Source organism: Acinetobacter ursingii DSM 16037 = CIP 107286, from assembly GCF_000368825.1.
Classification (GTDB): Bacteria; Pseudomonadota; Gammaproteobacteria; order Pseudomonadales; family Moraxellaceae; genus Acinetobacter; species Acinetobacter ursingii.
This window is the reverse complement of the sequence record NZ_KB849715.1, coordinates 237,129-294,799: the sequence shown is the minus strand read 5'-3', so window position 1 is coordinate 294,799 and position 57,671 is coordinate 237,129. Positions and strand designations below refer to the sequence as shown.

Below are 57,671 nucleotides of genomic sequence, written 5' to 3'. Positions count from 1 at the left end.
CCATGAACTTCACAATGTCTTTTTCTCAGCTTATGCCTTTGGCACCCGTGATGATTGTGGCGTTGACCGCAGTCGTTGTGATGATCCTGATTGCAATTAAACGTAATCATAATTTAATTGCAACCGCTTCAGTGGTGGGTCTAAACCTTGCCGCAGCTTATATTCTCATTACGATGTTTGGTGGTCATTTTGTACCATCGAATGTCATGGGAATGTTTATGATCGATCCGTTTACGCTGATTTATCAATTACTCATTATTGTGGCTTCACTTGCGTGCTGTACTTTGTCACATGCGTATATTGAAACCTATAAAGATAATCGCGAAGAACTTTACTTATTGCTTCTGATCTCGGTATCAGGGGCAATGCTGATGGTTGCAAGCGCGCATTATGCTTCTTTCTTCATTAGCCTTGAGTTAATGTCGATCCCAGTTTATGGCTTGTTGGCTTATACCTATCAGCGTAGTCGTTCACTTGAATCTGGTGTGAAGTATCTTGTACTTTCTGCAACTGCTTCTGCAATGCTTTTGATGGGCATGGCTTATATCTATGCCTATACAGGTTCATTGTCTTTCTATGATTCTGTACAAGCATTATTTAATGCGATTCGCCAACCAATGGTGATTTTAGGGCTTGCACTGGTCATTTTTGCGGTTGCATTCAAACTTTCACTGGCGCCATTTCATAAATGGACACCTGATGTTTATGCAGGTGCGCCAGCGCCAATGGCGACCTTTTTGGCGACTGCGGCTAAAGTGGCAACAATTGGTCTATTTGTACGTTATATGCTGACTTCTGGTGCGATCCTTGTCGATTCACTAGTAACGATTTTAACGATCATTGCCGTGTTATCTATTTTAGCGGGTAACTTGCTTGCAGTTCGTCAGGTCAATTTAAAGCGTATTTTGGCTTATTCATCGATTGCGCATTTTGGTTATTTGTTGATTGCTTTAATCAGCATGACCTACGCAAGTTTAGGTAGCGTTACGGTGTATGTCGTGACTTATGTACTGACTACCATTGGTGCATTCGGTGCGGTTGCGTTGATGTCTAGTCCTTATAACAATGTCGATGAAGCTGAAAGTCTTGCGGATTATCGTGGTTTATTCTGGCGTCGTCCTGTTTTAACTGCGACTTTAACCGTAATGATGCTGTCTTTGGCGGGTATTCCATTAACTGCGGGCTTTATTGGTAAATTCCTTGTGGTAATGGCTGCGGTAACGACTCAGCATTGGTTCCTTGCAGCCATGATTATTGTGGGTAGTGGTATTGGTTTGTACTATTACCTACGTGTGATGGTGGTCATGTATATGACTCCGCCTGAGGTTCCTCGTATCGATGCGGATAAGCATTGGGGACAAAAAGTAGGTGGAATCATGGTCTTGGCTGCGGCTGCATTGGTTTTAATTATTGGTATCTATCCAGATCCAGTGATTAAACTAGCCTTAGAAGGCGAGATTTTATCACCTCTGCATTTTGTGTTATCACAACAGCATTAAGCTTGTGTTTTAACAAAAAAAACCTCCATTCGTGGAGGTTTTTTAATTTTCGTCACTAAAACTATTTATAATATATCAAGTTTAATGTTGTTTTAGGTGTTCTCCCGTGCCCATTCAAGAAATCCGTCATCCTCTGATTCGTCATAAACTTGGCTTATTGCGACGTTCGGATATCAGCACAAAAAATTTCCGTGAACTTGCTCAAGAAGTCACAATGCTTCTGACTTATGAAGCGACAAAAGATTTGCAACTGGTCGATCATGAGGTTGATGGTTGGGCGGGCAAAGTCACGACCCAGCGTATTGCAGGTAAAAAAATTACCATCGTTCCGATTTTACGAGCAGGAATCGGCATGTTGGAAGGCGTACTTAACCTGATTCCTAGTGCCAAAGTCAGTGTACTCGGTTTGGAGCGTGATGAAGAAACCTTACAGGCGCGAACGTATTACAAAAAATTAGTTCCTGATGTAGCGAATCGTATCGCGATGATTATTGATCCAATGTTAGCGACGGGTAGTTCACTTGTTGCTGCGATTGATGTTCTTAAAGCCAGCGGATGTAAAGATATTCGTGTCATGATTTTGGTTGCTGCACCTGAAGGCATTAAAAAAGTGCATGAATTGCACCCCGAAGTGGAAATTTATACCGCATCGATTGATGATGGATTGAATGCGCAAGGTTATATCGTGCCTGGCCTTGGTGATGCAGGAGATAAGATTTTTGGTAGTGTCCAAAAAGATTAAAAGACTCCTTTAAAAAGCTGCCAATTTGGCGGCTTTTTTTTTGCAAAAAAGGGATGTGCATTCCAGCTAAATTACTGTTTAAGTTTTTTAAAAAATTAAAATAACCTTAAATTTTTTATAAATATTAAATGGAAATAATTATTTACTAGCTTAGGTGAATAAAAAAATACAATTACAATTATGGAGATAGTATGAATAATGTTAGTGATAATTATTATCAATTGAGATAGGATTGCGCTAATTTTATACAGGGGTACATTTAATGTTTAATACTCAACCCAAAATATTAGCCCGTACAATTTCAGTGATGATGTTTATGGCGGCTGGTAGTAGTTTTATTCACGCTGAAGATATATTACCGACCATCAAACTGAAAGCTGACGATCAAGATCAGCAAGGTTATACCGTTAAAAAATCTAAATCTGCAACCAAGATGGATTTGGCGCTGAAAGATACACCTCAGTCTGTGAGTGTAATTACAAAAGAACAAATCGATGATCAAAACTTAACAACTGTTGAAGATGTATTGAATCAGACCCCGGGTGTATATGTACAGCGTTTTGGTGCGCAAGGTGCAGTAGGCAATGGGGGAGAATATGTATTTTATTATGCTCGCGGTAAACAAATCGTAAATTATCAAGTTGATGGTGTTATGACAGCGCCAGCGATTGATGGCAAAAATGGATCATCTCTGAGTAATTTTGACCCCGCTGTTTTTGAAAACGTGACCGTAATTAAGGGTGCTACTGGCTTGACTAATGGTGCGGGTTATCCAAGCGCAAGTGTAAATTTTAATAGAAAACATGCCAATAGTAGTGTCCCAACTGGAGAGGTTAAACTGAGTGGTGGCTCATGGGATACTTACCGATCACAATTTGATGTACAAGGTGGTTTAAATAGTGCTGGTTCTATTCGTGGTCGCGCTGTGGCATCGTATGGTCAGGGTGATTCATGGAAAGCTTGGGGAGATAATCAGTCAGGGACACTCTATGGCATTATCGATGCTGATATTGACCCTAAAACAACGGTTTCTGTTGGTGGTATGCTAAGTCGTAACAAAGTGACGGGTCTTGGTGTGCATGGTATTGATATGTATGGTATTGACGGTGGTATTAATCCATACACCCCTAGCTTTAATGCCAATGCAAAATTGGCATATAGTCGGGTTGATACTATTAATCTATTTGCACAAGCAAAACATGAATTTGAAAATCGTTGGAATTTGCAGGCAAACTATAACTATACACAACAGCAAATTAAGTCGCTGTTTGGGGTGATCGGTGTAGCCTCAGTCAATTATTCTGATCAGGATGTCATCAAAGGTACAACAACTTATAAAGCACATTATGCATCTCTCGCCGCCTCACAAAATAATTTCAATCCCGAAGAACATAGTTTAGATGTTTCTGCGTCAGGGCCGTATCAATTATTTGGTCGTGAACATGAGTTGATGTTGGGTGCAAGTTATCAGCATATTGAAAATAATAATAACAACTTTTCAGGTTCTAACAGTGCTAATGCGGTTGATTTGAGAACGTGGAATGGCGATGTTGCATTACCTAACGCGGCGACTCAAGTAGTGGGAGTAAATAACAAGAAATATGAGCAAGTCGGATATTATTTGGCTACACGCTTGAATCCAATTGATCATTTACATGTCATTGCTGGTGCTCGTTTATCCGACTATGATTATGAAACATTAGTCACGACTGCAACCAAAAATACACCTACCCATTTTAGTACTTATGCAAAAGTTACTCCTTATGCAGGTATTACTTATGACATTGCTCCGTGGTTAACTGCTTATGCAAGCTATACTAATATTTTCATGCCACAAAGTAACCGTGACTACAATTATGCTTTATTGGATCCGCAAGAAGGTGATAACTATGAAGGTGGTTTTAAAGCGACATTCTTTGAAAATCGCCTGAATCTAAGTGCTTCATATTTTGAAGCCAAGATGGATAATGTAGCGGATGCTGGTACAAAATATGGAAATAATATTCCTTCTGATTTAGTTGGAATCGTCTTACCAACTGATAACTATTATACTGAAATGGATGGTGTAAAAACTAAAGGCTATGAGATAGAAGCAAGTGGTGAAATTCTAGATGGATGGAATATTCAAACTGGTTATACTCATGCAAAATCAAAACAAAATGGTGTAAAAGTAAATACAACGATCCCAGAGGATCAATACAAGCTATTTACCACGTATAACCTACCTGTATTAGATAAAAAACTTACCATTGGTGGTGGTGTAAATTGGCAAAGTGCTTTCTATAATGGCAATGTCACAGGTGTAAATTATATCGCCTATAAACAAGATCAATTTGCACTTGTTAGTTTAATGGCAAAATATCAGATTAATCGTGATTTAAGTGTTGCTTTAAATGTGGATAATATCACAAATGAAAAGTATCGCCTCAATACTTGGGCAAATACTTATGGTGACCCAACTAGCTATACAGGCTCTCTGACCTATAAGTTCTAAATTATCTAATCTAAACAGCAGATACTTTGTTTGCTGCTGTTTAGAAAAATAGAAAAGATAATTTAATTTATAATTGTTTTTATTCTCATTTGAGAATTTATCTTATATAATTAGCCCGATTTTTAATGGGGAAATTTCGTGAAAAAGAACATATTATTTTTATCTCTCATTGCACTACCCGCTTTTGCCTTTGCAGAAGAAAATGTTGTGCTACCTACTATCACTGTTAAAGCGGACTCACAAGCAACCGATGCAACGGGAAAACTTAAAAAAGATGCTAATTTAGGTATTTTGGGTGAAAAATCATTATTAAACACTCCTTTTAGTATTCAGTCTTATACAGAGCAGGCGATACAAGATAAACAAGCTGATTCTGTAATGGATGTTTTAAAAAATGATCCAAGTATACGCACAACAACCAACAGTGGGCATTTAAATGAAAACTTTAAAATACGTGGTCTGAGCGTTGGTTGGGAAGATGCGAATATAAATGGTTCTTATGGTATGGGGCCAACAGGTCGTACACCAACTGATATTTTAGGTTCTGTTACAGTATTAAAAGGCCCAAACGCCTTGGTCGCAGGCATGCCTCCGAGTGGAGGGGTAGGTGGTGTTATTATGGCAACCACTAAACGTGCAGATAGAGATTTAACGCAAGTTTCTGCCATGTATGAAGATGGTGGATACTATAAATCTGGTTTTGATGTAGCTCGCCGTTTTGGAGAAAATAAAGAATTTGGCGCTAGAGCTAGTGCAACTTATGGACAAGGCGAACATATCATTGATGGTATGGATGATAAAAATACTGCTGCGGTAATTGGACTGGATTACACAACAGATAAAGCAAAAATTAATCTTGATGCATATTCTGTTCGTGATGAGCGTGATGGTGGTTCGCCAGCAATGGTATCGTTTGCGACTTTGAAAAGTGTACTTGCAGCACCAGATGGTAAAACAAATTATTTTCCTAAACTTCAAGGGGAACAAGAAAGTCAATATGTAGGTTTATCAGGTGAATATAAGCTTTTATCTAATTTAAAAGCTTATGCAGGAATTGGTTACGCTCAAAAAGAATATGTAGGTCATTTGTTTGGCACACGAATGATTGTCACAAATGCGGCAGGAGATGCCTCAACACAATATTATCGTGTACATGCTAAATATGATAATAGTACAGCTAACATAGGTTTGGAAGGTCAATTTAATACAGGACTAGTTTCACATACCGTTGGCTTACGTGCAGATTATCTATCGAGCCATTTAAAGCAACATTATGCTGCAACATCATCATCATTTAAAACTAATCTATATAATTCAGATGTGGGTAGTTATGGTGAAATGCCAACAACATATCCTGTCTGGGGGCCATATAATCATAGTGAGTTTCTCAGTTATAGCTTGACTGATCAAATGTCTATGTTAAATGACAAGTTGCAAATAATACTAGGTGCACGTTATCAGGATATGGATATTGATTCAATTAACGCGACTACTAAGACATGGAGCAATTATAGTAAAGATAAGATTTCACCAAGTATTGCATTTGTAGTGAAGCCATTTGGAGATAGCTTATCGTTCTATACCAGTTATGTTGAAGCATTAGTACAAGGATCGACGGTTACTTCTACAGCGGATGCAAACTACGGTAATACTTTTGCGCCATTTGAAACTAAACAGTATGAGATTGGTGCGAAATTTCAAGGTGAGCGTTGGTTGCATACTTTAGCAATGTATCAGATTGAAAAACCAAGCACTATGACATTAAATTTGTCGACAAATGATTCACGCTATGTAGCAGGTAAAACTACTACAGTAACAACAGATGGTGCCGAAACTAAATCTAAAGGAATTGAGTATGGTGTATCTGGCAAAGTAACTGATGACTTAATTGTTTATGGGAACTTGGCTTATATTGATACTAAGTATGAAAAAGCTGCATCAAATCAAGGGAATACAGTTGAAGGTACACCAGAGTTTACCGCAGGCTTAGGTTTAGATTATCAAATTCCTTTGATTGAAGGATTAAGTGTTAATACTTTTGTTACTTACATTGATGATCAGTATTTAGATTCAGGCAACACATTAAAATTACCAGACTATACTTTGGTTGATTTAGGCGCTAAATATGTAACTAAACTAGGCGGAGTAAATACAACTTTCCGTGCCAATGTTGATAATGTAACAGATAAAAAATATTGGGATGGTGTATTTCAAAGTGGTTTTGCCACAATTGGAGCTGGTCGCACTTATAAACTTGGCGTAACATTTGATTTCTAACTAATGCTTCCTATAAAAAAACCTTTCATATGAAAGGTTTTTTTATTTATGTTTTTAAATTCTCAATTCACACGATTTTCACAGAAATTCATAAAGGCTTTTAAACCTGGTCCCTGATATTTCTGACGATGTACCAATACGTGCAGTGGGCGAGTCAATTCCCAAAAAGGCGTTTCTAAAATTACCAACTGTCCTTTTTCAATTAAAGGTTCAATGGCAAGTCTAGAAATACAAGACATTCCTAAACCACCTGCAACGATTTTCAAGATTGCTTCATTATGTCCCAGGGTGAGGCGAATATTGGCATCAGGGACATCTTGTAAAATGGCGTTATCAAAGACTTCGCGCGTTCCTGAACCTTCTTCACGTAAAATCCATTCGACGTTTAAAAAATCCTGAGGTGTCAAAGGCCGACCTAATTTTGCCAAAGGATGGTCAGGCGAGCAACAGACAGCAAGTTCATCATTCCGCCAATGGATACATTGTAATTGTGGTAAATGACACGAACCTTCAATGAGTGCTAAATCAAGCTGAAATTGATTTACTGCCTCAATCATCTGGCGAGTATTCCCGACTTGCAACTGCAAATGTGCCTGAGGGTGAATTTGTAGAAAATCTGCCATGAGGTCAGGGATCAAATAATCACTAATGGTGAGTGTCGCACCTAGACGTAAATCGATACTTTGTAATTCACCTTTAGCGGCTTGTTCAAATGCTTCACAACGCCCCAAAATTTCCAAAGCTTGAGGCAATAAAAAACGACCTAGATCGTTCAATTGTAGGCGTTTGCCTAAACGGTCAAAGAGTGGAGCGCCTAATCCATCTTCAAGGTCAGCCAATGCCATACTGGCAGCACTTTGAGTTAGGCGGACGGCATCGCTGGCTTTGGTTACTGTTCCTTCTTGAGCGACTGCCACAAAGACAGCCAACTGACGTAATGTCATGCGCATGAATCAAGCCTTACCCTTGAAAAGTAGTCATAATTTCTGCTGTCATGCTAACATGAGCATACCCTGTCGTGCCATGTTGAAATTATGTCAATTGAGAAATTTAGCGTAGAAAAAGTCTTATCTGTACAGCGTTGGGCTTCAAATTTGTTTAGTTTTACCATGACCCGCCCAGCGCATTTTAAGTTTACTGCGGGTCAATTTGCCAGAATTGGTTTAAAAGTGGGTGATGATTTGGTGGTGCGCGCTTATTCAGTTGTGTCATCACCGTTTGATGAAACACTAGAGTTCTTTTCGATTGTCGTTCCAAATGGTGCGTTTACGTCAAATTTACAACATCTCAAAGTGGGTGATGAGCTTTACTTAGAAAAAATTTCTTATGGTTTTTTAACCTTGGCGCGTTATCAACTACCTTTACCTCAAGATTTATGGCTATTAGCAACAGGTACAGGGCTGGCGCCTTTTCTTTCGATGTTGCAGGATTTTGCGACATGGCAAAATTACCAGCAAATTCATTTAGTCTATAGTGTTCGTACCGTTTCTGAATTGGCTTATGTTGATCGTATACAAGAGATTGCGGCAAGTTTTGGTGAAGGGCATACTGGATTTAAGTTCGTTCCTGTGATTACGCGTGATCCAAATGCTGTGTTGCACGAAAGATTGCCAGTATTAATTGAAAATGGTGAACTGGAAAAAGCGGTTGGTTATTCGTTAAATCCTGAATCCAGTCATGTCATGCTTTGTGGTAATCCACAAATGGTTGAAGATACCAAAGAGGCATTAAAACGCCGTGGTTTAACCATGAACCGTCGTGGTGAAGGCAATATTGCCGTGGAAAATTATTGGTGATGAGCTGCGGTTATAGCAGCGCAAGAGCGACTAAAGCAGTGCAAGAGCGGTTTAGCAGCTCAAGAGCAAAGCAGAGCACGAGTGATTCAAAGCACCCGCGTCATCAAATCACATGAACAGATATCATGACTTAAATATGACCCATATAAATACGGGCTTTAATGTACAAACATGTCCATAAATTCACGTAATTCCTGAATGGCTGAATCCAGATCTGTACTCAACCACGTTGGCTCAAAGAATCCCGCATAATGTTCTAAACGCTCTTGTGGAACCACCAGACGAATTGGACATTCTTCTTCAAGTAGACGCCACGGTAGTATGGGAACTTCATTGTCCAGAAATGAATTGACGTTTCGAATATCAATGATCATCGCATTGATACAATCGGGAAAAGGCATGACTGAAAATTCTTCCGTGCGGCGTCTAAAATATTCCAGATCACCCCATTTCAAGCTATAGCTTGCTTTATTAAAGCTAATAATTCCGATCAGATGTTCATCACGCGTGACGTGTAATGAGCATTCATGTGTGACGTCAGTGTCTAAATCCAGAGTGACGCTTTGCTGACGATACGACATAAAGACCTGAGCAAAAAAATGGGTGGGCTATTATAGCCTATTTTTATATACAACGCAGAAACAAAGAACACGATAGCGCTATGCTTTTTCACACAATGCTACATAAGTGCTTGTTATGATAAAGAACAATGGAAAATAAAAGAGGGGATTGCGATGACACATGATTTTAATAAACCAACACCACATACTTCGTCACCAGAAGAGACCGAAAAGAAACGTCGTTTGCCGGTTTATATTTTGGCAATTGTGGGAATTTTTTTAGTGGCATTGATTGTGTATATGGTGGCTGATCATAAACCAGATGCAAGTGATGCACCACCAGATCATCCAAATCCAAATGCACAGCCTGCTACGCCAAATAATTCAACTACCAATAGTCAACAGTCTTAAATTGTTATCGATTCTAATTTTTAACAAGCCATCTAATGTGATTAGATGGCTTTTTTGCAATCTTTTACTTCATTTTTGTAGTAGTTCTTATATTGCATCTTGAATAAAAAATAAGCACATAATATGTTGAGGTAGATCACAAATAATATCCATTCTTAAAACCATTTTACAGCTTAACTTCATCAAGACTAAGCCGTGATTAATATAACAAAGAGGGCATGACCTATATGAACGATTATTTTAACAATGAGGCTGCGCAAGCCCATTATGGATTTATGTACTATTGGGATATGTTTCAGCCCATTATCGCGGCAATTGCAGTTTTTATTATTGGTTGGATTTTGGCACTGATTATCGCTGCGGGTGTCAAAAAATTACTCAATCTAATTGGAACCAATCGTCATTTATCGACCGCAACGGGTAAAGCACCAGACTTTGAGTCAATTATTTCAAAATTTATATTTTGGTTTGTGTTGATTATTGCGCTGATTGCTTCTTTAAACGTACTGAATATTTATAGTGTCAGCGGGCCATTTAGTGCCATGATCACCCAAGTATTGGTTTTTGTGCCGAATCTTATTGCAGCGGCTGTCGTGGCTTTTGTGGGTTGGATCTTGGCGCGTTTGGTGCGAGCAGGACTATCCAAAGCTTTGTCTAAGACTCAACTTGATGAGAAACTGAGCAATGAAGTCGGTGTTCGACCACTCAGTGAAAATATTGCAGATATTATCTATTGGTTAATTCTGCTTTTATTTTTACCTATTGTCCTTTCGATTTTAGGACTCTCAGGTCTTTTACTCCCTGTTCAGGCAATGGTGGCTGAAGTTGTTGGATATCTTCCAAACATCTTTATTGCAGGCGTGATCGTTTTTGTTGGCTACATTTTGGCAAAAATTGTACGTGGGATTACAGAAGGCTTGGTCAATAGTGTGGGTTTACAAGCTCAAGCTGAGAAAATAGGACTGTTTAAAAACAGCAATATCGCCAATGTACTAGGTTCTCTGGTTTTTGCGCTGATCTTTATTACTGCATTGATTATTGCATTTGAAGCGCTTGGAATTGAGTCTATTTCTCAGCCAGCAACAGCCATGCTCAATGAGATCATGTTTGCGATACCAAATATTATTGCTGCTGGTCTGATTTTGATTATTGCCTATGTCGTCTCCCGTTTTGTCGCAAAACTGGTTGAAGATATTTTGGCAGGTACAGGTGTCGATGATGTTCCTGCAAAGTTTGACTTACAGCGTTTCTTGGGATCGACTAAAATCTCGCATGTGGTTGGTGTCTTAATCGTATTCTTTACCATGTTGTTTGCGGTTGCAGAAGCAGCGAATCGTCTTGGTTTTGATCAGATTAGTCATCTGGTCGCGATCTTCATTGCCTTCGGCGCCAACATTTTACTTGGTGCTTTAATTCTGGTCGTAGGTTTCTGTTTAGCCAATATCGTGGCAAATGTCGTTCAACGCGGTGAATATAACAGCTCACGCTGGTTAGGTAATCTGGTTCGTATCTTGATTATGGGCTTGGTTCTAGCGATGGGACTACGCGCAATGGGTATTGCCGATTCAATCGTCAATCTGGCTTTTGGACTCACACTCGGTTCGGTGGCAGTCGCATTTGCTCTCGCTTTTGGTCTGGGTGGTCGTCAACCTGCAGAACGTGTTTTGACCGATCTTATTGATAAAGCCAAAGCTGAGGGAAATAAACCCAATCCAATCGCGAAAACTCAATCAGCGGTTGTGGTTGAAACACCTGTTGCATCATCGCCTGTTGCACCCTCAGAGGCGGCAACAGATCATAATGTTCCTACCACGTTTGATGTAGACCCCGCGCATAAACCTTTAAATAATCCTTATGGCTCTAAAGGCGAAGGTGAGGATGATCCAACATCAAAACCCGATGATCAACCGAAATAAGTTTTGATTTTTGCACCAGAATCGGCCACTCTATCCTGAGTGGTCGTTTTTTTAGACCGTTAAAATAGATTTTTCATCACTGTTTCGCCTTCTTTATTTTCTCTCTAAAGAAGAAATAAAAAAGACGTATGAAAGCAATCTAATCAATGACTTATAAAAAATAAAAGAGGAGTGAAAAATGCAAAAGCAGCCGAATCGATTTATCGCCCCGATTGTGATTGCGGGTATTACTGTCGGATTTTTGGTCAGTGCTTATAAGTTTGTATTTGCCAAAAATAAAGTGACACAAACAGAAAAAACAGGTGTAGATGAAACTCCTTCAATCGAAGCCAATCAGATCGATGCTGCACCATAATTTTGACGTATTTTATACATATTGTGCAGCGGCATAGGCCGATGACCACGCCCACTGAAAGTTATAACCGCCTAAATGTCCAGTCACATCTAAAACTTCACCAATAAAATAGAGCCCCTTAACTTTCTGGCTTTGCATGGTTTTGGATGAAATTTCAGCGGTGTCTACTCCACCCAAAGTCACTTCGGCGGTACGATAGCCTTCAGTCCCGGAGGGTTTCACTACAAAACCATGAAGCTGTGCTGCAATCTGCTCCAAGACTGTATCACTCAGTTGAGCAATCGCGGTTTCTGCATAGTTAGGCCAGATCAGTTGTTGTAACTCAAGCACAATGCTTTTTGCGGTCAGTTCGGATAATAACGTGCGTAACAAGACTTTGGGTTGCTGCTGTTTTTTTTGTTTCAAATAATCAGCTAAGTCTTGGGTAGGAAAAAAGTTGATCTGAAAAGATTCACCTGCTTGCCAATAATTCGAAAGTTGCAGTGAACTTGGACCACTTAAACCACGATGAGTAAAGAGTAGTGCCTCGGTAAAACTGTTTTTATCATTGGAAAGTGTCACCTCCAAAGCATTCCCACTCAGGCGTGTGGTTACTTCTTTAAATTTATCAGAAAAAGTAAAGGGGACTAATCCTGCGCGAGTTGGAAAAACCTGATGACCAAATTGTTTAGCTAGCTCATAGCCAATTCCTGAACCACCTAGTGTTGGAATTGAAAGGCCACCTGATGCAACAACCAGAGATTCACAAGTAAAGGTTGCGTGTGTACTTTGAACTTCAAAAAGTTGATGGTCTAATTGCTTCACAGTTTTTACTTCACAGTCCGTTTTTATGTTGACCAGTTTCGTTTTATCGCATTCAGCTAAAAGCATATTCAAAATATCTTTTGAACCATTTAAGGTAAAAAGCTGTCCATGCTTACGTTCTTCATAGGCGATGCCATAGTCACAGACCAAGCCGATAAAATCCCAATTGTTATAACGTGATAAGGCCGAAATCACAAAATGTGGATTATGTGAAATAAAATTCTCAGGCTCGACATACAGGTTAGTAAAATTACATTTACCTCCGCCAGACATCAGGATTTTTTTTCCGACTTTGTTGGCTTTTTCGACCACTAAAACTTTGCGTCCACGCTGAGCAGCCTGAGCCGCCAGCATTAGTCCAGACGCACCGGCACCCAGAACAATGACATCATAATGCATGGACATAAATTTACTCAGCGTTATAAAAGCGCGACATTATAAAAGATTTTGCCTGCCCTGTAATCCACCACTATGAATTGCTAAAATTCGGGTATGAGGAGGAAAGTAAGCCTTTTCGATCAAGTCAAAAATGCCAAATAGCATTTTTCCTGTATAAATGGGCTCAAGTGGAATTTGATATTGTTTTTCGAAAAACTGAATAAACTCGATTAACTGCGCGGAAGTCTTGGCATAACCGCCACAACAATACTCATCTATAATCTTCCAGTTTTTCTTTGCGGTAAGGTGGGTAACGTCACTCGTTAAAAAATCGCCTTTTAACGCAGAGAAACCCAAAATATTTTGATTAAAGTGACTTGATTCAATCAATCCTGTGATCGTGCCGCCAGTTCCCACCGCACAGCAAATCACATCGTAATTTTGTCGATCTTGTTCGCTTAAAATTTCTTTGCAACCTTGAATGGCAAGAGAGTTTGTTCCACCTTCTGGAATAATATAGGCGTTTGGAAATCGAGATTGTAATTCTGCCAAAAAATCAGGTTGCTCTTTATTGCGATAATCCTGTCGATTGATGAATTCGAGTTGCATGCCAAACTGCGAGGCAGTGGCCAAAGTGTGATTTAAGCGTTGATCAGCCAGTTCTTCACCACGAATGATGCCAATACTGTTAAAGCCAAAATAATGGGCTGCATAAGCTGTAGCTGCAATATGGTTGGAAAATGCGCCACCAAAAGTAATCAGGGTATCCTGCCCCAGTTGTTTGGCATGCTGTAAGTTATATTTGAGCTTATAAAATTTATTGCCTGAAATATGTGGATGAATGAGATCCAGACGTTTTAAATCAAGATGTATGTCAGGCTGATCCATGAGAGTTTGATATCCCACAGCTTGTGCAATAGCGTTGAACATAGAAGACAGCCTGAATTAAAACGTCATATCAATAAGAAAAATAGCTAGTCCATAGCTTTGGATGATGTATCTACCGAAGTGATCACCGACATCCCCGGACGTAAGCGTTCCAAGCCTTTTTGATTCGGGTCAATCGCAATCCGTACAGAAATTCGCTGTACCACTTTGGTAAAGTTACCTGTCGCATTATCTGCTTTGAGTACACTAAACTCTGAACCCGCAGCAGGGGAGATTTGCTCAACATGACCTGTAAATTTCTGATGATCTAAGGCATCGACGGTGAAAGTGACTTTTTGCCCAATTTTCATATTGGCGATCTGGGTTTCTTTAAAATTGGCAATCACCCAAGTTTGTTGAGGAATCAAATACAATAACTGTGAACCTGCTGCGACATATTGCCCCACACGTGGATTGACTTCACCTAATTGTCCATCCATTGGCGCAGTAATCACACTATAATCTTTGGTGGTCATTGCCTGATCCAGTTGTGCCTGTGCATTGGTGACTTGCGCTTCTAAACCTGTTTGTGCGACTTGCGCGGTTTTTAGGGCTTCCTGTGCAACATTTACATTGGCCTGAGCTTGTTTGAGTAACGCCAGATTATTTTTTACATCTGCTGCGGCTTTATCACGTTCTGATTTAGAGGCTGCGCCGCTATCGCCCAGTTGTTGGTAGCGCTGTAATTGTGTCATCGATAAATCATATTGCGCCTGAGCTTGGTCAACTTTAGCTTGAGCCGCAGCAATATCGGCTTGCCGCTGAGCAATCGTCTGAGTTTGATTGGCCAGACTATTTTTTGCTTGTTCAACCGCAGACTGTGCTTGCGTCACTTTTTGGTCATAAGTCGTGGCATCAATATGCATCAAAGCTTGACCTTTTTTGACGTAGTCAAAATCTTTGACCAGTACATCTTTGATATAACCATTAATCTGTGACGAAAGGACAGTGGTTTTACCTTTGACATAGCTATTGTCAGTTTGCTCAATGGCAGTATGAAATGGCCCAATACGCCATGCCCACATAATGAGTCCTAAGCCTACCAACAGCACGATAAACATGATTGCCAATGTCGATTTTTTGGTTGGAATCAACTTCCCGACGCGCTGAACAGGTTTGAGCGGGGCAGGTTGTGGCGTGGCAGAAGATGTCGTTCCAGATTGAGACTGATTTGTTTGATTCGAATCAGGTTCATTCTGTGGATTGGTTTTTTGCTCGTCACTCATAAATTATACTCAAACACGCCACTTAGGATGATGTCGATGAGGCAGTCAGTTTCTCACGATAAGTAAGATACTTCGCCCAGATAATATTGCACAATCCCCAAAGGAATAACACAATCGCCACGATACTATTAAAATTAATCACATCGTTATAAGCTCGGACTTGAGCCTCACGATTTGCAGTTTGCGATAAGGTTTTGGTTGCCTGTAATTGATCCTGAACAGGATCGGCAATGTTGGGGCTAAATTTTGCCTGATATTGTTTTAAACGTTGATCAATGGTTGGATCAGTTCGTTCCAAATTACGACTGATGTCCATTTGATACACTTGGGTTTGACGTTTTTGATAAGTATTATAAAACGATGAACCAATCAAGCCACCAAAGTTTTGTGTGGCAGAAAATAACACGATAAACGTCACCACATGTGCAGGGCTTTCTTTCAAAGCGCGTCCAAATCCCACCAAAAGTAGGGGGCCAATAAATAATCCATTGGCAAAGGCAATCAGAAATTGACTGTGATAGAAATTTTGTGGACGAATATCACTGGTCAAATGTGCATCCAGTTTACTGGCGATCAAAATCAAAAAGGAGGCTAAAACCAGATGTAATAATGTTCGTTCTCGAGAAAATGTGACCGCACTAAATAAAACGCCTGCCAACATCCCAAAAAAGATCACGCTATATAGCCCAACAAACTGATCTGGCCCCATGCCCATGGTTTTTAGAAAATTCACCGCGGCATAACTTTGTTCTGACAATAAAAAGCGCAGACACAACGCTCCAAATACAAAGCGTAGTACAGCAAACGTACCTAACCAGCGGGTCATAATCAGGGGGTTACTACGATGATGTTCATAAATAAAGCCAAACACCAGTAATACAAAACCCGTCATTAACACATAAGCCAGCCAAGGCGAATCAAACCACCACAGCAAAGGCCCTTGTGTCAAAACCGCGCAGATGCAGGCGAAACCCGGTGCCAGCAATAAAAAGGTAACAATATCTTGTCGTTCAAAAACAGCAATACGTAAACTACGGGGTAACTTGAGGGAAACCACCATGGCATAGCAACACACTGCCAAACCTAACTCAAAAGTATATAAGACCGTCCAGTCGTTGACCGTAACCAATGCAGGCGAAATGATCCATGCCAGTGGTACACCGAGTTGACCGAAGCCGAAGCCAATATACAGACCTCTTAAACGGTGTTCTTTGGTAAAGCCCTGCATGATGTAATACATGCCCAGAGAGCTAAGTGGTGCTGCAACCATCCCACTGATAAAACGTACAAAAATAGCCATATGATAATTTTGTACGAAAATATGCAGGATCATCACTGCGATAAACGCAAGCAGACCAATTTCAGTAAAGAGGCGTAAACCATATTGTTGTCTGGCTTTAAACAAAATCAGGTTAGAACTGACATTCGCCATGACATAAGCCGCAGGAAGCCACGCACTCTCAACAGGCGTTAGTCCATATTCACCCTGTAACTGAGGTAAATTAGCGGTAATAAAACCATTACTTAGCCCTGCGGTGAGGGCAATAAAAGTTCCGATAATAAAATATAGATATCTTTTATGAGAGGGATGTTCAATTGAAGGCGGCGAACCCGGTAATACGGGACGTTCATCATCTGTCCAGTCTGGTGGTGTTTCCAGATAACGCGGACTCTCAGCCATGATACACCCCGTTATTCAAACAAATGCCATTGAGTAATAACTCGACTGCACGGCTGGCAAATCGAATTCTTTGTGTTTCATCGTGCCCGCGAAAAGATGACGACAACATGGAAACAATGCTACGGTAATCTTCAAAATTAAAGTCAGGACGACAAATTCGTTTTTCAATCGCCCGATCAATGAGCGGCTGCACAATCTGTTGATGATGCTGTATCAGTGAAATCAGCACTTCATCGTGTTGGTCCAGCACTCGCCAATACTCCATCAGAGCCGAAAGATTATTTAAATTATGGACATGACTTTTAATTAATCGAATTAAACCATCATCGTACATACGATATTGTTCCGCACGAAGTTCCAGATGAGAAACGGCTTGCTCAAGTAAGGCATAGACTAAAGCCTTTCGATCAGTAAAGTTTCGATAAAAAGTTGCACGCCCCACACCAGCATGGTCGATAATGATTTGTAACGGAACACTCATTCCATGAATTTTAAACATCTCAACCGCAGCTTCGAGTAAATCTTCCCGATTTTTGGCCGCACGTTTGATATGTTTACTCATAGAGGAGAGATGCTGAATTTGATCGATATATTTTACGGACGTTTTTGTCCGATCTCCCAGAGAAATTATTATCAAATTGTAAAACATAACTAAAAGTTATTAATAATTAAAAAATTCATTATTTTATTTTTTATATTCTTCAGATTAAGCTCAACATCACTACTCAATGAGAAGATCAAAATGACCACTCAACATGAAGTGAATCAGCAACAATATCAAGACAAAGCAAAGGCTTATCTAAATAGCTCAGTCCATGCACAAGGAGCAGAATTTGACCAAATACGTGAAGTTTTACAGCAACAAGCTTTTCAACGTGTTTTAGATTTAGGCTGCGGTGCCGGGCATGTTACGTATCAGATTGCACCAGATGTGGAGCAGTTGATTGCTTATGATTTAACTGCTGAGATGGTGCAGTTGGTGGTTGAACAGGCGAAGGCGCGCGGGTTAAATAATGTCACGGGACAGCAAGGTGCAGCAGAACTACTTGATTTTGCAGATCAGAGTATATGTGCGGTTGTGAGTCGTTATTCTGCACATCATTGGCAGAATGTTTCACAAGCAATGAGTGAAATCTATCGTGTGCTTAAACCTCGTGGAAAAGTGATATTTGTTGATATCTTAGGGAATCAACAACCTGTACTAGATACCTTTTTACAGAGTATTGAGATCATTCGTGACCCAAGTCATGTTCGCGATTATTCTTTAGCTGAATGGATGACATTTGCTGAGCGTGCCGGTTTTAAAATTGAGCAAATGCAAAAACAAAGTTTGCAGTTAAATTTTGCAAGTTGGGCCGAGCGAATGCAAACCCCAGCAGAAGCTGTGGCAACATTACGTTATTTACAGCAAAAAGCATCGGATGTGGTAAAAAATTATTATCAAATACAGCCAGATGGTTCATTTCAAAGCGAAGTCATGTATTTGGTTCTTACAAAGCCTGAGTAATGCGTTAAAATTCATGTCTATGATCACTGACGCTATGGATACCCACGTGGAAAGTTTGTTGCCTTTATTTTCTATTGCGATGGCGCTGATGTTAGGTGCAATGAGTCCTGGCCCAAGCTTTATCTATGTGGCGCAAAACTCGATTGCTAAATCACGTAAGCATGGTTTATTTACCGCTTTGGGGACTGGCACAGGCGCGGCATTTTTTGGTTTACTGGCAGTGATGGGTTTACAAGCGATCTTATTGGCTGTGCCATCGGCCTATCTCATGCTAAAAATTGGTGGTGGGCTATATTTACTTTGGCTGGCTTATAAGATTGTAAAACATGCTAAATCACCGATTGAGATGGATGCCCAACAGCAACAAACTATGACTTATCAAAGTGCCTATCGTTATGGTTTGATTACACAACTGAGTAATCCAAAAATTGCGGTGGTCTTGGCCAGTGTATTTACCGCCTTATTACCTAAAGAAATTCCAAATTATTATTATGTGGCATTACCCGTGATTTGTTTTGTAATTGATGCAGGTTGGTATTCACTCGTCGCCTTACTTTTATCGTCTGAAAAACCGCGCCGTGTTTATATCAAAGCCAAAACTTTGATTGATCGAGTAACAGGTGGAATTGTGACGGTATTAGGTCTAAAACTCATTTTCTCAAGTCGTTAAGCTAAAATATAATATGGTGGGCATATTGTCAGTACGTGGTGGTCATTAGTAAAGTGTCATAGATCATATATGCAATGTGCTGCGCCTAAAATGTAAAGATTTGGCGAAGCAGGCGCACTACCTCTATCAGACGGTTTGTGAATTTTAGACCTTACAAACCGTATAAAAAGGTCGTGTACTCGCCCAATATGCCCAGATTGATCATACTCAGTTTATTCCTTTAAATCTATCTGCCAGTTGGATGCCTGAATTTCAAGATTGATTAAACGTAAACTTTGACTGATTTCATCTGCTTGTTTTTGTAGCTTAGAAACAGAAACAGCTTTAATCCATTTAATTTCACGAACACTATAACGATCCGTATCTTTTTGCGTATTGTCTATTGCTTGCTGAATGATTCGATGTTCAGCGGTAAGTTGATCGCGCTGATTGAGGATATCGAGTGAAGCTTTTCCATTATTGGCTTGTGCTTGCGCATTGGTTTGATGGATTTTTTGTATAAGCTGAAATAATTGTTTATTCACCAGAACCGCTTCATCTATAAGTTGTTCTGGATCTTCACTGGGCGTATCTCCATCTTGCACGAGTACATTTTTATGAATACGTTGCTGCAAGGAAAGGAGTTTTTTCTGTAAATCACTTCTGAGCAATAATGCTTCTGCAAGCTTCATAAAAACTCAATATATGGGTCTAAAATGAATGATCATAAAATGAAAAAACATCGCTGTCCGTTTCAGAACGTATACATCTGCATCTGAATAATATAATTTGAAATGTTTTTTTGCTCACAATTTAAACAGGTTGTGATAATCTGACGATAAAAATAATGAAAATAATCAGGTGGTCGTATGAAAAGGATATTTCTATATGTCTTGGTTGTGAGTTCCAGTGTTGCTGTGATGGGATGCGATATGAGGGCAAAGGTTCAGAGCGAAAGTATTCAATCTTCTACCTCTGCGCGAAGTATGAGTATCGCGGGAATGCCTGTCTATGACAAAGATTTTAAATTAGCACCATTATTGGCAAACGATACTCACCTTAAGCAAAATCAATAATCAAATTTAAAAAGCAAAAGAGACGTTTCAACGTCTCTTTAAAAAAATTTAAGCCGCTAATAATTTCTTGGCAGCTAAACGATGTTCAGCTTGTAGCTTTTCAATATCGATCGTGGCTAATTGACGTTCTTTAACAATCCACTTGCCGCCGACCATGACATGTTCAGCTTGATCTGCCCCGCACAGCAGCAATGCTGCAATTGGGTCATGACTTCCTGAAAATTTCAGTTCATCCAGTTTATATAAAGCAAAGTCTGCCTGACGACCAACTGCGATTTCCCCCAAATCATGTTCACGGCCTAATAATTTTGCCGAACCCTGAGTCGCCCAGCCAAATGCTAATTCTGGCGTAATTCGTTCTGCACCATATTTAAGACGTTGCAAATACATGGCTTGACGAGTTTCTAAAATTAGATTTGAAGCATCCCCAGAGGCAGAGCCATCAACACCTAAACCAATCGTTGCACCCGCCTGCATTAAATCAAGAGTTGGGCAAATCCCAGAGGCAAGGCGCATATTGGAGTGCGGACAGTGACAAATACCGACACCTGCCTGACCTAAACGCTGAATTTCTTCGGTATTAAAATGAATACCATGCGCCAGCCATGTACGATCGCTTAACCAGCCAACGCTTTCCAGATAATCTACCGTTCGCATACCAAACATTTGTAAACAAAAGGCTTCTTCATCTAGCGTTTCTGCCAGATGAGTATGCAAACGCACATCCAGACGCTGTGCCATTGCTGCACTTTCTCGCATAATCTCTGGTGTGACTGAAAAAGGAGAACATGGTGCAAGCGCAATATTGACCATGGCACCTGCACCGCGCTGATGGTATTTCCCAACAAGACGTTCTGAATCCAGCAAAATCTGATCCATCTGCTGTACTGTCTGCTGTGGAGGCAAACCGCCTGATTCTTCACCCAAGCTCATAGAACCGCGCGTCAGCATGACACGAATACCTAACTCTTGTGCTGCTTGCACTTGGATATCAATGGCATCGGTTAATTGCTGTGGAAATAAATAATGATGATCGGCTGCGAAAGTACATCCTGACATGACCAATTCTGCTAAAGCCACTTGGGTAGCAAGATGTAATTGTTCAGGCGTTAATTTTGCCCAAACAGGATACAAATTTTTTAACCATGGAAATAATGGTGTATTCACCACAGGTGCCCATGCACGAGTTAATGTTTGATAAAAATGATGGTGGGAATTGATCAACCCTGGAATAACGACACAGTCTTGGGCATCAAATGTTTGATCGACAGGTTGAGTAGGGGCTTGGCCTTGTGCAACCAGTTCAATAATTTGACCATTTTCAATCACAACGCCATTCGTTGCATCCTGCTGATTGGCGGTAAAAATAGCAAGTGGATGTTTGATCCAGAGACGTGACATAGCAGATTTCGCTCAAATATTTTTATATTTGAAAAGCAATGCCTGTACCAAGATTCAGTTTTTACACGATGCTAGATAATTGATATAAATCAATGGATATAGTGGGATATATGACTATCGATCACTATTCTCATCGAAAAAATGCCAGTCGTTTTAACTCGACTGGCATTTCACAAAGTACGGGTTTGAAGCGAATAATATCAGGAGTGATTTTCAGCAGTTGCAGCGACTTCAGGTAAATTACTCACTTGTGGCTTTTTTCCTACATGTAAGTGATTGAAGAACAAATTAAGCAGAACAGCCATGATACAGGTAATACTGATACCAGAATGAAATAGGGTTTGTACCGCATCTGGCATTGCATGGAAGAAATCAGGGCTAATCAGTGGAATAAGACCTGCTGCAAGTGAAACGGCGACGATAATTAGATTGGATTGAACTTGATAATCGACTTTAGACAAGGTACGAATACCACTGACTGCAACACTACCAAACAACACCAAACCAGCGCCACCCAGTACAGGCATTGGAATAGAAGCAACAAGACGACCAAATACAGGAAGTAAACCCAAGACCACTAAAATTCCACCCGCAGTGGCAACTACAAAGCGACTTTTGACTCCTGTAATGGCAACCAAACCCACATTTTGTACAAATGCACATTGCATGAAGGCACCAAAAAGAGGGGCAAGTGCGGATGAAAGCATGTCTGCACGTAAACCATCAGCGATACGTTTATTGTCAACTTGGGTATCTACAATTTCACCAATTGCGAGCAAACTAGCTGTGGTTTCAGTCAAAATCACAATCGTAACAATACTCATGGTTAAAATCGCAGGCCATTCAAACACTGGCATACCAAAGCCTAAAATATTAGGCAATGCGATCCATGCACCATCACTGACTTTAGAAAAATCAGCTAAACCTAATGCAAACGCAGCAATTGCACCACAAAAGATGGAAAGTAGAACGGCTAAACGTTTGATGGCTGGAGTACCAAATTTGGTGAGCAGCAATAAAACAAATAAGGTAAAAGCTGCCAAACCTATATTTTCCATTGAACCCCAGTTCTCAGCTTTAGGATTGCCACCCATCATCCAGCGAATCGCCACTGGTAAAAGTGAAATTCCGATAATGGCAATAATAGAACCTGTGACGATTGGCGGAAAGAATCGTACAATTTTGGAAAAAAATGGTGCAATAATGATCCCGAAAATCGAACTCACCATAATTGCACCAAGAATGGCCTGAAAACTGCCCCCATTTGAACCAATCGCGATCATACTGGCAACGGCTGCAAAAGAAGTGCCTTGTACAATTGGAAGTTTAGAACCGAACCATTTGAAACCCAGCGTTTGCAGTAAGGTTGCTAGTCCTGCCACTAAAATAGAAGCAGTAATGAGCAAACCAATATCTGCCTGAGATAGCCCAATACCAAGACCTACAACCAGTGGTGCTGCAATCAGACCACCGTACATGGTCAAGACATGCTGAAAACCATAAGTTAAGTTTTTACCCATTCCAAGATGTTCATGTTCTGGAGATGCGGTTTTAGTTTCATCGTTCATATCAAACCCTTTCAACTTTGTGTGTATGACAAGAGTAAAATTTGCAACATGCATGCCATCTTCTAAGTATTTAAATAAACATGAATTTTAAAATATGAAAAAACATATAACAGTGACGGATACTATCGGTGGCACAGCAATTGCTCAATCTTGAACAGGTACAAGTCATATATAAGTCTAGGTAATGGAGTAAGGTATGAGTGTTTCAATTCCTGTGATTGATATATCAGGTCTATTTAGTGCTGATGTGAAAGAGCGTCAGATGGTCGCGCAACAGATGAAACAAGCATGTGAGGATAAAGGCTTTTTTTATATTTCAAATCATGGAATTGCCACTGAATTACAACAGGCAGTTTTTAAACAAAGCAAACAATTCTTTGATTTGCCCATGAACGAAAAAGAAAAAGTACATAAGAAAAACTCAATTGCCAATCGGGGTTATGAACCTTTAAAAAACCAAACGCTAGAAGCAGGAACTCCCGCAGATTTAAAAGAAGGGTTTTATTCGGGGCGGGAATATGCGCTAGAAAGTAAAGAAGTGTTAGCACAACGTTTTAATCATGGGCCCAACCAATGGCCTACACAGTTTCCAGAATTTGAATCTACCATGCAGCGCTATCAGGCTGAACTCGAAGTATTGGCAAAATACCTGATGCGTGGTTTAGCCTTGTCATTGTCGCTAGCAGAAAATTATTTTGATGATTTCTGTCATGATTCATTGGTGACTTTACGCTTATTACATTATCCACCACAACCTGCTAATCCTGAACCAAATGAAAAAGGCTGTGGGGCGCATACCGATTTTGGTGCATTAACCTTATTACTTCAAGACCAGCAAGGTGGTTTGCAAGTTTGGGATCAAAACAGTGAAAGCTGGATGGATGCGCCACCAATCGAAGGAACGTATGTAATTAATCTGGGTGATTTAATTGCACGTTGGACTAATAATCGCTTTAAATCGACTTTGCATCGAGTGATTAATAAATCAGGCAAACAGCGTTATTCGGTTCCTTTTTTCTTTGGTGGAAATCCAGATTATCAAGTGCAATGTCTGCCTAATTGTAAAACTGAAAACGAACCTGCTTTATTTGCACCGACGACAGTCGAAAAGCATCATATTGAAATGTATCGGAGAACCTATGGCTAAGCATATTGTATTGGTACACGGTGCTTGGCAGGGAAGCTGGTCATTCGACTTGATCAAGCCATTATTGGAGCAAACGGGCTGGCAAGTACATGCAGTTGACTTGCCTGATAATGGTTGGAATAGTGACACTCAACTTTCTGCCAATCAGGACAATTACTGTGATTTTGTTGTGCAGACGATTCAAAAAATTGGTGAACCTGTCGTATTGCTTGGACATAGCGGTGGAGGTTTGACCATTTCAGCAGTGGCAGAACAAATCCCTGACCTAATCAAGAGTCTCATCTATTTGGTTGGGATGATGCTGCCCTCAAACATGTCATTTCTGGATTTTAAAATATTGTGCGAGCAGCATTTTCCAGATGAGGATTTTGCTGGAATTTCTCCGTATCTGAGTTTTACTCAAGAGGGTTATAGTATTGTGAGTCCTGAAGGTGCGAAGAAAATCTTTTTGCAAGATTGTGATGCAGAACTTGCAGAAAAATTAATTGCAAAATTACGACCGCAACCAGAAACAGGGCGAGATTTAAAGCCAGTATTAACGCCTGAACGTTTTGGTCGTGTGCCGCGAATTTATGTAGAAGCGCTTTATGATCAGTCATTATCAATCAATATGCAGCGTTTGATGCAACAGTTACAACCTGATCATTTACAAGTCATTAGCATGCAAACAGGGCATGTACCTCAAGCGATTCAACCTCAATTACTAGTTGAAAAGCTGAATCAATTATTTACTGAAAAAGTGCCTGTTTGATATCAATGGTCATCGAGGAAAATCAATTGTACAAAGTGATTTTCCTCTTATGAAATGATAGAAAAGATTGATTTTAATTTAGAAGAGCGGGTCAATCTTTAAAATGCACAGGAATCCACTGATAGCTTTTACCATCTGCTGAATAAATATGACCAATTCCCGGAAATGGTAAATGTGGTGCTGCAATGGTTTGACCATTTTGGGCAAAATTGGCAAACTGTTTTAAGCGGGTTTGGACGGCTCGTTTTGCGTCTATATCATATTCAATTGCGGTTTCAGGTCGGTCAAACTGAACCGTATGCGAATGCACAATATCGCCAATAAATACGACTGTTTCAGCATTGGTTTTAAGTTCATAACTAAAATGTCCTGGGGTATGTCCCGCGGTGTTAATCACTTTAAATCCCTGAATTTCATCACCGAGTTTATAGGTTTTAAAGCGTTGTTTGACCTGATAAGGTGCTAAAGCCGCCTTGATTTTCTCCACTGTAGCTAAATAGCCTGCACGTTTAGCTTGTGGAATTTTCTCGGCTTGTTTTGGATCTAACCAATAATTGACTTCATCTTGTGATACATACACTGTGGCATTAGGAAAATTCGCTTTTCCATCTTTACTAATCCCACAGACATGATCGGGATGTAAATGAGTCAGTAAAATACTATCGACTTGTTCAGGCTTGTATCCAGAAGCTTTTAAGTTGCTTAAAACTGAACCTAAATGTGCGCCAAAACAACTTGCTGCACCACTATCGACCAAAACTAAAGATTTTCCTGTATTCACTAAAAAGGCATTCACAGAGGTTTGTACGCCTTTCTCTTGATCGGCATAATATTTCTTTAAAATCTCATGAACCTGTTTTTGCGGAATATCTTTAAACAGCGTAGGCGACATAAAGTTTGTGCCGTCGAGCAGGGCTGTGATTTGTACGTTTCCAGCTTGATATTGATAAAAACCTGCCGCTTGTTTTTGTTGTTCAATCGCTGGTGATGTTTTGGTTGTTTCTGCATGAGTGAGCAAAGGGAGGTAAGCACATACAGCTAAGGTAAGTATCTTTTTCATTTATAAATATTCTCTAAAATATCTGAGTTGTCTGTTTTTTTAGCATGTAATACTAGATATTCAAAGTAAAAAAAGCCCCTACATCTGTAGAGGCTTTCATCTTATAAATTAAATCTTAAGAAACTTTATCACCCGCTTTAGCACCAGATTCAGGTGAAATCACCCAAACCCCTTCGCCATTACCTGCAGCAAGTACCATACCGTTAGAAATACCAAAACGCATTTTACGTGGAGCAAGATTCGCCACCATTACCACTAATTTGCCTTTTAAGTCTTCTGGCTGATAAAACTCACGAATGCCACTAAACACATTGCGCGGTTCAGCTTCGCCAACATTTAAAGTGAGTTGCAGCAATTTATCAGAACCATCCACGATTGCTGCTTCAAGCACTTGCGCTACACGTAAATCCACTTTTAAGAAATCATCAATTTTAATGATCTCAGAATTATCCGTTGCAGAAGGCGCTTCAACTTTTTTCTCAGCCTTTTTGTCTTTTTTCTTTTCCGCTTTAGATGTTTCAGCCGTAGCAGCTAAAGAATCTTTAGATGCATCGACCATTGCAGTAACCGCTTTAGGATCAACACGTTGCATTAATGGTTCAAACTGAGCAATTTCATGGCTCACTAAAATCTGCTTGCGCGATGCAAAATCAAAACTTTCGAGTTGTAAGAAAGCCTGTACTTGCGTTGCAAGCGTTGGCAATACTGGCGCAAGATAAATCGCCAATTGACGGAACAGGTTAATCCCGACAGAGCAGACGTCATGAACTTGTTGTTCTTGACCTTCTTGTTTTGCCAGTGCCCACGGTTTTTTCTCATCAATATATTGATTGGCACGATCTGCAAGCGCCATAATTTCACGAATGGCAGCACTAAACTCACGTTCTTCGTAGGCTTTGGCAATTGAATCGCCTGCATCAATAAAGCTTTGAACTAAATCAGATTCCGCGCAATTTGCAGATAAAGTATGATTAAAATCTTTATTGATAAATTTGGCACAACGACTGGCAATATTCACGACTTTGCCGACCAAATCTGAGTTTACTTTTTGAATAAAATCATCCAGATTCAAGTCTGAATCTTCAACTTTATCAGAGAGTTTAGAAGCAAAGTAGTAACGCAAATATTCAGGATTTAGATGCTGTAAATAAGTTTCAGCCTTGATAAATGTGCCGCGAGATTTCGACATCTTTTGACCATTGACTGTCAAAAAACCATTTACGAATAAACCTGTTGGCGTGCGATAATTTGCACCTTCAAGCATCGCAGGCCAGAACAATGCATGGAAATAGACAATGTCTTTACCAATGAAGTGATAGACTTCATTTTCACTGTCTTTTTTCCAGTAATCATCAAAGTTTAAGTCTGGACGTTTGGTTTTTATATAGTTTTCAAAACTTGACATATAGCCAATCGGGGCATCGACCCAGACATAAAAATATTTATTTGGTGCATCAGGAATTTCAAAACCAAAATAAGGCGCATCGCGGGAAATATCCCAGTCTGCCAAACCCGCCTCAAACCATTCATCTAACTTGTTGGCAATAGAGACAGGTAAGCGACCTTCGTCACGTGTCCATTTTTGCAAATATTCAGAAAAATTTGGCAGTTTAAAGAAGTAATGATCTGACGATTTTTCGACAGGTGTTGCACCGCTTAAAGTCGAACGTGGATCGATCAGTTCAGTGGCATTATAGGTTGTACCACAGACTTCACAGCTATCGCCGTATTGATCGGGTGATTTACATTTTGGGCAAGTGCCTTTAATAAATCGATCCGATAAAAACATTTGCTTTTCGGGGTCAAAAAGTTGGGTCACAGGACGAATGGCAATATTGTCAGCATCACGGTTTTTTAGATAAATTTCTTGTGAGCGTGATTTATTGGTGTCGCTATGAGTTGAATCATAATGATCAAAACTAATCCCAAAACCAGCAAAGTCGCGTTCATGTTCTTTTTGAACATTGGCAATTTGCTGTTCTGGACTAATACCATTGGCTTCAGCACGAAGCATAATCGCTGTGCCGTGAGCGTCATCCGCGCAGACATAAGTCACATCATGTCCCATTGCACGCATGGCACGAACCCAGATATCCGCTTGGATATAACCGAGTAAATGACCCATATGGATCGGACCATTGGCATAAGGAAGGGCATTGGTGACTAAAATTTTACGCACGGATTTCATTCTCTCATTCGTATTCATCAGAAGATCAATGATTTTACTTGAACAGCAGAGGAAAATAAACTTAAAGCATAGGTTTAAAGCGTTGTCCCGAAGGCTATCGCCAAAAATAGCCATAAATGTCGTGCTGAAACTGAGTAAGTGGGTAACGATTTCTTTCGTTGCATGCCTTGTTGATATAATTTTAGCTGATAACACAATACATGCATCAAATTTCAACAGACCTTATTTATATGAAAGCACAAATTCAGCAAATATATGAGTCAATGGCGGAGTTACAATGATTCTGATTTGCCGCAACCGTTGCAAACATTCTCAGCAAAGGATTTGATAATTATTCCTTTAAAATGAATAACAAAAGTTTCGCTACATCCTGTATCTACTTTGTTTCAAATTGCAGTTTTTACTTAAAAAAAATTTAAAGCAAGGTATAAATAAAGTCAGATTCAAGTACATTGATCCGCGCTTAACCAGCGTGTCCTAACATTTTTAAAATGAACAATGAGGGCGTAATAATGACAACTGAAAATAAACTTGATGATTTGAAAGCAAAAGCCAGTGAATTAGGTGATGAAGCCAAATATAAAGCTGAACAAGCAAAAATTGAGGGTGAAAAAGCCTTAGATGACGCTAAACACCAAGCTCAAGAAGCAAAACTTAAAGGTGAAAAGGCATTCGATGATTTGAAAAAAGATGCCTCTGAACAGTACGCTGAAAATAAGGCAATAGCAGATGAAAAAATCGATGAAGCCAAAAATAAATGGGATGAGTCGAAACAAGATGCTCAAGACAAATATGAACAGTTAAAAACAGAAGCAAGTCAAAAACTGGATGAAGCTAAACTCAAAGCCAATGAACTGAAACATGAAGCTTCTGAAAAGTTTGATGAATTAAAAGTTCAAGCCAGTCAAAAAATTGACGAGCTTAAAAAAAGTGCAACTGATGTACTGAATAAATTTAAAGGCAATGATAAGACCTAGTCTTCAATTGACTTAAAAATATGCTGATGTTTTGAATAACTGCTCATAATGATATGGGCAGTTTGTTTATAAAATATATGTTCAAAGCTTATCAGCAAAATCAAGTACGCGCCTACAAACTAATACTGTTAAACTAGCACATCGTTCAGTTTAAAATTCCATACTTGGAGTGCAATATATGTCGTGGCTTTCTTCATTAAAATCGGTTTTTTCACCTGCTCAAGAGGTGAAAGAAGAAGAAATCCAGTGCATTTTACAACAATATCAATTACCTCAATCTGAACACTTAATCAAAGATCGTATTACACAGGTCAATGTAGAAGGTCGTGTTTTACAACTGACCATCAATACTTATCCACACGAGGTCGATCATTTACAACAAATTCATGATGATTTGGCGGCTGCTTTGCTGCAATGCGGAATCGAAGAACTCAATTTGCATGTCATTCAGCAGAAATCAGCCAAGTTAGGGCAAGATCAATCTCATAGCGAAAAACATGCAGCTCAAAGCTCAAACTTACCGCCAGTGGTCGATGCATCTGCACCAGTTTCAGAAGATCCTAATAATCCGCCTATTCAAAAAGCAGCGCCTAAACAACGAGATGTGGCTGCACATCCACGTATTAAAAACGTGATTTTGGTGTCTTCTGGCAAAGGTGGTGTGGGTAAATCAACCACAACCGTCAATCTGGCGTTGGCTTTACAACAAAAAGGATTAAAAGTTGGAGTGTTGGATGCCGATATTTATGGGCCAAGCATTCCAACTATGCTAGGTAATGCGGGCAAGACCCCTATGATCGAAAATGAGCATTTTGTACCTTTAGATGCATATGGTTTGGCGGTACTTTCAATTGGGCATTTAACAGGGGATCATAATACGCCAGTGGCATGGCGTGGGCCAAAAGCCACGGGTGCCCTGATGCAACTGTTCAACCAAACCTTATGGCCTGATCTGGATATCTTGGTCATTGATATGCCGCCAGGAACGGGTGATATTCAATTGACACTTGCACAGCGTATTCCTGTGACTGGTGCTGTGATTGTAACCACACCACAAAATGTTGCGCTGATGGATGCGACCAAAGGTATTGAACTATTTAATCGGGTCAATATTCCAGTGTTGGGCGTGATTGAAAATATGTCGACTCATATTTGTTCAAATTGTGGCTATGAAGAACAGATTTTTGGGGTAGGCGGTGGTGATAAACTTTCAGAGCAATATCATATTCCATTGTTAGGTCGCTTACCTTTAAATGTGCAAATTCGTGAAAATGCCGATAGTGGTAAACCGAGTGTGATTGCAATGGATGATGCAGCAGAGAGTTATCTTCAAATTGCAGATGTCGTCTGGCAGCAACTACAAAAACAACCGCAGCGTCAGCGCGATGACAAACGAATTTTCTAAATAATTTTAAAGCCCGAAATGATCAAAAATCGGGCTTTTTCTTTTGTTATATACAAATAATATAAACATTAAAATTAAAGCTGGCATGTCAATTGCTAATAATTCAATTGTTATTTAATCATCATTGAATAAGAATATTTGAGTGAAATATGCAATTTAAATCAGTATTGGCCATCGCAACATTTTCAGTCTGCATTATGCTTAGTGCATGCAATAATGAGGATTCATCGGCAGTGACTCAAAACAATCAAGATCAAAAATTAAAATTACAACCTATCGTCATTCAAGGTGCGTTACCTGTCGAATCTGAACGCATGGCCTCTAAACTGGATCAAGTTTCAATTGAAACGATTGGGGGCTGGAAATTCTGGAAAGGCACTTATCATGGTTATCCAATGATTATTTCCAAAACGCGCATGGGGATGAGTAATTCTGCGGCTGCCACAGCGATTGCGATTGAACGCTTTAAACCTATCGCGATTATTAATCAGGGAACTTCAGGGGGACATGATCCTAACCTCAATGTGTATGACATTATATTAGGTAAATATGCAACCAATATTGGCGCGTTTAAAACACCTTCCAAAGCAGTGGGTGCGGGATCAAACTCGCTTGAGTGGGTTGAAGCCTTTGATGTATTGCCTGAGGATGAAACCGATCCAGAACCGATTGCAATTCGTAAATTTGAAGCAGATTCAAAATTGCTGGCAGCGGCGCACCGTACACAACATCTTTATCAAAAAGGCAAAGTCGTTGAGGGAACAATCGGTTCAGCAGACGTCTGGAACAATGAACTTGATCGCATTCATTTCTTTTACCAAAACTATGGAACATCAGTCGAAGAAATGGAAGCTGCCTCTGTAGCACAAATTGCCAGCCAGTTTAATGTTCCCTTTATTGGGGTTCGAGTGGTCTCCAATAACATTACCAATGGCGGTTCGTACGATGCAGGAACGGGTGAAGCGTGTCAGGATTTTGTACTTGAAGTTGCTGAACAGTATATGAGTGAACAATTAAAAGATTAAGGCGTGGTTTTTCTATGCACGTTGGGTAGAGTGGCATTTAACTGATTTGCCTTACGTTTTTTCCAATGACGGTAAATGCTGAAACGCCAGAAAATTTCTGTAAGTAGATATAAAACTAAGGCAACAACGAAAGCTTCAATGATTAAGCCAGACATTAATATTTTGGCAAGACTCAAATCAATATGACCATGACCCAAATGTTTGACCCAATTACAAATTTGATGCAAGACACCCAGCATCATTTCTTTATTAATCATGTGCACATGAAAAATTTGAGTGCCAATCCAGAAGCCAATATACAAAATAGGAACGAGAGTGAATGGATTACTCAACCATGCTAAAGCAAGACCTACAGGTAAATTGACTTCAAAAAATAGAATCGCTGCGACAATGAAAATGCTATGAAATGGAATAGGCAGTAACCCGAAAAAAGTACCAATGAATACAGCCTTTGCTATGGATTTTCGATTGACATACCAAAGCACTGGATTTAAGGTTCTTTGCCCAAAAATCCGCATAAATTTCAGACTGGAGACTTTCTGTGGAGAAGGAAGCCAGGATTGAAAAAATTGCTTTGCCATAGACTGATGTTCGGAGAGTATTGTCTGAGTATGTCTTATAAATCAAAGAACTAGATCGATCATAAAACGCCTGTACTCAGACATAGTGAAAGTGAAAACTTAGCGAAAGCTTAAAATGGATTTAAACTTGAGTTAAAAAGAAAACACTATAGGCTGATCTTTATAAATTACGCCTTTCGTTGATTGAAGTCAATTCCATATATCTTATAGGTGTTTATATTGCTTTTAAATCAATAAAGTAAATGAATATTTATCATTTATTTATATTATTGTTAGTTTTACTAAAAAAGCATGTGGGATTAGCAGTTGAAATGCTGACTATGCAGTCTAATCAATTAATTATGTGATTTTACAATCTTTTTTACAAAACTCTTATTGTTTTTTAAAAGGCTTTGTAAAGTTTGTTTTGCTTCTTTAAATCGTTTGGATTAGTCTTGCAAGATTACTTAGTGAGGTCATTTTATGATTTCATTGCTTTTTGTTGGTCTTGTGACTGCCTTACTTCTGACTCCCGGCCCTACCAATACGCTATTGGCTTCATCTGGTATCCAGATGGGGATTCGTTGTTCGCTTAAATTGATTCCAGCCGAAGCGATTGGCTATTTGATTGCGATTAGTACATGGGGCATGATGATTGATCATGTTTCCAAAACATTTGCGCTTTTGCCCACCATATTAAAGCTTCTCAGTGCATTTTATATTTTGTATTTGGCAATTAAATTGTGGCGAACCGCTGATCTTGAAATTAATTTAAATCAGCCAACCATTCGTCCACGTGAATTATTCTGCGCGACTTTGTTAAATCCGAAGGCATTGTTATTTGCTTCTGCTATTTTCCCTGAAAGTGCATGGATGAATGTGCAAACTTATATTGTGCATATTTTGAGTTTTTTGTGTTTGATCCTTCCAATTGCTGTTTTTTGGATTTTTCTTGGTTCTGTCTTGGCTTCAAATAAAATTCATTGGTTAAATGCCTGTAATTTACAACGGACTGCATCTTTGGTTCTGGTGAGTTTTTCTATTCCGCTAAGTTATTCTGCAATTTTAAAGTTTTAAATTGTGCATCAAAAAATGCCTTCGTTTCATTGAATGATTTTCATTGGGAATGAATTACGTTAAAGTAGCGAACAGTAAAATCTTGAGTATTGGGATATCACACATGGCAATTAAGTCTGATCGCTGGATTCGCGAGATGAGCGAAAAACACGGCATGATTGAACCGTATGCAGAAAATCAGGTTCGCTTTAACCCGCAAGGCGAAAAACTGATTTCGTATGGCGTATCCAGCTATGGTTATGACGTGCGCTGTGCTCCAGAGTTTAAAGTGTTTACCAATGTTCATTCTGCAATTGTTGACCCTAAAAACTTCGATGAAAAAAGCTTTATCGATATTGAATCTGATGTTTGCATTATTCCACCAAACTCCTTTGCATTGGCTCGGACAGTGGAATATTTTCGTATTCCGCGTAATGTCCTGACAATTTGTTTAGGAAAATCGACCTATGCACGTTGTGGAATTATTGTGAATGTAACTCCGCTAGAACCTGAGTGGGAAGGTCATGTGACATTGGAATTTTCCAATACCACCAATCTACCTGCGCGTATTTATGCAGGGGAAGGCGTGGCGCAAATGTTATTTTTTGAAAGTGATGAAGTGTGCGAAACGTCTTATAAAGACCGTGGTGGTAAATATCAGGGTCAAGTGGGTGTGACGTTGCCGAAGGCATAAATTTCTATTTGATTGTTAAAACGGCTTAATCTAAGCCGTTTTTTGTTTTAGGAAACAATAATTGTTAATAATGTAATTTTCTAATATTTGTAAAAACCGATGAATGATGAATAATTTAGGGTTTTTTTGTTATAAAATAGTTAAAATATAGTTGATTTTAATCTCAACAAAACCTCGTTTTTCGTTGAAATCAAGATCGAAAATTATTATTTTCTGTTGCACAGAAAACAAGTCCAATAAGAATAAATTATTATTTTGTTCGATTGATATGGAGATCGGTATGACAAAGTTAAGTGTTTTACTTCTGATGAGTTGTACAGCCTTTAGTGTCGGAATTGCAAATGCTGCTTCTGGTTTGATTTCAATGTCTAATAATGAGCTTGCGGCCACCGAGGGTCAGGCCTTAATGAGCTTATCTTATATAGCTCCAAACGATAGCACTAATTTAGAAAAACTAAGAGATAGCAGTAGTAATATTGGCTTCTATAGATTAGGTATGGAGGCAAAAGTAGAGTTGAATGCCAATATCGCTAATTTACAATTAGGCTGTGGGGGAGCAAATGGTGCTGGTGCCTGTGATATTGATATTAAAAATGTATCACTTAGTGGCTTAAATGATGGTACGGTAACTAGTGGAGCGCAGTTAGGTAGCCCAACTTTTTCAAATCCGCGAGCGTCGACGAGTGCGCAAATCACAAATCCCTTTCTAGAGTTTGCAATTAAGAATCCTCAAACTGCAGCTACGCGACAAATGGTAGGCTTTCGCTTAAGTGCTGAAGCAATAGAAGGTTTATTAAGTCTTGGTCTGGATAATAATAACGCCTTATCTGCAACAGATGGGATTCAGAGTTTAAGCGGATATCTACAATTAGCCAATTTGAGTGGTCAAGTCACAACTGCTGCATCTACTTTTGGGGTTAGTGGTAGCTCTAACTGTGCAGCGATTGTTGGTATGCCAAATGGTTCATGTCAAGCAATTGCTGGGAAATTAAATTCAACGATTGGTGGCCAACGTGATTTTGTAAGTTATACAGGAAGTGGTAATAGTGATACTAAAGGTATTTCTGTACCGAGTATGACTGTACCTTTTACTAAAAATACGACTTCAGTCATTACGGGGAATCGGATGACGGCAGCGGTTGTAAATAATATTAATGTCTCTATTCCTCATATTGCATTGGATTGTGCGAATTCAGATCGGGCAAGTGCATCGGCATGTGGTGGACTTCCAACTGGTAGTTTTGTGAATCAACTAGCTGTGGATTTAGTTGACTATAAGAAATATAATACTGGTGAGAGTATTACTCCAAATGGCAATAGTGCTAGCTGTATTGAGGTGTTCTGGATTTGTGTTGTTTCTACAGCTAAATTCCAGATGGCATCAGGTTCAACATTAGATGGTTTGAATCTGAATGTTACATTTTCAGAAGCACTTAATATGTTCCATAATATTCCTTTAAGAGGAACGGGCGGCTATCTTGCATTGCAGAATCAGGTTTTGCGTTGGCCAGGAGCAAACAATGACGATATCGCGCAAAAGGGATGGTGGTTATCCTTTAGAGATCCAATTGACTTGGGGTATCTAACCTCTACAAATGCAGCAGATATTTCTGCAGTATTACCTCAAGTTGCTGGTTTTATTACACAATCATTAATGAATAGTGATGATATTCCTATTGGTCTTATTGATGGTTTAGGGGCTGCAACTAATAATGCTATTAAGAAGAAACTTAATATTGATGTAAGTAGTCAAACAGCAAATCTAACTTTGAATAACTTGCAGCTAACTTCTCAATACTTAAAAAGTAATTGTTATGGTAATTTAAAATTTTGTTAGCATGAGCTAGATATTCTCATACCTTCATGATTTCTTCATGATGTTTGTTTTTTTGTGAACCAATGTGTTTAAATTTTTCTGTTTAAACTAGTCTTGAGTTGATGATATATCGTACTTTTATCGATTTATAAATGGGTAATAGTGCGATTTATTCTTCAAATGACAGGAGTGTCATATAAGTTATAAGGAAATCTCAAGATGAAGAAAAACAAAAAACAGAGAGCGATTATGCTTTCTATATTGCCTTTGAGTTTAATGTCTTTTTTTTCATATTCTCATGCCAATATTACTTCATTAAGTGATGGTGAGTTGAGAAAAGTGGAAGGTCAGGGTTTAATGACACTTTCTTATATTTCGCCAACAGACTCTCAAAATCAGAATACGGGCAGTAACATTGGCTTTTATAAATTGGGTATGGAAGCTCAGGTTGACTTAAATGCGAATATCAAAAAATTGCAATTGGGTTGTGGAGGAGTAAACGGAGCGGGGGCTTGTGATATTGATATCGATTATTTGAGCTTAAGTGGAGTAGCAGATACCAGTACAGGTAGAGCAAGCTCATCTGCAACTATTACCAATCCATTTATTCAATTTGCGATTAAGAATCCAAATTCTGCTTCTACACGTGAAGTGAGTGGATTTCGTTTAAGTGCCGAATCTATACAAGGGTTACTTACTTTTGGTTTGGAAAACGGAGATGCTAAAAGTGGCATTAACTCTTTTAGTGGTTATATGGTCACCAAGGATACTACGGGTACGGTAAGCACGGGTGCAGTAAATTCTGGATTAACTCAATCTGCACTGGGAAAAGTAATCACTGGGATGGCAAAAAGTTCGACTGGACTTATTACTACAAACTTTAGATCTACTGATTATAACTTAACTCTAAGTGCTGCATCGGGTAGTTTAGTACTTCCTTCTCAGGTCATTACAGGTAAGCGTATTACGAGTGCAAATTTAACGGGTACAGCAACTGTCAGTGGAATAGGTTTGGGAGGAACAATTAAAGCAGACACAGATTTAGGAATAGGAGTATCTGGTAACCTGAGCGGAACAATAAATAATTTAGGCGTGAATGTATCGGTTAATGAGGACTTGGGATATTTTCATAAAGTAAATCTAAATGGTACTGCTGCATCTCTTTCTATGCAGAAGCAAAACTTAATTTGGCCTGATGCTAAATCTACTGCTCAGACAGGATGGTGGTTAGAGCTTTCAAACCCAATTGATATTGGTGATGTAAGTCCGTTGAAAACAGTGGATATTACAAAAGATGTTGTATCGGCTACGCTGGATCAAGTAAGTGCATATTTAGGGCAGAAATCTCATGCCGTCAACTGTGGTATATTGGCTTTGAGTTGTGTAGTAGCTGGAAAGATTGATACAGGTACTGTAGATCTATCAAATTCAGCCTCAGTTCCTATGGGACTGACGAATCTTGTGCTTACAAATCAGACTTTTGCACCTAACTGTTATGGTAATTTAAAGTTTTGTTAATGGTAATTATTGAAATTTCGAGAGCCAATCATTTACAGAAAAAGATTGGCTCTTTCATTTATCGGAAAAGTTTTTTTTTACATGTTTTTTTTTGCATTTGCGTAATTAATGCGCATAATAGAAATTGAGCAGAGGTTGGCAAAAACTGTCAATAATTTCTCTTAAGTTCGGATGACTTAAGTAAGCTCAAGGATTCATAGAAAAAGAAATATGATGCGGAGCATCGTATAAAAGGATGGTCATGATGACGGCAATTACTTATACGGTAAATTTTAAAAAAACCGTTTTAGCAAGTATAATTGGCTTATTTTTAAGTCAACCGTGTTTTGCTCTGCAAGAAATTTCTGATGAAAAATTAAGTGAAACCACGGGTGAGGGCATTGCATTACTACCTACGGATTTTTCATTTCAATTAAATGGTGCAAACAGTACAACAAGTACTTCTACATCAAAAACTGATATTTCAGATAACACTAATCCAGGAACAGGATATTTACATATTATCCCTGTAGGACCTTTAAGCTCAACTATACAAACCTACAATCAGACAGCAACGAATAAAATAGGTAAAGCAGATATTTATTTATATGGTCTCGCACTTTCCAAAAATGATAATAATGTAAATACTCGATATAGTGGAACTAACATTTCAAGTTGGGGAACTGCAGTAAATCCTTGGGTATTAAAAGTGTTGACTGCCTCCAATATTCCAAACTTTTCAGGTGTTAATAAACCTGTGAGTTATTTGACGTATGAAGCTCCTTTATATGATCAGAGTGTTTATTCAAATCCGAGTACAGCGCCTGATGATTATAATCTCAAGTTGGGTTTATGGGCGGATGCATTTGTAAGAGATCCGAGTAAAATAGAAGGTAGTACTGCTGAATTTTGTTTAAACGGTTCAATTGATTGCAAAACCAATAGTGCAAATATGCGAGCGAATAGAGTCCGCTTACAAGGTATATGGAATGGTCTAAGCATTAATGGAAGTAATCTTAAACTCTTTCAAACTTTAGATGGTTCAACAGTATCGAGCTATAATAATACACTGGGTATTGCTGGTTTATTACGATTTAATACTTTAAGTAGTTTAGGTGCTGGGACTATTACAGTTGCTGATTTAGACAGTAATGGAAATCGCCAGGTTGCTGCAGGTGGTGATACAAATAATAATGGGAAATGGGATACTGGCGAGGCAATAAAGACTAAAACCCTTAATACGTCATCGAAAAATACATCAAATGATGATGGTGTTTTAAGATTTAGTACTCAGGAAACAGCAGCAAGTTCAAGTTTAAATAATTTACTCAATACGCCTGCTATAGATGGTGGAGTTGCTCCAACATTCAATTCGCTTGAAGGGATGTATTTATATAATGCGCATATCAATTTAGCATTAGGTAGTCTATACCAACCTGTTATTTTAGGTGTGGCTGAGGATGGAAAAAATATTGTTCTGGAAGTAACAAGAATACCTGATGTGGCGGCAGTTTATAATCAGATTTATACAGATTATAGCAATACTGCTAGCAACACGTATTTTGGTTCAACCTGTAGCCAATTTGATTGTGGTAGTTCTACGCGAAATCCTACTCATAGTAGTATTACTATTGGTGATGTAGCTTACGATTCATCGACAAAATCTATTATGGCTGATACGTCTTCATCTGCAAAAGGTATTACTTTTAAAGATGGTGCTGGTACAGCGGTTAATTTGGGATCCGCTGCAATAGATGGTGTGCTTATTCAGCATATGAAAATTACGACCAAAGGTCTATAGGGAGCTGAATATGCAAAAAATTCTTTTGAGTTTGGCGGTGTTGATTTCATTACCTAGTCATGCGGCATTAGAGCAACTGAACAATACTGAACTACAAAAAGTTGAAGGGCAGGCGGGTGCTGATATTTCCCTAAAAGTGACACTAAATCAGACTGCAACAGGTCAGTTCGATAGCACCTTATGTTCAGATTTAAGATATTGCCGATTGGCAATTAATCTTAATAACCGTTTTGCAAATGATCAAAATGGAAATATAACCACAAATCGTCAATGGCTTGTTTTTAAAGGCATTCAGGGAACGATTAACATTCAAAAGTTAGGTTTGGATGGCGTTGATCTAAAATACACTGCCGATAGTGGTACTAATAGTGGTAAAGAGGTTATAAAACCAGCAATCCAGCTGGGCGCAAAATACGATAGTCCTATACTCTTTCGTAATTTTGGCTTTGATACAATGTCCATTGAAACCGATAATGGTACAGGCGATGATAAAGCGGGTTACTTGGCAAATACATCTGGGGGAACTGCTAATGTGAACTCATATTCAAATGGTGTATATACTGTTAGTGGATATGACAATGGAAGAGAGGTTGGTTTCACAGGAATGAAACTGACAGGGAATCTCGCATTAAATGGTAAAGTCATGATTTTTAGTTGTGATTCAACTCATCCACGCTGTTAAGTAAAATAAAAAGGGAGTTTGAAAATGACGGCTAAACTGAATAAACAAAAAAAATTTCTTTTAAATGTTCTTAGCTGTAGCATTTTATTTTCTATGCAAAATGGTTATGCCATGCAGGCAATGAACGATAGAGATATGCGGGCAGTGGATGGGCAGGATGGGATTATAGCTGATGTTAGTTATGGTTCAGTGGGTTTTGATCAGCTTTACTGGGATGATAAAACTGGAAGTTCCGCAACAGCAAATACTCAGGATAGTTTAAGAGCAAGTTTGACTGGTGTAAAAATAACAACAGCCAATGCAAATCAGTCAAATGTGACTGTAAAAATGAATGCAGGTAGTTTGGCAAATGGCAGCAAAACTGGTCTTGATCTTGATGTCGCTGCTAATTTGGGAACCGTACAGGCAGATAAATTTACTCTATGTAAAACATCGGATTCGATTAGTACCTGTACGAATGCAGCTTCATTTGGAAAATTAAGTATTCAAAATACTGCGAATACACCGATAACGATGCACATGACGACTGCTGATGGCCTATTTAGTAAAACGGGATTCTCCTCACTAGATTTAGGTATAAAAGGGCTAGATATTGGTTTAAGTCAAAAACAAGATAGCTCAACTTATAATGCGCTTGTAATGAATGATTTTAATTTTAATTTTGGTGCCAAAGGTAGAGGTGGTCCCACATGTTTGAACAACTAAAAGCTTATTTATAAGTGATACTCTGCTCTAGTTAAGCTACCTTATTTTGTTGTGGTAGCTGGTCATAGTAAAACTCATCTGGAGTCATTTTGTCCAGACTCGAATGAGGTCGTTTCAAATTATAAAATTCAAAATATGCGTTTAATTGCTTCTTCGCATCCAAAACATTGCTGTAGGCTTTGAGATACACCTCTTCATATTTAACGCTCCGCCATAATCGTTCAACCATCACATTATCAACCCATCGACCTTTACCATCCATACTGATTTGAATGCCATTTGATTTCAATACATCAATAAATGCATCACTGGTAAACTGACTGCCTTGGTCTGTATTAAATATTTCAGGTCGACCATATTTTTCAATAGCTTCATTTAATGTTTCTATGCAAAATGTAACCTCCATACTAATCGATACTCTATGCGCAAGTACCTTGCGGCTATGCCAATCAATCACAGCACATAAATAAACAAAGCCTTTTGCCATAGGGATATACGTTATATCCGTAGACCACACTTGATTACTGCGCTGAATAGCCAATCCTTTGAGCAGATATGGATATTTGCGGTGAGCTTGATTAGCCTGGCTTAAATTTGGTTTGCAATATAACGCATTAATGCCCATTTTCTTCATTAAAGTACGTGTATGACGTCGTCCTATATGATGTCCTTGACGATTCAACAAATCACGCATCATACGGCTACCTGCAAAAGGGTATTGCATATGTAACTCATCCATACACCGCATCAGCTTCAGATCTGATGTACTCACAGGTTTTGGGCGATAGTAATAACAACCACGGGAGACTTTCAGCAGCTGAGCTTGCTTAGATACTGAAATCTGAAGTGAGTCATCGATTAACTTTTGTGGTTGAAGCGGCCCAGTTTCTTCAACACACCTTCTAAAAAATCAATTTCTAATGCCTGCTCACCGATTTTTGCATGTAGTTTTTTTAGATCGATGGGTGGTTCTGTTGGAGCTTTTGATTGATCGAAAGCTTGCGAGGAAGCTGAAATCAGTTGATTTTTCCAGTCGATAATTTGGTTTTGATGAACATCAAATTCAGCACTCAATTCAGCAAGTGTTTTTTCTGCTTTAATCGCAGCAAGTGCTACCTTAGCTTTAAAATCATTTGAATGATTTCTTCTTGGTCTACGTGCCATAAAATACTCCATATATTGATGTTTATAACATCATTTGGGGAGCAAAATATAACTTATAAGTGTTGTTCAAATTTCCTGATCCACCTCTGGTTATATGTATGTTGACCCGACAGAGGGTTTGGTTTTAAGAACAAATCCTGTTGCAGGAAGTGGTGCCACTGATATTGGTTATGTTGATTTTAAAAGAGATGTAAATGGTAAATCTGGATTGAATCTAGAGTTTATGCTGCAACCCAATGTAGCAAGTAATGGAACAATGATAAGTGCAAACTCTGCAAAAGGAGTAATACGCGCAGGCGCCAATGGTCGTATGATCAATGGGGTATTGCAGTTAAGAGGTACTCAAGATACTGCATCGACTATTTTAGGTGTGACAAATGGTAACTCAATTGCAGGCGATACTGGTCTTGCATTTCGTCTAAATGGTGAATTTACAAGTGATCGCGACAATTTGTCAGGAGTTGAGGCAACAAGTTTGGAGTTAGGTGGAGCAGGTAATCAGACCTACGGATTAAGATTCGCCAATATTACTCCATTGTTGACACGTAAAAATATCATAGGTACAGAAACAACTTCTGGAGTCGCACTAAATAGTGATCATGCTGGTTTAAGCATGGATGGTATCTATTTTAATTTAGTTAATGCCAATCAAATTACATTACCTACCAATACAGCACTGACTTCAACATATTTAGGTAACTCAGTTGATGCGAATAAATTAGTCAACACAAATGACTACATCCAAACACTCTCAACTAATAATACTCCTTATACGGTGTTGGCAATACGAGGGATGAATTTTTCAGCCTTGTCTCGTCGAGGTCAATTTATTTATACAGATGCCAATGGCGTAGTAAGTCCAGTATCTACGACAACTAAATGGGGTTTGGGATTACCTATTTATAACTTAAATGCTAATTTTGCATTTAGTCCACGTTTAAGTAATGGATCTGCTAGCGGCGATTACTTGGTTGCTTATAATAATGGTGTTATTCAGAAAACGGCAATAAGTGGTTCCGAAAGAATTGGATTTAGTGGTTCAATTAGTACACAGGGCGTAAGTAGTGATGGCTCGAAATCAACGTCAATTATCTTAATTGATGGTGGAGCAAATGCCAATGATAATAACAACCCAACTGATTACTATGTAGGGCTACGCAATATTGATATGCTACTTAATGGTACAGGTAGTATGGGTTTTGAAAATGGTCGAATTAATGTCAGTATGCCTAAACTACTTATGGCCATGTCAGCACAACTCGCTGCTGGTTATTTACCAGGAGCTAAATATAAGACTTGTCCGAGTAGTAGCGGATGTTATGCATCTTCAGACAGCTTCACGAAAAATTATGATGTATTAGCAGCTATTAAATTAAGGCTAGCTGGACAAGCTAATTTTTCTATTATCCCACTTTCTTTAACAGCTTCCGACTATAATAGTGATGGAACTCCTAAAGAAGATAAAAATGCACTGAACTTTATTGGGTTATTAGAGCTGGATAAAACTCAAAATAACTCAATTCAGCTTGTAGATCCTATAGATGGTTCAACGATGGGCTTGGATAATATTGTTGGTACAGTTGCATTTGATAATAAAATAGTTGTGAATAGTAATAACGTTGGTTTTAATTTGGGTTTTAACTTTAATCCGAATAAAACCGCTGCTGAAGTTTTTAGAGTTAAGAATATAGACTTTTATCCTTCAGTGAACGGAACAGTAGGGAGTGCACAACGTCTAGGAGAACTTGCAATTACAGGTGGACGCTTAACGAGTGAAATGAAAATTACACCGCGTGACGGAGTATTTTGACAGATTGATTTCATATCGAATATGATTTTTTTAATTGATCTACTTTATGCTGATTTTTTATTCTTGATTTATAATCTAGGATAATTTTTAGGCAAATCTAAAATTCTGCTAATCAGCCTTTAGTCGGATAAAATCTTACGTGTACTTTAATTATTGTAATATGTATGATAAATAATCAAGTTGTATTTGTCTTAAGGAATAGGACAATGAAAAAAAATAAAATACTCGGATGTATAAGTCTTATTTGCTTTGCACCTTTCACTTTTGCAATGCAGCCACTAGACGACCAAAGTCTGTCAGCTACTACAGGGCAGGATGGTATTAATATTGGTATAGGTATTAATAAAGTACAATTTAATCAAGTTTCTTTGATTGATACAAATGGTTATGGTGCACAGGCAACTTCATATGCTAATAGGGCAAGTTTAGTTGTGGCAAGTAGAAATGCAAGCCCAACAACGCTTACTTTTAATGGTGCAAATAATACTCCAAGTTTAAATATCGTCGCTGATACAGATGGTGGTATCAATAATAAAGCATTTGCAAATTTGGCGGTTTCCTTTGCAAATCAAATCACTGGCCTGACGATTTCACCTTTTTCGATTTACTTGGCAGGAACAAATTCAACTTCTAGCTCAACGGGTTCCAAATCCATATTCACAGGAACGAATTTAAATAGTGATGTCAAAGAACTCCTACGTGTTGGCAGTAATATCGATGTAAATTTTGTGTCTGGTAATGCACCAAAAATGAACATTCAGCTCGGCAATGCTCCGCAGGGGCATATGATCCAGTTTGGAGGCGCGATTAGTTCGATTTGTAGTGCTGGGTGTCCAATTACATTAGTATCAAATTATACGGATACACAGACTCCTGCAAACTCTTATTCTACAGGGATTACGTTTAATTTAAGTTTAAAAGCGACAGATACGACCAATGGCTATTCTCTAAATAACTTCTATTCTGGTGTGGAGACAGGCGGTTTTGTATTTGGAAATACCGGTGATTCGAGCAAATTGGATGCTGGTTTAAGTAATGTGACTCTAGGCACGACTGGGCAAAGTAATGCTACGGTTTTCAATGGGGTACAAAATGGCCCAATTGGTAATATAGGAGCAGTCGGTGCATCTTTTAAAGATCTAAAAGTAAAAATCAGTGGTATGTAATAAAAAAATAAATGGTGCGCTCGGCGGGACTCGAACCCACGTCGGTCACTTAGGAGGCAACTGCTCTATCCAGTTAAGCTACAAGCGCGCAATTTTATGATTATAAACAAAAAAGTTATTGTTGATGCAATAACTTTTTATTTTTATAGGGTTTCTTATTCTGAAATAATTTTACACCGATAGTAAGCATCCAGTGAACCGCACTTGAATTCAAGCAGGCTTCCAGTTATGCGGCAGCAACTCTTCAATGTCTTTCATTTTATGCGTTGGTAACCTTCTAAGAACATCGGTTAAATAAGCATATGGATCAAGACCATTGAGCTTGGCGGACTGAATTAACGTCATGATATTGGCTGCCCGTTGACCACTTCGCAATGAGCCAGCAAATAACCAGTTCTTACGTCCCAAAGCCCATGGTCGCATTTGATTTTCCACCCAGTTATTACATATAGGCAAATGACCATCATCCAAATAACGGCTTAAGGCAGACCAACGTTTTAGACTGTAATTGATCGCTTTTGCCGTAGGCGAACTTGCTGGTACTTTGAGCTGATGTTGTTTGAGCCAATCATACAGTTGCTGCATGATTGGCTCACTGTCCTGTTGCCTTCGCTGTCGTCGTTGTTCTGCTGTACAGTCTGGAATGTCTCTTAATTCTGCTTCAATTCGGTAAAGCTGTTGAATCATTGATAACGCTTGCTCAGCAATCAAACTTTTACCCGTCACATGCAGCTCATGGAATTTACGACGGGCATGCGCCATACAACCCACTTCAATCATCTGACCTGAGGCAAAACGTGCCTTATAACCACTGTAATCATCACAGACCAGATGACCTTGCCAGCCTTTAAGGAAATCTTCGGCATGTTGACCTGATCGACTCGCTTGAAAGTCATACACGATCGCTTGAATCGAATTGTACTGTGTGGTGGCATAAGCCCAGACATAACCTTTCTTCGGTTTCTTCTCAGCAATCTGCATCACGGTCACAGGCGTTTCATCTGCATGAATCACCTGTTGTTGTAATATGATCTGTTTTAAAGCTTCTGCCAATGGCTCAAGTTCCACGCCGCAACGGCCCACCCAATCAGCTAAAGTGGATCGAGCCAAGTCTACGCCAGCTCGTTGGTAGATCAGTCTCTGACGGTATAAAGGTAAATGGTCCGCATATTTGCAAACCAGTACATGGCTGAGCAGTTCAGGGCTCGCAATGCCTTTATCAATCACATAAGCAGGCATCGGTTCCTGCTTGATGATTTCGCACTGATCACACACCCATTTGCCACGGATATGCTGCTCTTTCATAAACTGTGCGGATTTAAAGGTCAGTTTCTCACTGACATCTTCACCGATACGACGCAAAGTACAGCCACAAGTGCATACTATTGAGGCGGGTTCATGCTCTATACGAATGGTGGCGAGATGATCTGGCAGTGCTCGACGTTTAGGTTTGATTGCCTTGGTTTTATGGGTGTTGGGTTGATCCGCATTCAGTCGTTCCAATTCAAGATCAACGGCTGCGATGTCTTCTTCGACTGCTTCATCTAACAGGCTAATTTGTTTAGCTGTTAAGTGTTCATTCTTCTGAGCGAATTTATGTCGTTTAAACAGAGCAAGTTCATGCTCGTATTTTTGCGTGAGAATGGAAAGATGTTGAACTTTGGCATCTAGGTGTTGATTAGATTGTTCTAACTGTTGTTTTGATGCTTCAAGCTGCTGCTTATCTTCTACAAGTTGCCGATTCTGCACTGCCAACTGCTGGGTAAATTCCAGTAATTGTTCATGGGTCAGTTGGCTTAAATTAGGCAATATATTCATGACCGCAGTATGCCTGAGATCAGGTCAAGGAGGAAATAGATCCTTTGGAGGATGGCAAAATAGATCTATCTGGTTTAGAGCATATTGACCACCTGAGATTGTCCAATTCTCTGCCAGGCTAAACCCTGAATCAGTGCCTGTAATTGTTCTACACTGATACTCATTGTTTCACCCTGATGAATCTTAGCCCAGTGGAATTTCCCTTGTTCCAGCCGCCTTGCACAGAGCCAAATACCCAATCCATCATGTACCAATACTTTCATACGATGACCACGTTTATTACAGAACAGATAAGCACAATGCGGTTTGACACAGCCGAAGGCTTTAAGAACTTGAGCAAGTGAAGTATCTGTACCTGCTCGCATATCCATGGGCTGGGTAGACAACCATATTTCATCAATACGAATCATTTGATCAAGCCTTGCAGCAGACATAGCAATTCAGTTGTTGATTCCACAGGCCACTCGATTTCAATCATTTGATGTCTTACGGAATGTTGTTCCTCATGCAGTGGAATCCTGATATAGGCAGTAGCTTTCTCCTCTGGTACAGACGGCGGTGATGTCTCTTGTTTGACTGGCATCGGGTGAGCAATGACAGGAAGAAAGTCGGCCTGTGGGCTAGGCGGTCTTTTTAATGGAGGGGGCATTGATTCGGACTGGCGAATCCATTTATGCAGTAGATTGGCATTGATCTGATGTTGCATTGCAACCTTGGCCACAGATGTGTCTGGCTGCTGGCATTGTTGAATAAGCTTATTTTTAAATTCAGCTGTGAAGGTTCGGCGGGGCTTTTTTAGCGTCGGTGCACTGTCTGTAACTGTCTTTAAATCCATAAATAGGTGTCCACTAAAATTTAAGTGGACACTATCGGCATATACATGCGTTAGAAAAAGTGGGGTTCAGCGGACGCTTACCACCGATAATATTCATCTTATGGGTAATATTTAAGATCAAGTATTATACATAATCAAATGATTCAATGACCTTCACAACGATAATATTAGATGATGAGTTATATGGTGTTTGTCAAAATCAGTTCATCTGATTTGAATGAAAAACAATCTAACATTGATCTTGCAACACTTACTCAAATGGATTGAGGAGCTTGGGAATATCTTCATCAACTCACATGTCTGAAAAATTAAAAGCCAGTTAATTATTTAACTGGCTTTTATTGGAAATTTTCAGAAACTTAGGCTGTACCCACTTTACTTTTACATTTGGCAGAGCTGTAAAGGTTTGCTAATCGGCTTACCTTTAAATAATGCCTGACCAGACTGATACTGAATAGTTTGATTACAAATCCATTCTACCACTTGAGGATAAATCAGATGTTCAAGTTCATGCACACGTTTTGCTAAAGTGTTGACATTATCATTTTGAGCAACTTTAACTACACCTTGTAATAAGGCAGGGCCCGCATCAAGTTCTGCCGTCACATAATGAACAGTACAGCCATGAAAAACGTCGCCAGTATTAAGTACTCGTTGATGGGTATGCATGCCTTTATATAAAGGCAATAGGGAAGGGTGAATATTAATCATTTTCCCTTCCCATGCTTTTACAAATTTTTCACTCAGGATCCGCATAAAACCAGCAAGTATCACAAGGTCGACACCCCACTGTATAAGTTGATGATGCATAGCATCATCAAACATTTCACGGTGAGGATAAGCTTTATGTTCAATGACTTGCGTTTCGATATTGGCTTGTTGGGCCCGTTTTAGCGCATAGGCATCTGCTTTATTGGAAATGACACCGACAATTTCACCAGACCAAAGTTGCGCGCATTGCGCATCAATCAGGGCTTGTAAGTTGCTGCCATTTCCTGAAACAAGTACCGCAATTTTCATCATGCAAAGATCACACGAATTTTTTCGTCAGCACCTTCTACAGATTCAGCATTATCCTGAATATGACCAATTTTCCATGCTTTTTCACCTTGTGAATTCAGCACTTCAATGGTTTTATCTGCATCAGCCGCATCTACTGCGATGACCATGCCCACACCACAGTTAAAGGTACGATACATCTCAAACTGTTCTACACCACCTTCTCGTTGAAGCAGTTTGAATAATTCTGGCCATTCCCAAGATGCTTCATCAATTACTGCTTGAGCACCGTTTGGAAGTACGCGTGGTAAATTACCCGGTAAACCACCACCAGTAATATGTGCCATTGCATGCACATCGACTTGTTTGCACAGTTCAAGCACTGATTTTACATAAATCCGTGTAGGTTCCATTGCGACATCGGCCAATGAACGACCGTCAATTTGTTGAGTCAAATCAACATTTTTCACATCAAGAATTTTGCGAAGCAGTGAATAGCCATTTGAATGTGCGCCGCTTGAAGCGATGCCAATCAAAACATCACCTGCTTTTACTTTTGAGCCATCAATAATTTTGCTTTGTTCAACCACACCGACTGCAAAACCAGCCAAGTCGTAATCTTCACCTTCATACATGCCTGGCATTTCAGCAGTTTCACCGCCTACTAATGCGCAACCTGCAAGCTCACAGCCTTTCCCAATACCTGTCACGACATTAGCTGCAACGTCCACATTTAAATGTCCTGTTGCATAATAGTCGAGGAAGAATAATGGTTCTGCACCACAGACCAATAAATCATTGACACACATGGCAACCAGATCTTGCCCAATGGTGTCGTGACGATTGAGGTTGAGTGCTAAACGTAATTTTGTGCCTACACCATCTGTGCCAGAAACCAAAACAGGCTCTTCATAACCTTTTGGAATTTTACAGAGTGCGCCAAAGCCACCTAGACCGCCCATGACTTCAGGGCGAGTAGTACGTTTAGCTACCGACTTGATACGATCGACCAGTGCGTCGCCCGCTTCAATGTCGACGCCCGCATCTTTATAGCTTAAACCAGTATTTGGGGTAGAAGTTGAGTTGCTCATAGTGAAGTCTCCGCATTGGCGGCAGATTATAACCTGAATATACGAAACTCTTATGTTATTTATGCTGTTAAATGCTATCTTTAATTAAATATTTTTGCCTCTATAACGAATACATTAGAAAAAGGTCAGATTTTATGCAAGATCGTACCCTGCGTCGCATTTTTATTTTGACAGGTATAGCACTTTTAATTTGGGTTCTTTATTTACTTAAACCCGTTGTGATTCCATTTGTGGTCGCATTTTTGGTTGCCTATTTATTTAGTCCACTGGTTGAGAAACTCAGCAAAATCGGACTTCCGCGTTGGGTCTCTATTGGGATTGTATTTATTGGTATTGGCATCTTGTTGGTTTTGGCAATCTGGTATGTCGTTCCTTTAGTTTGGCAACAGTTGATCTATGCCAGAGATAGTATTCCTGCGGGCATTCATTGGATCAATGCGACTTTTCTACCGTGGGTATCACATACCTTTAATGTGGAACGTATGGAAATTGATACCGATCAGATTTCAACAGTGGTCATGGAATATATACAGACCAATTATAGTGCCGACAGTATTCAAGCAATGGCTTTAAGACTGGCTCAGTCTGGTCTAAGTTTTATCCAAATTGGCGGAACTGTTGTTTTAATCCCTGTAATTGCGTTTTATTTCTTACTCGATTGGAACCGTATGTTGCAAAGCTTACGTCGTCTCATTCCACGTCCTTATGAAGAAAGTACTCTACGCATAGTAGGTGAATGTCATAGTGTGTTAGGTGCATTTGTAAAAGGTCAATTTTTGGTGATGTTGCTGCTAGGTATTGTATATGCTGTAGGACTTCAACTGATTGGTCTTGAAGTTGGACTCATTATTGGAATGGTAGCAGGGTTGGCCAGTATTATTCCGTATTTAGGTTTTGCTGTAGGCATTATTGCAGCACTTATTGCCACACTGTTTCAGTTCGGCGTGGACTGGATGCAACTCGCGCTGGTCGTGATTGTATTTATGATTGGACAAGCCGTTGAAGGTTATATTCTACAGCCATTTTTGCTGGGTGATAAAATCGGTTTGTCGCCTGTGGCGGTTGTTTTTGCTGTACTAGCAGGTGCACAACTTGCAGGCTTCTGGGGAATGTTGATCGCGCTGCCTGTCGCTGCTGTTATCGTGGTATTGTTGCGACATGTTCGTGAAGCTTATGAGCATAGTCAGCTATATGGGTCAGATGCCATTGTTGTACAACATGCTGGGGGTGAACATATTAGTGTCGAAACTGAAAATGTTGATCTTGATATTGAAATCAAAAACCCGCAAGATACTGATGTCCCAAACAATTCTACACCTAAATAGCCAAGAGGTTGCTCACGAGGTTTATGACATAGTATGCGTCAACTACAGTTGGATATTGAACCTCAACTTGATGCCCGAATCAGCGATTTTTCTGGGCCGGGTTGGGGACATGTTGTTGATGCCGTTCGTCAGTTACATGCAGGATTAGTCAATCGCTTTTATATTTATGGCGGGGCGGGTTCTGGAAAAAGTCATTTACTTTCAGCAATATGTGATTCCTATCTGGAGATAGGTAAATCTGCAATCAAAGTTTCATTGCTTGAACTTTTAGATGCCCCGATTGAGGCGATTACTTCACTGGAGCGTTATGATCTGGTCGCGTTAGATGACATTGAAGCGATTAGTGGCGTTCCGCATTGGCAACGGGCTGTTTTTCATCTCATTAATTATAATAATGAAGTCGGTGGACAACTAGTATTTTCATCGCGCGTTGCTCCGATTGAACTCAAACTGGAACTTCCTGATTTACAGTCGCGTTTAACACAGGCTGTGAGTGTGAAAGTACCCAATGGCAGTCTGTATGCTGACCGTGAAGCTTTGGTGTTATCCACTGTAGCACGTCGCGGTTTGCATTTTGATCCGCAAATAATTGAATATCTGCTATTGCATGGTCCTCATCAAGCGTCTTTACTATTACAGACATTGGCACAGCTTGAAAAAATGCTCAAAGGTGAAAAAACCAAGCTTTCTAATGCGACTTTGAGGCAAATCTATGCCTTGATAGATGAGTATCGCTAGTCATGTGAAAAATCTTGAGTAATTACTCAAGCTATGCGAAAGTACGCAAATTGAACGAAAAGTTGCTAGGACGTGGCGACTTTACAAAAATAATGAAAATGGAAATGAAGGAGAAAGGTATGCTCAAGCGGGGTATAGGCGTTGGGCTGTTGTTTGTCGCTGGTCATGCATATAGTGCTGGCGAAATCATAGTCAATACAACAGCAGACGAAGTTAAGAACGATAATCTCTGTTCTTTGCGCGAAGCAATTGAGTATATCAATCAGGGAATGCCAGAAGCAGGCTATAATGGATGTGGGGGAAAAGACTCTACCGCTGTTGTATTGCTGGAAAAACAAAAAACCTATGAATTAAATAGCCAGATTAAAATTCAGAAAGCGTTACAGCTTAAAACAACGTATGACACCAGTGTCGGTGAACCAATATGGTTTAAATAATGCCACGATTAAAATGGTCGGCAATGACCGTATATTCTATATATATGATGACAATAGTGAAAATGCCCAATATAGCGTTTCATTGATTGAGGTCAATCTGGAAGGCAATCCAAATAGTCCTATTAATAATGGTGGATTAATTTTCAACCATGAGACTTTGGGTTTGCAATATGTCAAATTGATCAATGGACATGCCACGGTCAATGGTGGCGCGATTTATAACGAAGGTGTCTCTACTGACAAAAGTGCAGGCTACGTTAGTGCCCAAAATGTTATTTTCCAGAATAATACAGCTTCGCAAGGCGCAGTCATTTATAGTGAATTACCAAGGTTTCATCTTTATCAGACTGTTCTGCGTGACAACAAGGCAACAGGTTTAGATCAATCGACATTGTTATATTCTGCTATCGCATTTAATGATGACTCAACCAGTGGTAATGCCAGCTCTCGTTTATATGGGGCGGATTCAAGCGGCAAGTGCAACAGTATAAAAACCAGCCATAACTTCACTCGGTGTATACCAACCTAGTGTTTTTCTAGGACGATGGTTGAGTGCAAATTCTATCTGCTCTATTTGTTCGTTTGACACGCCATCAAACGATGATGATTTTGGCAGATATTGACGGATTAAACCATTCGTATTTTCATTTCTAGCTCGCTGAATAGACTTGTAAGGATCAGCAAAATACGTCTCTATGCCAGCATCGGTAATTCTTTTGTGTTCGGAAAATTCTTTACCATTATCAAATGTCACACTATAAGCATGGCTCATTCGTAAACGATCTAACGCACAAGTAATCGTTTGAGAGGATGCTCTCGTTGATCCTAAATGAACAATATGTACATACAGGCTCTTTCGATCAACAAGGGTTAATAAAGCACCTTTATGATGTTTACCAATCACCGTGTCACCTTCGAAATCTCCTAAACGTTGTCGTTGATCAATGACCTGGTCTCGGCAGTGAATACTTGTTTTATCAATGATTTGACCCCTACGATCCGTGTTTTTGTAACCGCGTTTTCGATATTTCTTCTGATGCCTTAAGTGTAGATGGAGTTTACCGCCTTTTGATTTATCTTGATAAATGTACTGGTAAATCCACTCATGTGAAGGTACATCCAGCCAACCGCGTTGTGTTAAAGCACCTGAAATTTGTTCTGGTGACCAGTCCAAACCAATCAAATAATCAATATAAGCGAAGGCAAATGCTGTCATTGATGATGAAGGACGGTACCGTCTTTGACTTGCAAATTTAGCTGCCTGTTGAGCTCTATATCCACGTTGCCCAGTATTTCTTTTTAATTCACGGTAGATGGTTGATCGTGAACGTCCTAACTCCCGAACAAGGGAGGCGATTGAGCCTTTACTTTTCAACGTAGCATAAATTTCGTATCTTTCATCTTGAGAAAGTTGGGTGTATTTCTTCATTGTGTGCTTTCCAATTGCGAGTTGAAAAAGTCTAATGATTCTATGAATACACCTAACTTTTTCAACTGACTACAAATGTGTTGCACTTGGGATTTGAATCTGCGTGGTTTAAAGAACAGTACGATTTTTAATAATACGGGCTATATCACCAATGTACGTGATGGCATGATTATTAATAATATCACCATGATTCGAAATAACGCAGGTTTCTACCTTCAAGCACCAAAAGGTGATGCTTATGTGTCTAATAGCATCATTTCTGAAAATGGTTCAAAAAACTGTGTATTTGCAGATGGCGATAAAACCCAATTCATTAACAATCTGACCAAGACTTCTGATTGCGGTAGTGGCAATTCGACTGATCCAAATATCGAGATAGGCAGTAATACCTTATTGGCGGGTGAGTTAGAAGGCAAATGTAATGCTGCTCCAGCAGAAGGTTTGCTTTGTCCATATTACTTGCCTGAAAAGCAGTTTCTGGGATTCTTCAAACCCCGTCTTTTGATGTCTTATCAAACTTTAAGTGATTCGCTGATTGTGAATCGAGGTCGTGTCCTCAGTGATGGGACTAATATTACCAGTCTTTCCAGTTGCGAATCGGTCGATCAGCGTGGCAGAACACGTAGCACGAAAGAGCTTTGTGACATTGGGGCGATTGAATTGGTCATTGATGCAGATTCTATTTCACCTGTAGGCCAAGATATTTTGTATGGTGAAACTGCGAAGTTTTCGATTGCGGATCAGTTAGCCGATGGGGAACTACTTCCTGCCAGTGAATGTGAAAGCTTATTGGGCAAACGAGAAGACGGTAAAGCATGGCAGGCAGGTTGTTTGCAAATCGTGCAAACCAACACGCCATCTAAAGGTACATTAACACTCGATCAGGAAGGTAATGTGACTTATGTACCAAATGGAAACTGGCATGGTTCTGATGAGTTTAAACTTCGCGTTATGACCACGATTACTCGATTCAGTGATTCTATTGGAAATCGCTATATCGATATTCCTGGAAAAATTGTACAAGATCCACCGAATGATTTTGAAAGTAAAAAAGTAAAAACGGGTGGTGGTAGCTTTGGTTATGGAATGTTAATCGCCTTATTGGGACTTGTAGGTTTAAGACGATTTAAAAAGTAGGGATAGGGATATAAGGGATAAGTCATGAAAAATTATAAAAAAGGACTACTGACAGTAATGGTGTTATCTGCCATGTCACTCATGGCCGCAGAAGATAAAACCATTTATGTCAATACTTTTGATGATATTGATGATCAAGGTAGCAGTAAATGTTCACTTCGGATGGCGATGAAAGCGGCTGAACTGAATCGATCTTACGGTGGCTGTGGTGCTGGAAATACCGCAGCTTCTGCCATAGATTACATTCAGCTTGAAGAAGGAAGCTATAAGCTTAATTCGGAGCTGGTTCCAGCATCATCTATTTCATTGATGGGAAAAATTCCTCAAGACTACAGCAAGATCGATGTCATAACCAATGATTATCCAGCTAAAACGATCTTGAAGACGATTATCGATGGTCAGGGTAAGAGCCGACTCATTAATACCAGTGGTACAAAAGCTTCTATTACGGTGAGTAATGTCCAGTTGCAAAATGGTAAGAGTGACAGCCGTGGTGGTGCACTCTATCTAGGTGCTGCGACAACTTTAACAGGGGTTTCGATTTTAAATTCAAGTGCAAATCAGGGTGCTGCGATTTATCTCGAAGGTAATAATTCATCGTTAACTTTAACCAGTGGGATTTATCAGGGTAATAAAACCGTTAAGAAGAACCAAAATGATGTCGACAATATTGGTGATGTACTCGCCATGAGTTGTCTGGATAATTTGTCATACAACAAACGCACGTTGGCGTTTACCAATAACAGTTTTATTCAAAATGGTTCTTCGGATAGTAAAAGTACACTGGAGTTTTGTGGTGAACCGACCACGACTTTAACTGCAAATACCATCGCACAGAATACGGTAAATGCTGATAATGGAAGCATTATCAAATTTACAGGAGATAGCCGCGTAAATACCGATGTAAACAAGTTAAGTACAGCAAGTACTTTGCAAATGGTGAGTAACACGATTGTAGAAAATAATGCGTTCAGTACTTTTTTATATGACAAAATTGGTATCAAAGTGTTGTCATTTAACATACTAGCATTTAATAGTAATCGTTCATGTCGTTATTTACTTGGTGAAGCCAAAGATCAAAAAGATACTGGTGTAGGCTTAGTCTATAATGCAGTAAGTTTGGCCGCTGGAAGTCAAAGTCAGTGCGATGTTGCAAGTGAAGTCTTGCCAGAGAAACAGACCAATATCGACATGAGTAACAGCAGTATGTCGAGTGTGTTAAGTAGCTTGCAGACACCTTCGGAATATACCAGCTTCTTACCTCTTTACTTCCCTAAAGATAATTCATCCGATACAGATTTGGTCGATGTGAATACCGATGGATGTAGCACCCAAGATCAACGCGGTATTAATCGTATCACTGATGGAACTTTAATCTTAAATCCAGCAGGGCGAAATAGCTGTGATCTTGGTTCAACTGAAATCATGCGTTTAACCGCAGGCGATATTAATGGTATCGTCAATAGTTCTCTTGTTACCTTACTGGATGGCTATCAAACACAATTAGATTTCTTTAAGGCGCAAGTTGCAAACACCAGTACAAATCCAGATTTCTTGCCTTATTACAATAAACGTATTAAAGAGTATGAAGATCTCCTTAGCTATACCAAAGCCAATGAGAAATATCGGGCTGTCTATGTAGATCCATTTGCATTTAGTCTGCCAGATGAAGTTGTGCTGCCAGATGGTGGTCGTCAAATTCAGCATTTGACGCCAGATACTTATGCCGTTTCTGTAAAAGCCTTGGGTGTTGGCATGATCACAGGAAGTGGTGATAGCACTAAACTTGATGTTCGACCAGATGAAAATTTAAAATGTGAATGGAATCCTGATCTTAAGCGGATCATGGTTTATCGTCTGGATGATGGGATTACTCAAGCAGGTGAATATAACTTCTGTCAGTATACCTTAACCCTAAAAAATGCAGATGGTTCACTCAATACATCTAAACAATCATCAGGTTTGATGCAGGTGAACTTTGTCAATATTGCTCCAATTGCCAAAGCCGCTGAATACACCATCCAATATGGAACTGATCAGAAGATCAATGTCAATTTACTGAGTAATGCTTCTGATGATGGTGATGGGCCTGTTTCGGCTTTGGTCAATAAGCCAAACAAACCTGCTTTTTACCACGATGAAAATGGGGTTGAATTACCAATTCGTTTAACCACCGTTCCTTCAGGTATCACCGTTACTTCTGAGCATACTGGGCCATGTCCATATCCTGATCAAAAAGAAACCTGCTATGGCGGTAATCTTGCGATTCAGGTTAAAAATAATTTCAACGTATTTGACTATAAATTTAGTTATCTCATTTACGATGCTGATGGCACAAAGTCATCAGAGGCGACTGTGACTTTAAAAAATACAGCATCTACTACTAATAACCAGAGTAGTAGTGGTGGCGGTAGCCTAGGTATCTTTACAGTATTAGGACTTGTTGGACTGGTACTTTATCGCCGCCGATCATGATTTAGACTTAAAAATAAAAGAGAGGCTCAATTGAACCTCTCTTTTATTTTATTAAGTGCATTGAATTATCAAACTCGATGCACTTAATTTTTTATTTAAAGATCGACTTATTTTTTGGTGTCCAATTGAGGAACAGCTGAACCCTGACCAATCGACAGTAAACCTGTATTGGTATAGATCCCAAGTTTGGCACGTGTATCGGTAATATCCAGATTACGCATGGTTAACTGACCAATACGATCCATTGGCGTAAACATGGAATCGCCTTTCTCCATGGTTAAACGCTCTGCTTCATAAGTCAGATTTGGAGATTCAGTATTCATAATGGTGTAATCGTTACCACGACGAAGTTCAAGCGTCACAGTACCCGTAATCGCTTTAGCAACCCAACGCTGCGCTGTTTCACGTAGCATCAGTGCTTGTGAATCAAACCAGCGACCTTGATAAAGCAAACGACCTAAACGCAAACCGTTAATGCGGTATTGTTCAATCGTATCTTCATTATGGATGCCAGTAACTAAACGCTCATAAGCGATATGAAGTAATGCCATACCAGGCGCTTCATAAATACCGCGTGATTTTGCTTCGATAATACGGTTTTCAATTTGGTCAGACA

General features: G+C 39.4%; 51 protein-coding genes, 1 tRNA gene and 1 pseudogene (1 of these 53 only partly in view). 31 read left to right on the top strand and 22 right to left on the bottom strand.

The genetic code is table 11. The annotated features are described in order from the left end of the window. Positions 1-2 precede the first annotated feature (2 nt). From nuoN to F944_RS04425, 4 genes are all read left to right on the top strand, one after another. Positions 3-1,499, top strand: a complete 1,497-nt coding sequence (gene nuoN, locus F944_RS04440) for an NADH-quinone oxidoreductase subunit NuoN (RefSeq protein ID WP_004987382.1) — start codon at positions 3-5, stop codon at positions 1,497-1,499. Between the two features lie 106 nt (positions 1,500-1,605). Beyond that, entirely contained in the window at positions 1,606-2,241 is a 636-nt protein-coding gene (upp, locus tag F944_RS04435; RefSeq protein ID WP_004987377.1) for a uracil phosphoribosyltransferase, read from the top strand. 262 nt (positions 2,242-2,503) lie between these two features. Then, entirely contained in the window at positions 2,504-4,735 is a 2,232-nt protein-coding gene (locus tag F944_RS04430) for a TonB-dependent siderophore receptor (protein WP_004987374.1), read from the top strand. Between the two features lie 138 nt (positions 4,736-4,873). After that, complete coding sequence (locus tag F944_RS04425) at positions 4,874-7,012, top strand: TonB-dependent receptor (protein WP_004987369.1); 2,139 nt, start codon at positions 4,874-4,876, stop codon at positions 7,010-7,012. A 62-nt stretch (positions 7,013-7,074) separates the two neighbouring features. Here F944_RS04425 and gigC read toward each other — a convergent pair whose 3' ends face one another. Then, the gene (gene gigC, locus F944_RS04420) at positions 7,075-7,962 is read right to left on the bottom strand and encodes a LysR family transcriptional regulator GigC (protein WP_004987367.1); all 888 of its coding nucleotides are present in this window, start codon (positions 7,960-7,962) and stop codon (positions 7,075-7,077) included. 84 nt (positions 7,963-8,046) lie between these two features. Here gigC and F944_RS04415 point away from each other — a divergent pair, with 84 nt between their 5' ends. Continuing rightward, complete coding sequence (locus F944_RS04415; protein WP_004987365.1) at positions 8,047-8,808, top strand: ferredoxin--NADP reductase; 762 nt, start codon at positions 8,047-8,049, stop codon at positions 8,806-8,808. A 158-nt stretch (positions 8,809-8,966) separates the two neighbouring features. On the opposite strand, the gene F944_RS04410 is transcribed toward F944_RS04415, so the two are convergent. Then, a complete protein-coding gene (locus F944_RS04410) occupies positions 8,967-9,389 on the bottom strand; it encodes a hypothetical protein (protein ID WP_004987358.1) in 423 nt (140 codons plus the stop codon). Positions 9,390-9,542: 153 nt separating this feature from the next. Between F944_RS04410 and F944_RS04405 the strand changes: the two genes are divergently transcribed. From F944_RS04405 to F944_RS17065, 3 genes are all read left to right on the top strand, one after another. Beyond that, complete coding sequence (locus F944_RS04405; RefSeq protein WP_004987355.1) at positions 9,543-9,779, top strand: flagellar basal body-associated FliL family protein; 237 nt, start codon at positions 9,543-9,545, stop codon at positions 9,777-9,779. A gap of 227 nt (positions 9,780-10,006) precedes the next feature. After that, positions 10,007-11,695 (top strand): mechanosensitive ion channel, encoded by a 1,689-nt coding sequence (locus F944_RS04400; protein ID WP_004987353.1) that lies wholly within the window; start codon positions 10,007-10,009, stop codon positions 11,693-11,695. Positions 11,696-11,873: 178 nt separating this feature from the next. Continuing rightward, positions 11,874-12,050, top strand: a complete 177-nt coding sequence (locus tag F944_RS17065; RefSeq protein WP_004987350.1) for a hypothetical protein — start codon at positions 11,874-11,876, stop codon at positions 12,048-12,050. Positions 12,051-12,062: 12 nt separating this feature from the next. Here the strand turns inward: F944_RS17065 and F944_RS04395 are convergent, their stop codons facing one another. The 5 genes from F944_RS04395 to F944_RS04375 are packed head-to-tail and all read right to left on the bottom strand — an operon-like array spanning position 12,063 to position 17,628. After that, entirely contained in the window at positions 12,063-13,259 is a 1,197-nt protein-coding gene (locus tag F944_RS04395) for a BaiN/RdsA family NAD(P)/FAD-dependent oxidoreductase (protein WP_004987344.1), read from the bottom strand. Between the two features lie 30 nt (positions 13,260-13,289). After that, positions 13,290-14,162 (bottom strand): 1-aminocyclopropane-1-carboxylate deaminase/D-cysteine desulfhydrase, encoded by an 873-nt coding sequence (locus F944_RS04390; RefSeq protein ID WP_004987341.1) that lies wholly within the window; start codon positions 14,160-14,162, stop codon positions 13,290-13,292. A 44-nt stretch (positions 14,163-14,206) separates the two neighbouring features. Then, the gene (locus F944_RS04385; RefSeq protein ID WP_004987340.1) at positions 14,207-15,385 is read right to left on the bottom strand and encodes an HlyD family secretion protein; all 1,179 of its coding nucleotides are present in this window, start codon (positions 15,383-15,385) and stop codon (positions 14,207-14,209) included. A gap of 22 nt (positions 15,386-15,407) precedes the next feature. Further along, positions 15,408-17,066: an MFS transporter gene (locus F944_RS04380; RefSeq protein ID WP_004987339.1), complete on the bottom strand. Its 1,659-nt coding sequence runs from the start codon at positions 17,064-17,066 to the stop codon at positions 15,408-15,410. Next, the gene (locus F944_RS04375; RefSeq protein ID WP_010588963.1) at positions 17,059-17,628 is read right to left on the bottom strand and encodes a TetR/AcrR family transcriptional regulator; all 570 of its coding nucleotides are present in this window, start codon (positions 17,626-17,628) and stop codon (positions 17,059-17,061) included. Before F944_RS04375 ends, F944_RS04380 begins: the two co-directional genes overlap by 8 nt. 180 nt (positions 17,629-17,808) lie before the next feature. On the opposite strand from F944_RS04375, the gene F944_RS04370 reads away from it, so the two are divergent. Together F944_RS04370 and F944_RS04365 are read left to right on the top strand one after the other, a co-directional pair. Further along, positions 17,809-18,573 carry a class I SAM-dependent methyltransferase gene (locus F944_RS04370; protein ID WP_004987337.1) on the top strand — a complete coding sequence of 255 codons (765 nt, stop codon included), beginning with the start codon at positions 17,809-17,811 and terminating at the stop codon, positions 18,571-18,573. A gap of 34 nt (positions 18,574-18,607) precedes the next feature. Further along, positions 18,608-19,243: a LysE family translocator gene (locus tag F944_RS04365; RefSeq protein WP_034700220.1), complete on the top strand. Its 636-nt coding sequence runs from the start codon at positions 18,608-18,610 to the stop codon at positions 19,241-19,243. Between the two features lie 212 nt (positions 19,244-19,455). Here the strand turns inward: F944_RS04365 and F944_RS04360 are convergent, their stop codons facing one another. Beyond that, on the bottom strand, positions 19,456-19,914 hold the full coding sequence (locus F944_RS04360) for a DIP1984 family protein (protein ID WP_004987334.1): 459 nt from the start codon (positions 19,912-19,914) through the stop codon (positions 19,456-19,458). A 177-nt stretch (positions 19,915-20,091) separates the two neighbouring features. Between F944_RS04360 and F944_RS04355 the strand changes: the two genes are divergently transcribed. Next, a complete protein-coding gene (locus F944_RS04355; protein ID WP_004987331.1) occupies positions 20,092-20,298 on the top strand; it encodes an NF038215 family lipoprotein in 207 nt (68 codons plus the stop codon). A 48-nt stretch (positions 20,299-20,346) separates the two neighbouring features. Here the strand turns inward: F944_RS04355 and F944_RS04350 are convergent, their stop codons facing one another. Both F944_RS04350 and F944_RS04345 read right to left on the bottom strand, forming a co-directional pair. Further along, a complete protein-coding gene (locus F944_RS04350) occupies positions 20,347-21,699 on the bottom strand; it encodes an 8-oxoguanine deaminase (protein ID WP_004987330.1) in 1,353 nt (450 codons plus the stop codon). Between the two features lie 200 nt (positions 21,700-21,899). Then, complete coding sequence (locus tag F944_RS04345; RefSeq protein ID WP_004987328.1) at positions 21,900-23,267, bottom strand: nucleobase:cation symporter-2 family protein; 1,368 nt, start codon at positions 23,265-23,267, stop codon at positions 21,900-21,902. Between the two features lie 196 nt (positions 23,268-23,463). On the opposite strand from F944_RS04345, the gene F944_RS04340 reads away from it, so the two are divergent. Then, positions 23,464-24,414, top strand: coding sequence for an isopenicillin N synthase family dioxygenase (locus tag F944_RS04340; RefSeq protein ID WP_004987323.1), 951 nt, complete (start codon positions 23,464-23,466; stop codon positions 24,412-24,414). Next, on the top strand, positions 24,407-25,165 hold the full coding sequence (locus tag F944_RS04335; RefSeq protein WP_004987321.1) for an alpha/beta fold hydrolase: 759 nt from the start codon (positions 24,407-24,409) through the stop codon (positions 25,163-25,165). Before F944_RS04340 ends, F944_RS04335 begins: the two co-directional genes overlap by 8 nt. Positions 25,166-25,256: 91 nt before the next feature. Here F944_RS04335 and F944_RS04330 read toward each other — a convergent pair whose 3' ends face one another. After that, entirely contained in the window at positions 25,257-26,225 is a 969-nt protein-coding gene (locus tag F944_RS04330) for an MBL fold metallo-hydrolase (RefSeq protein WP_004987317.1), read from the bottom strand. 115 nt (positions 26,226-26,340) lie between these two features. Next, entirely contained in the window at positions 26,341-28,413 is a 2,073-nt protein-coding gene (gene metG, locus F944_RS04325) for a methionine--tRNA ligase (RefSeq protein ID WP_004987314.1), read from the bottom strand. 512 nt (positions 28,414-28,925) lie between these two features. Between metG and F944_RS04320 the strand changes: the two genes are divergently transcribed. From F944_RS04320 to F944_RS04310, 3 genes are all read left to right on the top strand, one after another. Further along, complete coding sequence (locus tag F944_RS04320) at positions 28,926-29,390, top strand: hypothetical protein (RefSeq protein WP_004987312.1); 465 nt, start codon at positions 28,926-28,928, stop codon at positions 29,388-29,390. 178 nt (positions 29,391-29,568) lie between these two features. Then, entirely contained in the window at positions 29,569-30,795 is a 1,227-nt protein-coding gene (apbC, locus tag F944_RS04315) for an iron-sulfur cluster carrier protein ApbC (RefSeq protein WP_004987310.1), read from the top strand. Positions 30,796-30,944: 149 nt separating this feature from the next. Further along, positions 30,945-31,820, top strand: coding sequence for a 5'-methylthioadenosine/S-adenosylhomocysteine nucleosidase (locus F944_RS04310; protein ID WP_004987308.1), 876 nt, complete (start codon positions 30,945-30,947; stop codon positions 31,818-31,820). Here the strand turns inward: F944_RS04310 and F944_RS04305 are convergent. Then, on the bottom strand, positions 31,817-32,401 hold the full coding sequence (locus F944_RS04305; protein WP_004987306.1) for a DUF2062 domain-containing protein: 585 nt from the start codon (positions 32,399-32,401) through the stop codon (positions 31,817-31,819). The genes F944_RS04310 and F944_RS04305 overlap by 4 nt on opposite strands. A 462-nt stretch (positions 32,402-32,863) precedes the next feature. On the opposite strand from F944_RS04305, the gene F944_RS04300 reads away from it, so the two are divergent. The 7 genes from F944_RS04300 (at position 32,864) to F944_RS04270 (ending at position 40,631) form a co-directional block, all read left to right on the top strand. Beyond that, complete coding sequence (locus tag F944_RS04300) at positions 32,864-33,457, top strand: LysE family translocator (RefSeq protein WP_004987300.1); 594 nt, start codon at positions 32,864-32,866, stop codon at positions 33,455-33,457. 103 nt (positions 33,458-33,560) lie between these two features. Beyond that, positions 33,561-34,130, top strand: a complete 570-nt coding sequence (gene dcd / locus F944_RS04295) for a dCTP deaminase (protein WP_004987297.1) — start codon at positions 33,561-33,563, stop codon at positions 34,128-34,130. A 280-nt stretch (positions 34,131-34,410) separates the two neighbouring features. After that, positions 34,411-35,967 (top strand): hypothetical protein, encoded by a 1,557-nt coding sequence (locus tag F944_RS04290; RefSeq protein ID WP_004987295.1) that lies wholly within the window; start codon positions 34,411-34,413, stop codon positions 35,965-35,967. 198 nt (positions 35,968-36,165) lie between these two features. Continuing rightward, positions 36,166-37,464: a hypothetical protein gene (locus tag F944_RS04285; RefSeq protein ID WP_004987294.1), complete on the top strand. Its 1,299-nt coding sequence runs from the start codon at positions 36,166-36,168 to the stop codon at positions 37,462-37,464. Positions 37,465-37,705: 241 nt separating this feature from the next. After that, complete coding sequence (locus tag F944_RS04280; RefSeq protein ID WP_004987292.1) at positions 37,706-39,244, top strand: hypothetical protein; 1,539 nt, start codon at positions 37,706-37,708, stop codon at positions 39,242-39,244. A gap of 10 nt (positions 39,245-39,254) precedes the next feature. Continuing rightward, complete coding sequence (locus tag F944_RS04275; RefSeq protein ID WP_004987291.1) at positions 39,255-39,926, top strand: hypothetical protein; 672 nt, start codon at positions 39,255-39,257, stop codon at positions 39,924-39,926. A gap of 24 nt (positions 39,927-39,950) precedes the next feature. Further along, a complete protein-coding gene (locus tag F944_RS04270; protein ID WP_004987290.1) occupies positions 39,951-40,631 on the top strand; it encodes a DUF6160 family protein in 681 nt (226 codons plus the stop codon). Between the two features lie 31 nt (positions 40,632-40,662). Here the strand turns inward: F944_RS04270 and F944_RS16695 are convergent. Beyond that, positions 40,663-41,807 (bottom strand): IS3 family transposase gene (locus tag F944_RS16695; RefSeq protein WP_126624276.1). Its coding sequence is split into 2 segments (ribosomal slippage): positions 40,663-41,543 and positions 41,543-41,807, totalling 1,146 coding nucleotides; the frame shifts between segments, so codons are not numbered across the junction. Between the two features lie 82 nt (positions 41,808-41,889). On the opposite strand from F944_RS16695, the gene F944_RS04255 reads away from it, so the two are divergent. Next, positions 41,890-43,605 (top strand): hypothetical protein, encoded by a 1,716-nt coding sequence (locus F944_RS04255; RefSeq protein ID WP_004987288.1) that lies wholly within the window; start codon positions 41,890-41,892, stop codon positions 43,603-43,605. Positions 43,606-43,811: 206 nt separating this feature from the next. Further along, complete coding sequence (locus tag F944_RS04250; protein WP_004987286.1) at positions 43,812-44,771, top strand: DUF6160 family protein; 960 nt, start codon at positions 43,812-43,814, stop codon at positions 44,769-44,771. Between the two features lie 12 nt (positions 44,772-44,783). Here the strand turns inward: F944_RS04250 and F944_RS04245 are convergent. The 6 genes from F944_RS04245 to purM all read right to left on the bottom strand — a co-directional run bounded on the left by F944_RS04245 (position 44,784) and on the right by purM (position 49,514). Continuing rightward, positions 44,784-44,859: transfer RNA gene (locus F944_RS04245), tRNA-Arg, on the bottom strand. 122 nt (positions 44,860-44,981) lie between these two features. Next, on the bottom strand, positions 44,982-46,589 hold the full coding sequence (gene tnpC, locus F944_RS04240) for an IS66 family transposase (protein WP_004985690.1): 1,608 nt from the start codon (positions 46,587-46,589) through the stop codon (positions 44,982-44,984). A 74-nt stretch (positions 46,590-46,663) separates the two neighbouring features. Continuing rightward, the gene (tnpB, locus tag F944_RS04235) at positions 46,664-46,999 is read right to left on the bottom strand and encodes an IS66 family insertion sequence element accessory protein TnpB (protein ID WP_004985691.1); all 336 of its coding nucleotides are present in this window, start codon (positions 46,997-46,999) and stop codon (positions 46,664-46,666) included. Next, complete coding sequence (gene tnpA, locus F944_RS04230) at positions 46,996-47,424, bottom strand: IS66-like element accessory protein TnpA (protein ID WP_004985693.1); 429 nt, start codon at positions 47,422-47,424, stop codon at positions 46,996-46,998. Before tnpA ends, tnpB begins: the two co-directional genes overlap by 4 nt. Before the next feature lie 381 nt (positions 47,425-47,805). After that, positions 47,806-48,447 carry a phosphoribosylglycinamide formyltransferase gene (gene purN, locus F944_RS04225; protein ID WP_004987283.1) on the bottom strand — a complete coding sequence of 214 codons (642 nt, stop codon included), beginning with the start codon at positions 48,445-48,447 and terminating at the stop codon, positions 47,806-47,808. Next, a complete protein-coding gene (gene purM, locus F944_RS04220) occupies positions 48,444-49,514 on the bottom strand; it encodes a phosphoribosylformylglycinamidine cyclo-ligase (protein ID WP_004987281.1) in 1,071 nt (356 codons plus the stop codon). The genes purN and purM overlap by 4 nt, the downstream gene beginning before the upstream one ends. A 134-nt stretch (positions 49,515-49,648) precedes the next feature. Here purM and cxpE point away from each other — a divergent pair, with 134 nt between their 5' ends. The 4 genes from cxpE to F944_RS17235 are packed head-to-tail and all read left to right on the top strand — an operon-like array spanning position 49,649 to position 52,543. Then, positions 49,649-50,839 (top strand): chloramphenicol efflux transporter CxpE, encoded by a 1,191-nt coding sequence (gene cxpE / locus F944_RS04215; RefSeq protein ID WP_004987279.1) that lies wholly within the window; start codon positions 49,649-49,651, stop codon positions 50,837-50,839. 33 nt (positions 50,840-50,872) lie between these two features. Then, a complete protein-coding gene (gene hda, locus F944_RS04210) occupies positions 50,873-51,577 on the top strand; it encodes a DnaA regulatory inactivator Hda (RefSeq protein WP_004987277.1) in 705 nt (234 codons plus the stop codon). Between the two features lie 14 nt (positions 51,578-51,591). After that, on the top strand, positions 51,592-52,014 hold the full coding sequence (locus F944_RS17240) for a CSLREA domain-containing protein (RefSeq protein ID WP_227613854.1): 423 nt from the start codon (positions 51,592-51,594) through the stop codon (positions 52,012-52,014). Then, on the top strand, positions 51,977-52,543 hold the full coding sequence (locus tag F944_RS17235) for a hypothetical protein (protein WP_004987272.1): 567 nt from the start codon (positions 51,977-51,979) through the stop codon (positions 52,541-52,543). Before F944_RS17240 ends, F944_RS17235 begins: the two co-directional genes overlap by 38 nt. On the opposite strand, the gene F944_RS04200 is transcribed toward F944_RS17235, so the two are convergent. Beyond that, positions 52,481-53,443: an IS30-like element IS18 family transposase gene (locus F944_RS04200; protein WP_004986464.1), complete on the bottom strand. Its 963-nt coding sequence runs from the start codon at positions 53,441-53,443 to the stop codon at positions 52,481-52,483. The genes F944_RS17235 and F944_RS04200 overlap by 63 nt on opposite strands. Positions 53,444-53,548: 105 nt before the next feature. On the opposite strand from F944_RS04200, the pseudogene rbtA reads away from it, so the two are divergent. Beyond that, positions 53,549-54,580, top strand: a pseudogene (gene rbtA, locus F944_RS04195) (rhombotarget A); the annotation flags it as partial. A gap of 24 nt (positions 54,581-54,604) precedes the next feature. Next, a complete protein-coding gene (locus F944_RS04190; RefSeq protein ID WP_004987268.1) occupies positions 54,605-57,055 on the top strand; it encodes a CSLREA domain-containing protein in 2,451 nt (816 codons plus the stop codon). A 107-nt stretch (positions 57,056-57,162) separates the two neighbouring features. Here the strand turns inward: F944_RS04190 and argG are convergent, their stop codons facing one another. Further along, positions 57,163-57,671, bottom strand: the end of a protein-coding gene (gene argG / locus F944_RS04185; protein ID WP_004987266.1) for an argininosuccinate synthase. Its footprint extends 832 nt past the window's final position; only the last 509 of its 1,341 coding nucleotides appear in the window; the start codon falls outside the window, past its right edge; the stop codon is at positions 57,163-57,165.

Coding starts and splice junctions, on each gene's coding strand:
- F944_RS04200 (WP_004986464.1), bottom strand. CDS start 53,443: ATGAAGAAATACACCCAACTTTCTCAAGATGAAAGATACGAAATTTAT.
- F944_RS04280 (WP_004987292.1), top strand. CDS start 37,706: ATGATGACGGCAATTACTTATACGGTAAATTTTAAAAAAACCGTTTTA.
- F944_RS04430 (WP_004987374.1), top strand. CDS start 2,504: ATGTTTAATACTCAACCCAAAATATTAGCCCGTACAATTTCAGTGATG.
- apbC (WP_004987310.1), top strand. CDS start 29,569: ATGTCGTGGCTTTCTTCATTAAAATCGGTTTTTTCACCTGCTCAAGAG.
- tnpB (WP_004985691.1), bottom strand. CDS start 46,999: ATGATTCGTATTGATGAAATATGGTTGTCTACCCAGCCCATGGATATG.
- F944_RS04285 (WP_004987294.1), top strand. CDS start 36,166: ATGAAGAAAAACAAAAAACAGAGAGCGATTATGCTTTCTATATTGCCT.
- hda (WP_004987277.1), top strand. CDS start 50,873: ATGCGTCAACTACAGTTGGATATTGAACCTCAACTTGATGCCCGAATC.
- F944_RS04405 (WP_004987355.1), top strand. CDS start 9,543: ATGACACATGATTTTAATAAACCAACACCACATACTTCGTCACCAGAA.
- purN (WP_004987283.1), bottom strand. CDS start 48,447: ATGATGAAAATTGCGGTACTTGTTTCAGGAAATGGCAGCAACTTACAA.
- F944_RS04250 (WP_004987286.1), top strand. CDS start 43,812: ATGAAAAAAAATAAAATACTCGGATGTATAAGTCTTATTTGCTTTGCA.
- F944_RS04410 (WP_004987358.1), bottom strand. CDS start 9,389: ATGTCGTATCGTCAGCAAAGCGTCACTCTGGATTTAGACACTGACGTC.
- F944_RS04350 (WP_004987330.1), bottom strand. CDS start 21,699: ATGTCACGTCTCTGGATCAAACATCCACTTGCTATTTTTACCGCCAAT.
- F944_RS04375 (WP_010588963.1), bottom strand. CDS start 17,628: ATGAGTAAACATATCAAACGTGCGGCCAAAAATCGGGAAGATTTACTC.
- F944_RS04310 (WP_004987308.1), top strand. CDS start 30,945: ATGCAATTTAAATCAGTATTGGCCATCGCAACATTTTCAGTCTGCATT.
- F944_RS04365 (WP_034700220.1), top strand. CDS start 18,608: ATGGATACCCACGTGGAAAGTTTGTTGCCTTTATTTTCTATTGCGATG.
- F944_RS04345 (WP_004987328.1), bottom strand. CDS start 23,267: ATGAACGATGAAACTAAAACCGCATCTCCAGAACATGAACATCTTGGA.
- F944_RS04290 (WP_004987295.1), top strand. CDS start 34,411: ATGACAAAGTTAAGTGTTTTACTTCTGATGAGTTGTACAGCCTTTAGT.
- F944_RS17065 (WP_004987350.1), top strand. CDS start 11,874: ATGCAAAAGCAGCCGAATCGATTTATCGCCCCGATTGTGATTGCGGGT.
- F944_RS17235 (WP_004987272.1), top strand. CDS start 51,977: ATGACACCAGTGTCGGTGAACCAATATGGTTTAAATAATGCCACGATT.
- F944_RS04330 (WP_004987317.1), bottom strand. CDS start 26,225: ATGAAAAAGATACTTACCTTAGCTGTATGTGCTTACCTCCCTTTGCTC.
- purM (WP_004987281.1), bottom strand. CDS start 49,514: ATGAGCAACTCAACTTCTACCCCAAATACTGGTTTAAGCTATAAAGAT.
- F944_RS04305 (WP_004987306.1), bottom strand. CDS start 32,401: ATGGCAAAGCAATTTTTTCAATCCTGGCTTCCTTCTCCACAGAAAGTC.
- F944_RS04300 (WP_004987300.1), top strand. CDS start 32,864: ATGATTTCATTGCTTTTTGTTGGTCTTGTGACTGCCTTACTTCTGACT.
- nuoN (WP_004987382.1), top strand. CDS start 3: ATGAACTTCACAATGTCTTTTTCTCAGCTTATGCCTTTGGCACCCGTG.
- F944_RS04190 (WP_004987268.1), top strand. CDS start 54,605: ATGAAAAATTATAAAAAAGGACTACTGACAGTAATGGTGTTATCTGCC.
- cxpE (WP_004987279.1), top strand. CDS start 49,649: ATGCAAGATCGTACCCTGCGTCGCATTTTTATTTTGACAGGTATAGCA.
- F944_RS04390 (WP_004987341.1), bottom strand. CDS start 14,162: ATGTTCAACGCTATTGCACAAGCTGTGGGATATCAAACTCTCATGGAT.
- F944_RS04335 (WP_004987321.1), top strand. CDS start 24,407: ATGGCTAAGCATATTGTATTGGTACACGGTGCTTGGCAGGGAAGCTGG.
- F944_RS04385 (WP_004987340.1), bottom strand. CDS start 15,385: ATGAGTGACGAGCAAAAAACCAATCCACAGAATGAACCTGATTCGAAT.
- tnpC (WP_004985690.1), bottom strand. CDS start 46,589: ATGAATATATTGCCTAATTTAAGCCAACTGACCCATGAACAATTACTG.
- F944_RS04380 (WP_004987339.1), bottom strand. CDS start 17,066: ATGGCTGAGAGTCCGCGTTATCTGGAAACACCACCAGACTGGACAGAT.
- metG (WP_004987314.1), bottom strand. CDS start 28,413: ATGAAATCCGTGCGTAAAATTTTAGTCACCAATGCCCTTCCTTATGCC.
- F944_RS04270 (WP_004987290.1), top strand. CDS start 39,951: ATGACGGCTAAACTGAATAAACAAAAAAAATTTCTTTTAAATGTTCTT.
- gigC (WP_004987367.1), bottom strand. CDS start 7,962: ATGCGCATGACATTACGTCAGTTGGCTGTCTTTGTGGCAGTCGCTCAA.
- tnpA (WP_004985693.1), bottom strand. CDS start 47,424: ATGGATTTAAAGACAGTTACAGACAGTGCACCGACGCTAAAAAAGCCC.
- F944_RS04415 (WP_004987365.1), top strand. CDS start 8,047: ATGTCAATTGAGAAATTTAGCGTAGAAAAAGTCTTATCTGTACAGCGT.
- F944_RS04360 (WP_004987334.1), bottom strand. CDS start 19,914: ATGAAGCTTGCAGAAGCATTATTGCTCAGAAGTGATTTACAGAAAAAA.
- F944_RS04275 (WP_004987291.1), top strand. CDS start 39,255: ATGCAAAAAATTCTTTTGAGTTTGGCGGTGTTGATTTCATTACCTAGT.
- dcd (WP_004987297.1), top strand. CDS start 33,561: ATGGCAATTAAGTCTGATCGCTGGATTCGCGAGATGAGCGAAAAACAC.
- F944_RS04370 (WP_004987337.1), top strand. CDS start 17,809: ATGACCACTCAACATGAAGTGAATCAGCAACAATATCAAGACAAAGCA.
- F944_RS04255 (WP_004987288.1), top strand. CDS start 41,890: ATGTATGTTGACCCGACAGAGGGTTTGGTTTTAAGAACAAATCCTGTT.
- F944_RS04355 (WP_004987331.1), top strand. CDS start 20,092: ATGAAAAGGATATTTCTATATGTCTTGGTTGTGAGTTCCAGTGTTGCT.
- F944_RS04340 (WP_004987323.1), top strand. CDS start 23,464: ATGAGTGTTTCAATTCCTGTGATTGATATATCAGGTCTATTTAGTGCT.
- F944_RS04395 (WP_004987344.1), bottom strand. CDS start 13,259: ATGTCCATGCATTATGATGTCATTGTTCTGGGTGCCGGTGCGTCTGGA.
- F944_RS04320 (WP_004987312.1), top strand. CDS start 28,926: ATGACAACTGAAAATAAACTTGATGATTTGAAAGCAAAAGCCAGTGAA.
- F944_RS04400 (WP_004987353.1), top strand. CDS start 10,007: ATGAACGATTATTTTAACAATGAGGCTGCGCAAGCCCATTATGGATTT.